We start from the raw sequence: 57,671 nt of genomic DNA on the forward strand, positions 1-57,671 counted from the left end.
AGATTATATGCCATAAGTTTTGCAATTGTTGATTGTTCGACAAAGATATTTATTCTATTTGAAGTTTTGGGCTTTTAGGGCAATCGCTTTGTACGGTTTACTGCAAAAGTTCCCTGGCATGGGCCAAAGCGGATTCCGAAAGATTTTTACCGCCCAACATTTCGGCCAGTTCCCGCACCCGCTCTTCGTTGCCCAATTGCCGGATGTGGGTGCTTGTACCCTGCTCTCCTTCCTCTTTGTAGACCTTGTACTGATACTTGCCTTTTGAAGCCACCTGCGGTAGATGCGTAATGGAAAATACCTGCATGGTTTTACTCATCTGTTGCATGATGTCGCCCATTTTGGTAGAGATTTCACCAGAAACCCCGGTATCAATCTCGTCGAACATCATGGTGGGCAAATGTTCGTACTGCGCCAAAATGGATTTGATGGTCAACATGATCCGTGACAATTCACCGCCGGAAGCCACCTTTTTCAATTCGCCATAACTGGAACCTTTGTTTGCGGAAAACAGGAAAATTAAATCATCTTTTCCGCTGGTTTTGAATGTATTGGAAGGCGTTACTTCGATTTTGAAAGTAGCTGAAGGCATGCCCAGTTCCGAAAGGTTCTGTTGGAGCATTTCCTTTAACTGGGGAATAACCGACTTTCTGGCTTGGTGTATGGTGTTGGCCCATTGGTCCACTGTTTTGGTGATTTCAGCAACCTCGGCTTTTTTGGCGGCGATTTTGGCTTCAATATTGGCCACTGCATCCACCTTTTGCGCCAAATCTTCACGAATAGCGATGAGTTCGGTCACGGAATCCGTGTGATGTTTTTTCTGCAGGTCGTACAATTGTTGCAAACGCCCATTTACCACCTCCAAACGTTCCGGATTGGCCTCCACCGTGTCCTTCATTTGTTCAATTTCAGAAGCTATATCGTCGGTTTCGATCAATACCGATTGGATGCGCTCGTTCAGGCTCTTGAAGCCATCCCCGAATTCAGCGAGTTGTTGTATGGCCCGCTTCAAGTCGGCCAGTCTGCCCGTAATCCCCATTTGTTCGTCATTCAACAACTGGTAACCGGCAGCCAATTGTTCCATAATCTGTTCCACATTGCTCAACTGCTCGTATTCGGACTCCAGTTCCTCCTGCATCCCTTCCTTCAACTTGGCCTCTTCCAGTTCCTTCAACAAAAAGCTGTTGTATTCGTGTTCCTTATCCGCATTGGATTGAAAATCTTCCAGTTCCCTTAGTTCCTTCGATGCGCGTTTCAATTTGGACAACTCTTCACTGTAATGGGAAATGTTTTGGGCATTATTGGCCAATGCATCCACCACCTTCATTTGAAAGTCATTTTCTGTCAACCTCATGGTCTGATGCTGGGAGTGGACATCGATGAGTTGGTCGCCCAAGGATTTCAATATGTCCAAGGTAACCGGCGAATCGTTTACAAAGGCCCTTGATTTTCCGCTGGGCAATATTTCACGTCGTAGAATGGTCACCTTCTCGTAATCGAGATCGTTTTCTTCAAAAAAAGATTGTAAATCGTAATTGGAAATATCAAATTCGGCCTCGATCACGCATTTCTGCTCCTCATTCTTCAGGGATGAAAGATCGGCCCGCTTCCCCAAAACCAATGACAAGCCACCCAATAAAATGGATTTACCCGCTCCGGTCTCTCCTGTAATGGTCGTAAAACCATTGGCAAACGAAACGTTTACATCGTCAATTAGGGCGTAGTTTTGAATGGAAAGATTTGCCAGCAATTTTGAAGAATTTATCCGTAAAGATAAATCTCTTTGGAAAACTGCACTAGTAATTTATCTCATTCCATGTACTGGAATAAAAAGGGGCCACTTTATTGAGGGTTTCCTTCAATTTTACAATATCCACTTTGGGGCCATCGGAGAAGATATTTTGGATTTCCTCGCTCTTGGCATCAAAAAAGGTCTGAATTAAAAAGGCATTGGGTCTGCGCTTGATCAAGGTTTCGAATAACCTTAAACTTCCGGCAACAATCTGTTTTCCCGTGCTGTTGTTGTCCGCCAATATATCCAATCCCTTTCTGTGGTAGTTGTACATGGCAATACGATATTCCCTGAAGGAGTTGCTCAACAGGTTGTCCACCAATTCAAAACGGCTGCGCGTTCCTGTTTCTTGGCTCCAGCCACTGTAATTGGAACTTTGGGCCTGCGTTACGATATTCTGGGCCTGTCGGTAAAAATCATTGCCGCCTTCCAAGGAAAAGGTATCGGCATCCAATCCCAAAATAATGTAGACATAATAGGAAATAACCGCGACCAAATTGGAATCAAAGTTATTCGGATTGTACACCAAAGGTTGAAATTCCTGATATAAAAAATTGAAAGAATCGTCCTTATAATTAAAAACTGGGCTTTCGTAGGTGGTATTAAACACCGGACGGGTAGATTGAATCTGGATATTCGCCTCAAAACGATCCGACTCGTATTGGGTAACGGTGATGAACATGCGCGCATTTACACGTTCATTTTCACGGTATACACGGTTGGTCCATTTGTTTTTATTGACAAAATCGTTGAGGGAACGCTCCAACGTGCGGAAAATCTGTTGGTTGGTCTGCCCTACTTGGTCGGAATTCACTGTAACGACACAATTAAGTTCCTGGGCCGGAAGGGCTGTAAATACCAATAAAAATAAAACAAACAGTACGTTACGCATGGATCCTGGAGATGATTTCGTCCCAAATATCCGAGGCCACTTCGGGCTTCGTCTTCAATGCAAACGTTTTTACGTCCAAATTCTTATCAATAAAGGTGATTTTATTTGTACCGCCCCCAAATCCTGCGCCTTCATCTTTTAAGGAGTTCAATACAATGCCATCCAAGTGCTTTCGCTCCAGTTTGCCCTTGGCATTTTCCATTTCATTTTCTGTTTCCAATGCAAAACCCACCAAAAATTGCTGTTTTTTGGCCTCACCAAGCGATAACAGGATATCGGGATTGCGTACCAATTCGATGTGCATATCCCCTTCCTTCTTTTTGATTTTTTCGGTTGCCACGGTCTTGGGCCTGTAATCGGCCACTGCTGCGGCACATATGGCCACATCCACATCGGTATAAACGGCATGGCAGGCTCCATACATTTCTTGGGCCGAAGTGACCCGGATCAGTTCAATGTTTGGGTTTTCTACACTAAGATGCGTAGGTCCGGATATCAAAAATACCTTTGCTCCCAAGTCTGCCGCCCTTTTCGCCAACTCAAATCCCATGGCTCCTGTGGAACGGTTACCCAAAAAGCGTACTGGATCAATGGCCTCATGGGTCGGCCCTGCCGTGATCAATACTTTTTTGCCCCGCAATGGTAATCCTTTGGCCAAATGAGCCTCAATAAACCCAATAATAGTTTCCGGTTCCGCCATTCTTCCCTCTCCGTGCAATCCACTGGCCAATTCGCCCGATTCGGCGGGAATCATAACATTGCCGAAAGATTCCAATTTTTCGATGGAGGCTTTTGTTGATGGGTGCTTGTACATGTCGAGGTCCATGGCCGGAGCAAAATAAACTGGGCATTTGGCAGACAAATAGGTTGCCAACAATAAATTATCGCAGGTACCATGGGCCATTTTGGATAGTGTATTGGCCGTAGCCGGGGCAATGAGCATAATATCGGCCCATAAACCCAATTCCACATGGTTGTTCCATGAAATACTGCCATCTTCCTCGTTCACAAAATCCAACATCACGGGATTTTTGGACAGGGTGGCCAATGTAAGGGGGGAAACAAAAGAGCTGGCACTCTGGGTCATCACTATTTTGACCTGGGCACCAGCTTTAATCAGTAACCTAACCAGAAATGTGGTCTTGTACGCGGCAATTCCCCCGGAAATACCCAAAAGGATGTGTTTACCGCCAATCATTTCTTAGGCGTCTTTCTCTGTGTTCCTGTAGTAGATTTTGTCTTCCAACCACTCTTGGACCGCCAAGGCATGTGGTTTGGGCAACTTTTCGTAGAATTTGGAAACCTCGATCTGTTCCTTGTTTTCAAAAACTTCTTCCAAGCTGTCGCTATAGGTGGCAAACTCTTCCAATTTCTCCAACAATTCCTTTTTAATCTCGGAATTGATTTGGATCGCACGTTTGGAGACTATGGAAATGGCCTCATAAATATTACCGGTTTTTTCATCGAACACGTTTCTGTTCAATGTTTTGGTAGAAACCGGAGCTTTGGTGTTTTTCAAATCTTGCATAGACTGCTAATTAAAAACTTTTATTTGGAAATACTGTCGTCAACGTTCATTTCTTCCCGAATCTTTTCGGAAAGCTTATCGGCATCTTTCTTGAACTTTGATTCTGGAAAGTACCGCATTAAATTGTTATAGGAACTCAGGGCATCCTGCAATCGTTCCTGTTTTTTGTCCTCTGTACTGTTCATGGCCAAATGGGTAGCCGCTTCAATACGATAGTACAGCGCATCTTCCCTGTAAATGGATCCTGGATTATCGGTGATGAAATTATCCAACGCGGTTATGGCCGAGACCAATATGGGAAGGTTAAATTCTCCCAGCTTATTTAACTGTTTGGCAATTTCAAGTTCTTTCTTTTCTTTTTTTGCGGTCAGCTCTGCAGCCATGGCATTCGCCTCTTCAAAATATTCAGATTCGGGGTACGTATTGATAAAAACCTGAAGTTTGGATAAGGCTTTGTCAGTATCGCTTTGATCCAATGAATATCTTGGGGAAAGCATGTAATAACTTTTGGCTCCCAAAAATCCTGCTTCCTGAATCTTATCGCTTCTGGGGTAGGATTTCATGAATCGCTCGAACTGGTATCCGGCCAAATAATAATCCTTGGTTTTAAAATAGGAATCGGCAAAGAAGAACATTACCCTTTCCCCTTGTGGCCTTCCAACATATTTTGGGGCTATCTGTTCAAACAATCGAACCGCTCTTTTGTAATCCCCTTCGTTGTAGAGTTTTTCGGCCATGTCATACTTGGGCTTCAAATCGGTTTCCTTGAGCACCTTTTGATACTCACTACAAGACACAAGAGCGACTGCCGCCAAACATAAAAGTAGAATTGACCTCATTCTTAAAAACATTTTGCAAAATTAGTGATTATGAACGGATTTAGAAAAAAAAGAATTTACCGCTCAAATGTAACAGGCAAAAGGGCCAATCCCCAATGTTTTGGGCAATTTTTAACGAAATTTAAACCGAAGCCTTCTCCAATGATTTTAAGAATGTGCCAATTTTATTCCGCAACGGGGTGCTCGCTTCCACCAAAGGCAGCCGAACTGTACGGTTAGCCAAACCTAGATTTTCAAAAACGCTTTTAATCCCGGCTGGATTTCCCTCTTCGAAAATCAGCCCCATCAACGGCAACAGGGTATGATGGATTTGATAAGCGGCTTCGGATTCGCCCTGTAATCCGAGATTCATCATTTTGGAAAATTGCCTGGGAAGCCCTTGTCCCAATACGGAAATTACTCCTGCCCCACCTGCCAAAACGGTTGGGAGTGCTGTAAAGTCATCACCGGAAATCACCAAAAATCCTTCTGGCTTTTCTTTGATGATCTTATCGATTTGCACCATATCGCCCGAAGCTTCCTTGATAGCGATTATGTTATCGACTTCATGAGCCAACCGCAATGTGGTCTCCGGCAACATGTTGCTACCCGTTCTTCCAGGCACATTGTATAGTATGATCGGTTTGGGTGAAGCTTCTGCCAAGGCTTTAAAATGTCTAAAAATGCCTTCCTGGGTCGGTTTGTTGTAATATGGGGAAACAGAAAGTACCGCTTCAAACTCGGAAAGGTCTGTGTTTCTCAATTCTTCCACCAAAGCCATGGTATTGTTGCCTCCAATTCCCAAAACCAATGGCAACCTTCCGGCATTTGTTCGCACCACCACGTCGATAACCAACTGCTTTTCGGATTTGGAAAGTGTGGCAGTTTCAGCCGTGGTGCCCAAAACCACCAAATAATCAACCCCTCCCTGCAGATTGAATTCCACAATACGTTCCAAAGCTGCTACATCCACAGTGAGGTCTTCCTTAAAAGGTGTGACCAAAGCAACTCCTGTACCAACCAATGTTTCCATTTAAATCTCGTTTAAAACCTTTAAATATTTTTTCAATTCACTCTTGAACAACTTGAAATCCTTCAAGGGAGTATTTAAAATCAAATCGTTCACTTTGGCATCCTGGGTGCCCAAACCCACTTTTAAACGGGCCTGGGTTTTTACGGAAAGGAGCTTCATCATCAAATTGTCCTCCTCGTAATAATTGATCAACATGTCGTATTCCCGTCCCAAAAACTCCAGTACATAGCCGTTTTCAATTTGTCCTTTCCATCCCAAATCCTTGTCAGAAAAAATTTGGATGGCATAGGGCGAATTTTTATCGTATTCCCTTTTGTAGCCAATGATCTTTATGGCGTTTGGCCTAAGGGCGTACTCATCTATGAGTTCATAAAAGGATTCTGCCTTTTCAAAGTTGTCCACATCCACAATGCAACCTACGCTGGTAATGCCTTTTTCCCTGGCTATGGACTTTGGAGGCTTTTCCATTTCCTCCTTTAAAAATTTGAGTCCCGATTTAACCTTAAATTTGTCTTGGAGTCCCCTTATAAACATATTTTTGTGCATTTTTACAAAGGTAAATAATCTACCAAGACGACTTAACAAAGATACACACGTGATTGATTTAAAAATTAAACAAATTGTTGTATTTGCAACTTTTTGTTTTTTAATGGCCTGCAAGAATGAGACGGGCCAACTTGTTGAAATCCATGGCAAACAACTTCCAATCGATGCCAAACTAACCGCAACAGATTCCATTGAGAACTTTGTGGCCCCATTCAGAAACAGGATAGACGAGGTACTGGACAGCACCTTGGCCTATGCGCCAAAATCGCTATTGTTGGATGATGGGGCGCACAGCACTTCCATGGGGAACTTAATGGCCGATATTGTTTTTAGTGAAACTGCACCCATTTTCAAATCGAGAACTGGAAAAGATCTGGATTTTGTTGTTTTGAACGAAGGGGGAGTTCGCTCCGTTATATCTTCAGGCAATGTGACGGCAAGGAATGCCTATGAGGTTATGCCCTTTGAGAATTACATTGTTGTGGTGGAACTCAGCGGGTCGGCCACACGCCAGCTGATTGATTTTATTGCCAAATCATCCAGAAGGCATCCGATATCCGGTATGCAGATCGTGATTGATAAAAATCGGTCCTTGGAATCGGTCAATATTCAAGGGAAACCCTTTGATGAAAGTCGTTCCTATTATGTGGCCACATCGGACTATTTGGTCCAGGGGGGTCCCAGCATTGGTTTTTTCAAGGAAATGATTTCCGTTACAGATACCGATTATCTTTTGCGGAATGCCATCATCGATTATTTTAAGAAAGTAGACACCTTACAAGCGGTTGTGGACGACCGTTTTATTCAATTGGATTAAATGAAACGAAGGGATTTTATCAACACCACCGCTACTGCCTCTGCCTTTGTCGGATTGGGCGGATTGAGTTTGAATGCATGCTCCAATTTGGGCAAAAAACAAATTACCATTTTGCACACCAATGATGTGCACAGTCATATCGACCCCTTCCCTGAGACCCATTCCCGATATCCGAACATGGGCGGTATTGCGCGCCGTGCCACTTTAGTGGAGCAAATACGGAATGAAAATCCGAATACCTTGCTTTTTGATGCGGGTGATATTTTTCAGGGTACTCCCTATTTCAATTTTTATGGGGGTGAGCTCGAATTCAAATTGATGAGCAAATTGAAGTATGATGCCGCGACCATTGGCAACCACGATTTCGATAATGGCATTGATGGGCTATTGGCCCAAATGCCTTATGCCTCCTTTGAAATGATCTCTGCCAATTATGATTTCACCAACACGGTTATGGATGGCTATGTGAAACCCTATAAAACGTATTTAGTCGACGGGATAAAAATTGGTGTTTATGGCATCGGGATTGCATTGGATGGTTTGGTGACCAAACGCTTGTACAGGGAAACCCAATATCTAAATCCTTATGAAATTGCCTTGGACATGGAGCGCAAACTCAAGGAGGAAGAACAGTGCGACTTGATTATTTGTTTGTCCCATTTGGGGTACGATTATGAAAATCCTGAGCGACCTTGCGATACCCGGTTGGCCCAACGCACCAAGAATACCAACCTCATCATTGGTGGTCACACCCACACTTTTTTGGACAAACCGGATGTTCGCACCAACCTTAATGGGAGTTCCGTTTTGGTAAACCAGGTTGGATGTTACGGCATTAATTTGGGCCGCATCGATTTTTATTTTGATTCGGATAAAAAAGCAACCGCCCAAGGTGTAAGTATTGTGGTCTGAGCCACAAAAAAGAAAACCACCGAAATACCATTGGGTATTTCGGTGGTAAAACAATTCCAATAAAGGAAATATTATGGCTTTTATATCAAGGGCAGTTAACTCCAATATCATTGGAGATGGTCCACCCAAAATCGGTTATTAAAAAGTCCCTGGCCAGGGCAGCATTGCTGTTTAGACAATATTCGATATTGAATGCCCCTAAGGAGACGCCCTCTTGCACCAATTGTCCTGCCCAACCCTCCAAGGTTTTGCCGTAGTTTGCAGAAGACATTGCTGTATTATCAAGCATCTTGGCCATACCTGTCACATTGCCAATATTCCAAGACCCTAAGTTTTGATCAAATTTTGTTGCCCCTCTGAACATCAAGTTCATGTTAGTCACATTGGCCACATCCCAATTACTAAGATCTTGGTTAAAGGAATCGGCACCATTGAACATCCACCACATGGTTGTAACATTGGAAACATCCCAATTACCGATGTCTTGATTGAACGACTTCGCGTTAAAGAACATATATCCCATTTCAGTTACATTGGAGACAATCCATCCACCAATATTTTGATTGAATGACGTTGCTCCCGAAAACATGGCCGACATATCGGTTACATTGGATACATCCCAAGCTCCTATATTTTGGTTGAAATTTGCAGCCATGCCAAATACACCCCTCATATTTTCTACACTACTTACATTCCAATTTCCTATGTATTGATTGAAGGGAGTGAAACCAAGCATCCCTTCCAAAGTTTTTACATTGCCAACATCCCAATTCCCTATATCCTGATTAAAAATATTGGCAGCAAAAAACATTTCGGACATATCCGTCACATTGGAAACATCCCAAGAACCGATTGCACCATTGAAAGCATTTGCATTGTAAAATAACTGTGACATATCGGTAACGTTGGACACATCCCATTCATCCAAATCAGCATTGAAGGATGTAGCGGAATAAAACATGCCTGACATCGACTCAACTTCTGACAGATTTGGGATATCAGTGGCGTTGTACGTCATATTCCCACACTCATAAAAGGCATGGTGCATGGATTGCCAATGTATCGCTCCCCAATTATCTATTGATAGTAGTGCCTGTTTGGATAGGTCGACCGAATTTTCCATCTGTAAGGCTGGAAAATCACCTTGAATGGCAATGGTATAAACTCCAGCCGCCTCGTAAATATGTGATGGGGACTCCTGTAGGTTGGTGAAGTGCTCCTCGACACCACCATCTCCCCAATCAATTGAAAAGTCGTACATCAAATCATTGTTGGTGCCAATCACCAACTCAAACCCGTCCGAGGGTATTTGCCATGTTGTCTTAAAAGATGCTGGGTCATTTAAAAGGTCACCGATCACATTTTCAACCTGAATGCTAACCATTGCCTCTACAGGATTGTTTATGCCATCGCTTACGGCAATGGTAATCTGGTGCTGGGTTGCAATCTCATAATCTAACGTTTGCCCGTCAGCTAGACTAAGTTGACCATCCGTGGTAATTTCGAATAGATCATTATCGTTTTGCACTATTGAAAACTCAACATTGCCACCGAATATTTCAGCTACAACTACACCTATTAAATCCGTATCGGAAATATCCTCGCTGACAGTAAAGCTCTGATCTTCCATTTGAGGTGGTTCCACCACATCAAGTACCTTGATGGTGACAATATTGAAGAACTCGCCCTTTCCATCGGTAACACGCACAGTAATCTGATGTTGGGCTGCAGTCTCATAGTCCAGCTGTTTACCCTCTTGAAGACTCAACTCACCAGAACTGGAGAGTGTAAATAGATTGGAATTGTCCACCGTCATCTTATAGTTTATGAGGTCGCCGTTGGGATCATCTGCGATTACATTGCCAATAAGTTCGGTGTCGGAAATATCTTCAGCAACTTCAATCGTTTGTGGACCGAAATCAGGAATGCCTCTAGTGTATTGATCATCTTCTTTGCCACAAGAGCTTATTATCAAGGTAATAAATAGGCTGTATAGTATCTTTTTCAATCTCATCGTATCTGTTTTATTCCGAATATCAGCAATCATCTGGTGATTTTATGGCACGAATTGACGAATGGGGTGTTCGGAATGACGGATCGGTGATTCCCATTGAGGAATTTAATGGAGGCCATTGATACGCTGAGGAATGTCGGTTTTTAGCTTGTAGGATATAAGGTCATTAATTTGAGCATATCAATTTTTATTTTGATGCTAATGAAAAGACCATTGCTCAGGGCGTGATCTTCTAGATTAAACTCGATTGCGGATGATTGATCAAAACGACACCTCTTTACTATCTCCAAAAACTTTAGCACAAAAAAAGCCACCGATTAGCGATGGCTTTTTCTTAAAGTCATATAATATTTGTCAAGTTTCTTATGGACAGGCAACAGGGTTGCCATCATTGATGGTCCAACCGTTATTTCCAATCAAAATGGTATTGCGTGCCGAATCCGTATCCAAATCATCGCAATAGTCCAACCCAACAGCGTCCAAAGTTATGCCATCAGGAATGACGGCATCACCTTGAGCAGCCCAACCTTTCAAGGTTGCGCTATAATTTACAGAACTGAGCCCTGATTCAGTTAACATTCCTGTCATGAATTGAATTGAACCGATATTCCAGCTACCCAAATCTTGATCAAAAGATGACGCTCTCCTAAACACATCATTCATATTGACCACGTTTCCTGTGGACCAACCGCTTATATCAGCATTGAACATCGCAGCATCCCGAAACATAGCGTTCATGTCGGTTACATTGGCTACATTCCAACCACTTAAATCTTGATTGAAAGAGGATGCCAATTTGAACATAAAAGACATGTCCGTTACATTCCCCGTATTCCAACCACTGATATCCTGATTAAATGAGGTAGCTTCTGAAAACAATGACCCCATGTTGGTCACCTGACTCACATCCCAACCACCAATATCTTGGTTGAAAGATGTGGCGCCCCAGAACATAAAGCCGATATTGGTTACGTTGCCCATGGACCATCCACCGATGTTTCCATTGAATGAGGTTGCACTCCGAAACATTGCATACATATTACTGACCTGTGAAAGATCTGGGGAGTCTGTGGCAGAATGAATCATATTCTCACAGAAATAAAATCCATATTCAAAGGATTGCCATGCCCCGGTTCCCCATTGTACAATTTCAATAATCGCTGCCCTACTTTCGACATTACTGTCTAACATTCGTATGGCTGGGAACTGACCCTTAATGGAGATGGTATAGACTCCCGCGGTTGCATAGGTGTGTAATGGATTCTGATTGGTCAGGGTTTCTATGGTGCCATCTCCCCAATCCACAGTATAATCGTAGGTATAACCAGAATTGGTGCCTATTGTTATGCTTTGACCATCAGATACAGTTTGCCATTTAGTAATAAAGGATGCTGGATCATCGGAGAGCAGCCCATTATCCAATACGGTTACAGTTACGGTAAATTCGACAGGCGCATTGACCCCATCACTGACACTTATTGTAATGTTATGTTCCTGCACATTTTCAAAATCCAACAGTTGGCCGGGGGCCAAACTTAACATTCCGTCTGTTGTAATTTCAAACAAGTCATTGTCATTGGCCACAATGGAATAAGTAAGATTATCGCCATCTGCATCAGTTGCGGATACTGTACCGATGTTTTCAGTGTCAAGAATATCTTCATTGGCTTCAAAATTTTGATTCTGAGCCACCGGAGATGCATTGGCAACAACCGCTTCGGTCACATTTATTGTTACCTGGCCATTAGCACTTGCACTTCCATCCGTTACCGATACTGTTATTTGATGTTGTGTTGCAGTTGCAAAATTGAGGGACTTTCCTGCTGCCAAACTCAACGCTCCAGCAGTGGTAATTTCAAACAAATCTCCATCATTTGTTGAGATACTGTATGAAAGGGCATCCCCATCTGGGTCGGTTGCGACAATTGTTCCAATAATCTGGGTATCAGAAATATTCTCTGAAACTGTGTAGGCCTGTGCTTGGATTTTTGGAGCACCGTTTTGAGGAGGTTCTGGCGAGTCGCTACTGCTACAGGACCACAAAAACAAAATGGCCAAAATGGCCAGTCTAGATTTGATGAGTTTCATGGTAGTTTTAAAGTTAAGGTTTGAGGTAAGTTCTTACTTTTTTTGTAATAAAAAAAGTGTTACTACAGCGCTGCAATTTAACATTCTGATTATCTGATAATTAATTTTAAAAAAATCGATTTCCAAAGTTCACCCTTGATACAGATAGCCAATTTTCACTTCGGAAATCAGAAGAATACAGTGCAAAATAAAAATTAGAGATTAGCCTTCACCAATAGCCAAAGTTCTTCCTCCAGACTGCACTCTGGAAAGGGTTTCGATGCGCGGTCGTACCAATACCCAGCATTCCATTTATCGCCCTCCATACGATGCAAGTAGGCATGGATCCAACTTCCCAAGGAAGAATGGATTTCTTGGGCAATGTCATGGGAGGATTCCCAATCGCCTTTGGCAGCATACCACAAGGCCCTTAGCGGTTCCGGCCAATCCTTGGGTGGATGATTCTCGCCCAATGTTGATTTAAATGCCTCCAATGAATCGAGTCCCTTGCTCATACCATTTGCAAAAAATCTTGTTCCGAAATGATGGGTACACCCAAACTTTCCGCTTTGGTCTTTTTACTGGGACCCATGTTGTCTCCAGCAACCACATAACTCGTTTTAGATGATATGGAAGAAGCTACTTTACCGCCATTGTCTTCGATCATTTTTTTCAACTCGTCCCTACTCACAGTCTCAAAAACACCGGACACCACAAAGGTCTGGCCTTTCAATTTATCGGTCTGGTTTTCCAACTGTGCCTCGGAGAGTGAAAATTGCAAGCCGTGGGATCGTAACCTTTCCACAATGTCCCTATTGGTCGGCTCATTAAAAAATTGGATGACGCTTTGGGCGATTCGCTCCCCTATTTCATCGACGGCCATCAACTCTTCTTGGGTTGCAGCCATCAAAGCATCGATATTTTTATAGGCCCTTGCCAATTTTTTGGCTACCGTTTCACCCACATACCGGATGCCCAAGGCAAAAAGCACCCGTTCAAAAGGAATTGCAGTTGAAGCAGCCACACCGTTGACCAAGTTTTCGGCCGATTTTTCGGCCATGCGTTCCAAGGGCATCACCTGCTCCTTCGTCAAGGTATACAGGTCGGCATAATTGGAAATCAACCCTTCCTTGAACAATAGTTCCACCGTTTCACTTCCCATACCTTCGATATCCATGGCCTTTCGGGAAATGAAATGTTGGATACGACCGGTAATCTGCGGCGGACAACCGGTATCGTTCGGACAAAAATGTTGTGCCTCTCCTTCTTTTCGTATCAATTCCGTGCCACACTCGGGGCAAGTTGTTATGTACTCCGTCGGAACGGAATCCTCCGATCGTTTGGTGAAGTCGACCCCCACTATTTTTGGAATGATTTCCCCTCCTTTTTCAACAAATACAGTGTCCCCCCCCCGCACATCCAACTTTGCGATCTGATCGGCATTGTGTAAGGAAGCTCTTTTCACCGTGGTTCCGGCCAACAAGACCGGTTCCAGATTGGCAACGGGCGTAATGGCGCCTGTACGTCCGACCTGATAGGTGATTTTGTTCAGAACAGTAGTGGCCTGCTCGGCCTTAAACTTATACGCCATGGCCCAGCGTGGCGATTTGGCGGTATACCCTAGTTCCTGTTGTTGTTGGATACTGTTCACTTTGACCACTACGCCATCGGTTTCATACGGCATGGTATGTCGATGCGCATCCCAATAATCCGCAAACTGCATGACCTCTTGGGTCGATTTGCACAGTTTGGCCACAGTGGGCACCTTAAATCCCCATGACCGTGCCTTTTCCAATCCTTCAAATTGGGTGGTTATTCCCAAATTTTCCCCAACGATGCTGTACAATAAACAGTCCAAGGGGCGCTGGGCCACCATGGCACTATCTTGCAATTTCAAACTGCCCGATGCCGTGTTCCTCGGATTCATGTAAGGGTCTTCCCCAGCCTCGATGCGTTCCTGGTTCATTTTGGCAAAACCCTCGAACGGCAAAATGATCTCGCCACGAATATCAAATTTGGGCGGGTAATCGCCTTTTAATTGCAAAGGCACGGATTTGATGGTCTTCACATTGGTGGTCACATCATCTCCTTGAACGCCATCGCCACGGGTCACGGCCCTAACCAATTGTCCATTTTCGTAGGTGATGCTGATGGAGGCGCCATCATACTTCAACTCACAGGTAAACTCCACAGCAACGTCTCCCAAAATTCGCTGGATTCGCTTTTCCCAATCCTCCAAATCCTCCTTGGAATAAGAATTGTCCAACGAATACATGCGATGTTCGTGCGCTACGGTCTCGAAGTTTTTGGTCACCATTCCCCCTACCCGTAAAGTTGGGGATGCGGGATCGTAAAATTCAGGGTGCTGCTCCTCCAACTTTTGGAGCTGCTCCAACTTCATGTCAAATTCATAATCTGAAATGGAAGGTTGGTCGAGCACATAATATTTGTAGTTGTGCTCACGAAGTTCGTTGCGTAGGGCCGTTATTTTTTGTTCGATGTTCATGTACGAATTGCTTTTAGCATGCGATCATTTCCAAACATATCTTTTCGAAGCTCAATTTCCGAAAAATCGTGGGCTTTCAAAAGGGCTTTGGTCTCTGCTCCCAAATATTGGTTGATTTCAAAATACAAACTACCTTTTTTCTTCAAATGCCTTTGGGCAAACTTGGCAATGGCATCATAAAAAATCAACGCATCATTATCAGGAACAAATAAGGCCGTATGTGGCTCATAATCCATTACATTTTTCTGCATTTGACTTTGTTCCAACTGCCTGACATACGGTGGATTGGATACAATGATGTCGAATTGAAGTTCAAGTTCAGGGGCAAGTTGAGAATCGAGAATATCTTGTTTCACAAAAGTCACATCAACATTATTGAAGACACTATTCTTTTGCGCTACCGCCAAGGCTTTTTCAGAAATATCGATGGCTGTCACCTTGGCATTGGGCAATGCTTTTGACAAAGCGATGGCAATGCAACCGCTTCCTGTTCCGATATCCAAAATTTGCAACGAACGGTCCTTGTGCGAAGTCGAAATGACGCTTCGACTTCGCTCAGCGTCTGGGCCAAGACCAGTATCATCCTGAAGATCATCCAAAATCCATCGGACCAATTCTTCTGTTTCAGGTCGGGGAATCAAGACATGCTCATTTACCAACAAATCCAAATCCATAAAATGGGCCGTTCCCAAAATATACTGTAGGGGTTTTTCTTGTTTCAATTGGGCCAAGGCTTCAAAAAGTGGTTGTTCTTCCGACTTGGTCAAGGTAAGTCCTGGTTGTATGGCCAATACAAAGCGTTCCAGTTTTAGGTAATGTTCAATGCACCTATAAAAAAAGGAATCGATTTCTTCCTTAGGGTAGCTATCACCCAACTCTTGGTGGAAAATGGTCTTTATCTCCTTGAGCAGCATTATAGTTTCTTGAGCATCCAAACAGGACAGGAATAGTGTCCTGTATTGCCCATTGGGGCGTCTATGTATTCAAACCCGTTTTTCTTGTATAATTTTTGGGCGGCCTCCATGTAGGGCATGGTTTCCAGGTAGCACGCCTCGAACCCAAACTCCTTAGCTTTGTCCAAACACGCCTTGATCATCTTGGCACCAATGCCCTTGCCCCTGGCCTCTTCCAAAAAGTACATTTTTTGCAGTTCGCAAACATTCCCTTCGTAGTTGTCCAATTGGGCAATACCGGCGCAACCGATCACCTTGCCTTCTTGCTCCACCACAAAATAGATGGCCCTTGGCTTGTTGTAATTCCCATACATGTCATCCAACGACTTGTCCGCATAGGCCGTACCTACTTTTGGCACACCCATATCCTCAAAAACCTTACGAATCACTTGGGCCACCTGAGCATTGTCCTCGGGTGTAATTTCCCGAATCACCATATCCCCCATAATGCGTTTTATTGTTCTATTTTTGCGGTGTGAATATACACCAAAAATACATCCTCCGCTGCATTGAACTGGGCAAAAAAGGGTTGGGTACCACTGCCCCAAATCCCATGGTGGGCTGTGTGATCGTCCATAATGGCAGCATCATAGCCGAAGGCTTTACCAGTCCGTATGGCGGGCCACATGCCGAGGTGAATGCCATAAACGCCGTAAAGGACAAAAAACTTCTGTCTGAAGCCACGTTGTACGTAACCTTGGAGCCTTGCTCCCATTTTGGCAAGACACCTCCGTGTGCCGACTTGATAGTGACCCATAAAATTCCCGAGGTGTTTATCGGATTACGGGACCCTCATGAGAAGGTGGCGGGTAAGGGCATTCAACGATTACAAGATGCTGGCTGCAAGGTAACGGTTGGTATTCTGGAAGCGGAATGCCGCGAGCACCACAAGCGCTTTTTGACCTTTCAGGAAAAGAAACGTCCTTTTATTATTTTGAAATGGGCCGAATCCCAGGATGGATTTCTTGCCCCTCTAAAAAATAAAAGGGAAACCCAACCCGAACCGTATTGGATCAGCAACCGGTATTCCAAACAGTTGGTGCACCAATGGCGAAGTGAGGAACAGGCCATATTGGTGGGCACCAATACCGTTTTGGAAGACAACCCGCAGCTGACCACGAGGGATTGGGCCGGTAAGAATCCGATTCGGGTGGTGGTTGACCGAAATTTAAAACTAAATGCAGATTTTAAGGTTTTTGATGTTTCAGCAAAAACTTTGGTGTTCCATGAAGATAACGAAAATGCCAAACGACATGAAGGTGTGGCATACGCAACGCTCGATTTCTCCAAACCCTTGGCCCAACAAATCTGTGATGCGCTTTATAAAAACAACATCAACAGTTTGATTGTTGAAGGTGGTTCCAAAACCTTGCAAACCTTTATCGATGAAGGCCTTTGGGATGAAGCCCGAGTTTTTATGGGACCGGTCCGTTTTGAAAATGGATTGCCAGCGCCCCATTTTAAAGGCTCACTAAAAAGTACAGAAAACATTCTTTCCGATACCTTATTTATATATGGCCGCGATTAAAAACATTATTCTTGATTTTGGCGACGTATTGATCAATCTCGATAAACCGGCCACTGCAAAGGCCATGATCGAATATGGATTTCAAGAAATCACTCCAAGTTTGGATGCCCTCTTCAAGGATTATGAAAAGGGCCTGATCGGTTCCTCGGGGTTCCTGGATGAAGTTGCCCTACATTTTCCCAAAGCAAACCGCGACTATCTTGTAAAGGCTTGGAATGCCATTTTATTGGATTTTCCTGAGCATCGTCTTCAATTTCTTGAAAAGCTTGCCAAGGAAAAAGAATATCAACTGTTTCTTTTGAGCAACACCAACGATCTGCACATCGAATGTGTAAAACAACAAATGGGCGTGGAACGTTTCAACCGATTTAAAAATGCATTCGATGTTTTTTATCTGTCCTACGAAATGGGCATGCGAAAACCCGATGCCGAAATTTTTGAATTTGTTCTTGACGAAAACCGATTGATTGCGGAAGAAACCTTTTTTGTGGATGATGTGCCGGAAAATACTAACGCGGCGGCCCAATTGGGCATCCAGGTCTGGAACCTTCAAGTGGGCCAAGAAGATATTACCCAACTAAAATCCCGACTTCACCATGCTTGATTTAGCGTTCAGTGTTTTGAGCTCCACTTGGATCTTTGTGGTCTTCAAACTCTATGATGTACACAAAGTACAGACTTTGTTGGCCATCATTATCAATTATTTCACTGCATGCACAGTTGGATTGTTATTGTACGATGGGGAAATAAATATTGGCCAATTGGCCTCTTCCTCTTGGATCTATGGACCCCTGCTCTTGGGAGTGCTGTTCATCACCATCTTCAACCTCATGGCAAAAACGGCGCAAATTTCAGGCGTCTCCGTAGCTTCGGTCGCCACCAAAATGTCGTTGGTGATCCCGGTAATCTTGGGTATGGCCCTGTATGGGGAACAACTATCCCTTTGGCAAGGCGCCGGTATTGTTTTGGCCTTGTTTGCCGTGTACTTGGCATCCATAAAACAAAAGAGCATTGCTTTTAATAGAAAAGACCTGATATTACCTCTTCTGGTCTTTCTGGGTTCAGGGGCTATCGACGCCAGCATTAAATATTTTGAAGAAAAACATTTGACGGATCAAGAAATTCCCATCTTCTCTTCATTGGTCTTCGGTTGTGCCGCTTTGTCCGGTTTAATTTTTGTTGCCCTTAAAGGCAAGGGTAACAACTTTAAGGTTAATGCGAAGAACATATTGGGCGGAATAGCCCTTGGGGTTCCCAATTATTTTTCCATTTACTTTTTGATACGGGCCTTGCGCTCTGAGACCTTGAGCAGTGCCGCGGTGTTTACACTGAACAATGTGGCCATTGTAATGCTCTCCACTTTATTGGGAATTTTACTGTTCAAGGAAAGGTTGACCTTAAAAAACTGGCTGGGCGTCCTGCTTTCCGTTTTGAGCATAATCATGGTAGCGCTGCTTTAGCACCAATTCACAACAAACAATGGGCAATGACCAAACCATAAATTCCAAATTCAAGAATTGATTTATGGTAATTCATGGAATTCGCGTCAAATTACAGCAGCTACTTTTCCCGGTGACCTAAATTGGTTTCCATGTCATTCTTATTGGATAGCTTTGCTACAATGGAAGAAGACGTTTACAAAACGGTTGAACAACCTTCACCTGAAGTTTTATACAAGGACAAAAAGAGTAAGTTCTTCGCAACTGTTTACCCCATTGCATCAGAAGATGACGTAAAACCTATTGTTGAAGCCCTTCGCAAAAAATACCATACCGCCAACCATGTTTGTTATGCTTGGCAATTGGGAACACACAGTCCAACTTACCGTGCCAATGACGACGGTGAACCCAACAACTCGGCAGGCATGCCCATTTATGGGCAGATACAGGCTTTTGATGTAACCAATGTACTTGTTACCGTAACCCGGATTTTTGGGGGAACCAAACTGGGTGTGGGCGGTTTGATCCAAGCTTACCGAACCGCGGCCCAAATGGCCCTGGAAAATGCCATTATAGTTGAAAAGACCATCAAAGCCCACTTTCAATTAAAATTTGGCTATGCCGATATGGATAAAGTAATGCGTGCAATCAAACAGCACAACCTCGAAATTGATTACCAAAAAATGGAAATGAACTGCGAATTGATGGTTTCAGTGCGATTGAGTGAGGCTGAAACGATTCAACGGCTTTTTGAGGAGATGCAACATGTAGATGTTAGGGTGAAGGGTTAAGGGCAGATGTTTTATGGGACTTGGGGAGATTTTAGAGAGTGGGATTCTTCACTCGCTCCGCTCATTCAGAATGACAGATCTCATTTAACAATAAAATTTGTAATTCCGATAATCTTGGAGTCCAAAAATCCATTAATCCAATTTGTCCAAAATATAATCGGGACACTTCATCGGTTTTCCTGTCCTTTTGTCCATAAAGGCCAAAACGGTATGGGCCGTGGCCAACAATTCCCCGGCTTCGTTCAGAACCCGATAATCGAACTCGATCTTCACCAAGGGTTTGGACTTCAAACGGGTCTCCACTGTAAGAAGGTCATCATACAGCGCAGATTTTTTATAATCAATGTGTAAGGAAATTACAGGCAACATTACTCCATTGTCCTCCATACTTTTATAGGTGATTCCAAGAGTCCTTAACCACTCTACCCTACCCATCTCCAAGTATTGTGCATAATTGCCATGATAAACAACCCCCATTTGGTCGGTTTCTGCATACCGTACTCGAAAAGAATGTGAATTTAGACCCATTTTTAACTTAAAAATTATATATTTAGAGGCTTGCTTAATGCGAGGGTAACATGCGAAAAAAAAACAAAACTTTCAATGACAAAATGATTTTTTTTTTAGAAGATTTGTTCACATATTTGTCGCATCCAATAAGCATCTTGTCATCCTTTAGATGTTTACTCTTAAGTGTTAAAGCTAACCATTAAAACAAGGAAAAACTTCTATGAGTGTTACTGCTAATTCCGTATGGAACAACTGTTTGGCATTTATCCAGGATAATATCCAACCGCAGGCATTCAAGACGTGGTTCGAGCCCATCAAGCCTATAAAATTGACTGATAAGGCACTGAGCATTCAGGTGCCCAGCAAGTTTTTCTATGAATGGTTGGAGGAACATTATGTCAAGCTTTTGAAGGTGGCCCTAACTCGAGAATTGGGTAGCAACGCCAAATTGATCTACATCATAAAAATGGAGAACAAGTATGGTAACAAGGAACCGTTCACCGAACAGATTCCCAGTGCCAATCGTTCCGCAGTTGCCCCCCAAGAGTTGGATGTGCCTATTACCTCCAAAAGTCCTGAACTGAAAAACCCTTTTGTGATTCCCGGAATCCGGAACATAAAGATTGAATCACAGTTAAATCCCAATTATAATTTCGACAACTTCCTTGAAGGCGATTCCAACCGTTTGGCAAGATCCGCTGGTATGGCCGTGGCCAACAAACCGGGAGGCACTTCTTTCAATCCATTGTTGGTTTTCGGAGGCGTCGGATTGGGGAAGACACACTTGGCACACGCCATCGGTGTGGAAATCAAGGACAAATATCCCGAAAAAACGGTGTTGTACATCTCTGCCGAGAAGTTCACCCAACAATATATAGAATCCGTAAAAAAGAACACCCGGAACGATTTCATCCATTTTTACCAGTTGATCGATGTGCTCATCATTGATGATGTGCAATTCCTATCCGGTAAATCGGGCACGCAGGACGTGTTCTTCCATATCTTCAACCATTTGCACCAAAACGGTAAGCAGGTGATTTTGACCTCGGACAAAGCACCTGTGGATATGCAGGATATCGAACAGCGCTTGTTGTCCCGATTCAAATGGGGACTTTCGGCCGAGCTGCAAAGCCCGGATTACGAAACCCGCGTTTCCATTTTAAAGAACAAATTGTATAGGGATGGTGTTGAAATGCCCGATGACATCATCGACCACGTGGCCAAAAACATCAAGACCAATATCCGTGAACTTGAAGGTGCCATTATATCATTGATTGCCCAATCTTCGTTCAATAAACGAGAGGTTACCCTGGAATTGGCCCAACAAGTGGTGGAGAAATTCGTGAAGAACACCAAACGCGAAGTTTCCATCGATTACATCCAAAAAGTGGTTTCGGATTATTTCGAAATGGATGTGGCTACACTACAATCCAAAACCCGTAAGCGCCACATTGTTCAGGCTCGACAATTGGCCATGTTCTTTGCCAAAAAGTTTACCAAGGCCTCTTTGGCCAGTATCGGTTCCCAGATCGGGAAACGCGACCATGCCACTGTATTGCACGCCTGCAAAACAGTTGATAATTTGGCCGAGACCGATAAACAGTTCAGAAAATACATAGAGGACCTCAATAAAAAGTTCTCTTAAACCCCCTTTTATTTTATGAAAACCAAAGTGCTGATGGTCTGCTTGGGAAACATTTGCAGGTCACCTTTGGCCGAAGGCATTTTGAAATCCAAAGTGGACCCTGATAAGGTTTTTGTGGATTCTGCGGGAACTGCCGGGTATCATGTGGGCAATCCACCAGATCATAGGTCCGTGGCCGTGGCCCGTCAAAATGGCTTGGACATCAGCAACCAAAGGTGCAGAAAGTTTTCCTCCATTGATTTTTTGGAGTTTGACCATATCTATGTGATGGACAAGAGCAATTTCTCGAATGTTATTCAGCTTGCAAACACCGAAGATGATCGCGCCAAAGTAAAATTGTTGTTGGAGGAAATCGATTTTGACATTTCCGAGGTGCCAGACCCCTATTATGGGGGTGCCGATGGGTTTGAAAAAGTATACCAAATGATCGATAGGGCTTGTGAGGCCATTGCAAAAAAACTAACTTGAAGTCATGGAAGAGGCAAAACCCGGATTGGTCATCGGCAAATTGTATTTGATTCCCACCACCTTAGGTGACAATGCGCCCTTGGAGGTCATGCCCATATCCGTGAAGGGAACCATTGAAAAGATCGACCATTACATTGTTGAAAACGAGAAATCGGCACGACGATTCATCAAAAGGGTAAGCCCAAACAAGCCCCAACCCAGTTTGCACATCCAAACCTTGAACAAATACACCAATCCAGAAGAAATCCCATCCTATTTAGATCCATGCATCCATGGCTTCAATATAGGTGTGCTTTCTGAGGCTGGTTGCCCGGGCATAGCGGATCCCGGTGCCGATGTGGTTCGGGTAGCGCACGAAAGAAGAATCCAAGTGGTTCCAATGGTAGGCCCTTCTTCCATTTTAATGGCCATGATGTCCAGCGGCATGAACGGCCAAAATTTTGCCTTCAATGGATACTTACCTATTGATAAAGTGGAGCGTAAGGCCAAAGTAAAGGCGCTTGAAAAGCTTTCCAAGGAGACAGGGCAGACCCAAATATTTATGGAAACCCCTTATCGTAACAATAAGTTTTTGGCGGAGTTGATCAAAATCCTACAGAAAAGCACCCGACTTTGCATTGCTTGCGATATTACCTTGCCCACCGAATTCATTCAGACCAAAAGTGTTCATGAATGGAGCGAAATTACTCTAGACCTCGATAAAAGACCCACGATCTATATCATTCAGGCATAAAAAAACCCGGAACAAAGTTCCGGGTTTCCTTTCATTTTATGGTATTACTACACTTTTGCATTCTTTTTCTGTGGAATGTTGGAAATATCGTACCCAGCAAACTTTTTCATATAGTAAGAGATACTGCTTCCGTATGCATCCGTAACATCGTCCTGTCCATAGGAACGTAAATACTTCTTCACGTTTCCGGCCCCAGCCAAATGAGCTGCAGCCAAAATGCCAGATTCCGTAATTTCGACACCACCAATCCTTTTGCCCTTAAAACGCTTGATGTCCCTTCTCAAAATCCATTTGTTTCGGGCTATGTTCGTTTCAAAGGCCTTTTCCTGTAGTTCCGCATTGTCCAAAAAGGTATCCATATCGTAAATACCCATCAAATGCAACGTACTGCTGCCAAATTGGTATTTTCCCAAATAACCCAATGTGTTCACTACATGGTATTTTCCTTGGGACTCCTTAAAGGCCAGCGCCTCTTTAAAGCCATTATAGGCTTTACCCAAGAAAGGAGGTGTTACTTCGTATGCTTCAAGAGCGTTCTCCGGTTCTTGATTCACATACAGTTCAAAGTTGCCACTTACCTTCAATGATTCGGGAACCTCCAGTGCTCCCTTATCCATCACTGTGTAAGAACCAAAACTGGTCAAAACTACTATCATGGCAAGATGTAGAATAAAACCTATCCATCTTTTCATAATGTTCGTATTTAAGATTTCAACACCCATAGGATTGAAATTAAATTCGGCCGGCAAATATAGGGGGAGTGTTCTTGTTGGGTGTTATAAAGCTCTTAAGATTTTCTTAAATAAGACCCAAAATCCGTTAAAGCGCTGAAAATTAACGTCAAAGAGTGTTATCTAAGCACTTTTTGCTCATTCAGCCATCGGGTGTATTGCACTTTATTTCGGTTGTGCTGCGCCAACGTTTTGGCAAACATATGGTAGCCAAAGTTGGAAACGTCGGCCACAAAATACAGGTAATCGTGCTTTTCGGCATTCAGTACTGCATCGATGGATGCGATATCGGGCATGGTGATAGGACCGGGTGGCACCCCGACATATTTATAGGTATTATAGGGCGAATCCATTTCCAAATCCCTGTACAAAACCCGCTTTATGATGGTATCGTAATTGCCCGTTTCTTTTTTGATGGCAAAAATCACCGTTGGGTCAGCCTGCAATAGCATGCCTTTTCGAATACGGTTCAAATACACTCCTGCCACCCTTGGGCGCTCCTCTGGTTTTACGGTTTCTTTCTGAACAATGGCCGCCAAGGAAGTGATTTCATTCGGACTCAAACCCAGTTTCTTTGCCTTTGCCAATCGGTCTTCGTTCCAGAAGCGTTGGTATTCCTTGAGCATTCGATCCCTGAACGCTTCCGCACTGGTATTCCAAAAGAATTCATAGGTATTGGGCAAGTACATGCCCAATTTGGAATCTTCATCAAAATGCGTTTCGTTCAAAAACCCAGGATCGTTGAACGCATCCACCAATGCTACGCTATCGGCCTCAATTTGTTCGGCAATTCTTCCTGCCAACGCAGATAACGACTCTTGGTTGTTAAAGGAAACCCGAACGGGAATATTGGCACTTCGTAAGGTGTTGATGATCTCGTTGTTGTTCATCCCTTTTTTAAGGGCATATTTTCCTGGTTTTACGTTGGTGATGTATCCTTTTCGTTTGGCAACGGACTCAAAGGTCGAAAGGTCTTTGAGCAAGGGTTCCACTGCCATCTTCACATCGTTGAACGTGGCATCCGTAGGAATGTAAACATACGCTTCCTCATTGTTGAACTGGGTATTCGGGCCAAATATGGCCGTGTAAATCTGGTAGGTAATGAACCCGCAGATCAGCAGACCCAATATGGCGGTTGCCCAAAGTACTTTTTTAAGATACATTCGAATTTATCTTTTGAAACATAATCTCGTCCTTGAACCCGGTACTGGTCCGTATCCATTCTTTTTTGACGCCAATCTTCTGGAATCCGAGGTTTTCGAACAGATGAATGCTTTTTTGGTTATCCTCCAATATATTGGCATACAACTGGTGCAGGTCCAACACCTTGAAGGCATAATTGCACAACAATGTCAGGGCCTCCCTTCCCAAACCTTTGTCCCTATCTTCTGGATCGGCGATAACAATGCCTACCCCTGCCCTTTGGTGTTTGGGGTCAAAATCAAAAAGGTCAATCAATCCAATACAGGTGTCCTTGGTATCGCAAATGCACAATCGCAGTTGTTTTACCTCATAAATATCCCGATGGGCATTGTCCAAATACAATTGGAGCACTTTTTTGGAATAGGGTTTTAACGTTCCACTGATTTCCCAAATGGAGGTATCGTTTTCCAATTGATAAAGAAAATCAAGGTCCGAGGGCTCCAATGCCCGTAAACTGATATGTTCCCCTTTTATATTGAGCATGTTATTTCCCCTTTGAACACTTGAACGGCCGGGCCTATCAGAAACACATCAGTATACTTTCCATCAACTTGCTTAAAACTGATGGACAACTCCCCGCCCAAGGTTTGGATTTTTACCGTGTTGGTTGACGTCTTCCCGGATTTATGCATGGCAAGAGCCACGGCAGTCACGCCTGTGCCACAGGAATAAGTCTCGGCCTCAACGCCTCTTTCATAGGTGCGTACCTGAAAGGTTTCGTCATTTTCCTGTTCCACAAAATTGATATTGCTCCCAGCTTGACCGTAAAGGCCATAGCGTAATTTTTTTCCTTCCTTTTCCACTTTAAACCCACTGAGGTCCTTCACCAATTGCACATGATGGGGTGAACCTGTATCCAAAAAACTGTAGGCGGGCTTTTCATGCACATCGTCAACATCCTGCATTTTAAGTCGTACAAAATCTCCTTCAATGGTGGCATAATGCAGGCCATCCACAGCCCTGAAGGTGGTCTCTTGCTCAAAGATGCCCAAAAAATGTGCAAACGAAACCAAGCACCTACCGCCATTGCCACACATACTGCCCTCGGCCCCATCGGCATTATAGTACACCATCTTAAAATCGACCGTTTCATCGTTTTCCAAAAGGATCAGGCCATCGGCCCCAATACCAAACCGCCGCTCACAAAGCGCTGCTACCAATTTGGTGTCGTCCTTCGGAAAAAACAGATCACGGTTATCAATGATGACAAAGTCATTTCCGGTTCCTTGATATTTATAAAAGGATAATTTCATACGTACCTACAAAGGAACAAATATACGGGATACTTTAAGGAATTTTTTGCAGTTAAAACAGCGTTAAACCCACCGAGTTGAAAAATGAATTCCTTTAATTTTGTTGGAGCTAAATGTTAAATAATTATCGAATTATGAAAAGAATAGCCAATTTACTCCTAGTCTCCCTCTTTTCAGGGGCGATTACACTGGGGGCCTACAAACTATTTTTCGAAAAGGATACTTATAAATGGGTGGCACCTACACAGGAAACACCCCTGATCAATACCAGTAATTTACCAACATCGGCCAAAGGAGCCGGAATCAATGAGGTTGATTTTACATTGGCAGCCGAAAAAACGGTGAATTCCGTGGTACACGTAAAAAACCTAACCATAAATCAAGGTCCAGGTAGTTTGGCCGATTTCTTTTACGGCTTTGAACGCCAACAAACACCGCAAGTGGGTACTGGTTCTGGGGTCATTATTTCGCCGGATGGCTATATTGTGACCAATAACCACGTAATCGCCAATTCTACAAAACTCCAGGTTACGTTGAACAACAACAAAACCTACGAAGCGGAAGTGGTAGGTGCCGATGCCGACTCGGATATCGCATTGATCAAAATTGATACGGATGAGTCGCTTCCCTATTTGGCATTCGGGAATTCTGACAATGCTAAGATTGGGGAATGGGTATTGGCCGTGGGCAACCCTTTTAACCTTACATCAACTGTTACAGCGGGTATTGTTAGCGCAAAGGCGCGTTCGCTTTCGCCCGGAAGGGCCCAATCCTTTATTCAAACGGATGCGGCCGTGAACCCTGGTAACAGTGGTGGCGCTTTGGTAAACACCAATGGTGATTTGATCGGTATCAATACAGCCATTACCTCCCAAACTGGTTCATACGTAGGTTACGCCTTTGCCGTACCTAGCAATATTGCCAAAAAAGTGGTGGAGGATATCATGGAGTTTGGTAATGTGCAGAAAGGCCTTTTGGGAATCAAAGGTGGTGACATCAATCCCGAAGCGGCAACAGAATTGGGCATTGACGATGTGGAAGGCGTTTATGTTTCCGAAGTGACCGAGGAATCGGGCGCTGCCGAAGCAGGTTTGCAAAAAGGGGACATTATCAAACGAATTGATAATATTGAAATCCATAAGTTTTCGGAACTTTCGGGCTACCTCTCCTCCAAAAGACCTGGGGATATCGTGGCTGTTCAACTGGACAGAGACGGTAAGAACATCACCAAAAATGTGACCCTTAAAAAGCAATTGAGCGTAATATTACCCATGACCGGCTTCACGGTGAAGAACCTATCCAAGGCAGACCAAAAGAAATTCGGTATCTCCAAAGGAGTTAAAATTACCGATGTGCCTGCCGGCTATGAGCGCTATGACCTGAAGAACAAGGTAATCATTGAGTTGGATGGCAATGCCATCAACAACATTGATGATGCAAAAGCCCGCTTTGGGGAAATCACTCGATACGGCAGAACAAGTTTTACCATGATCAACGAGAATGGGGAAAAGGAACACATGATTCTTCAATAATTTGATTTTCATTCATTATGGAAAAGCACCCGAAAATGGGTGCTTTTTTTATGCGAAAATCGTTTTACGAAAACGTTTGAAATATCTAATTTAGCCGAAATTTTATTCACACTAGCGCAACACCAATCAATGAGCGACATTAAATCTTACGAAAAAGAGCTTGCCTTTCAAGCAGATAGACGAAAAGCAACCACGGAATTTATAAAGATCATCAGCGATCTTTGGTACGATAAGGCCATCGAAGTGGTGCTTTTCAAAAACCAGATCATCGACAAAAATGTCAGCGACATCATCAACCTGCATGAATACGCTGGGGAATTTGTCCAAAAACCCATATCGATTTTCGATTCGGTGGAAATTTTACGGGCCATCAACGACCTGAACCTTCCACCTGCCAAACTTGACATCGGTAAATTGACCTTTGAGTACCATTCCGACGTGCACAACAACCTTAATGTAAAGGCATTCGTTATCGATAAATTGAAGGATGCCCAGACTTCGGAGGCCGTAAAACCCAAAGATGTGGTATTGTACGGTTTCGGACGCATCGGTCGGTTGGTCGCACGGGAGTTGATGGCCAAAACGGGACGTGGCAGCCAACTGCGTTTGCGGGCCATTGTGGTAAGAGGTGCCATCAATCAGGAAGTGCTGGAAAAAAGGGCGGCCCTATTAAAAACAGACTCGGTACACGGGCAGTTTGCCGGTACCGTAGAAGTGGATGCCAATAACAATGCGCTTTTGATCAATGGGACTACTGTGCGGTTCATCAATGCCGATAAACCCGAGGACATCGATTATACCAAATACGGCATTTATAATGCGTTGGTCATAGATAATACCGGTGCTTTTCGGGATAAGGAAGCGCTATCAAGACACTTGGAATCCAAAGGCGCCAGCAAGGTATTGCTCACGGCCCCTGGAAAAGAGGTGCCTAACATTGTACATGGGGTAAACCATAAAAGTTTCGACCCCGACAAAACCAAAATTTACTCGGCAGCTTCGTGTACCACCAATGCCATAACCCCAGTGTTAAAAGTAATTGAAGATTCGTTGGGCATTAAAAAGGGTCATTTGGAAACCATTCATGCCTACACCAACGACCAAAACTTGGTGGACAATATGCACAGCAAATACCGAAGGGGACGCGCAGCTGCATTGAACATGGTCATTACGGAAACCGGTGCAGGTCCGGCAGTGGCCAAGGCCCTGCCATCGTTAAAGGGCAAATTGACCTCCAATGCCATCCGGGTACCGGTACCTAATGGATCTTTGGCCATCCTTCATTTGGAGGTGAAGAACAAAACCACTGTGGAAGGCATCAATACCATCCTTAAAAAATATGCCCTGGAAGGGGATTTGGTGGAACAAATCAAATATTCCTTGAGCAATGAATTGGTATCGTCGGACATTGTAGGCACTTCTGCCCCATCCATTTATGATAGCAAGGCCACCATTGTGTCGCCGGATGGAAAAAGTATTGTCCTTTATATATGGTATGACAACGAGTATGGATATTCGCACCAAGTTATCCGACTTGCGAAATATATCGCCAAGGTTAGGCGTTATACGTATTATTAATGAACAAGGGAGGGCAAAGCCATACCCCTATCATTAGGCTTTTTCTTTTGATTTTGGCATTAATGGTGTAATTTCGCCCTACCCTTAATCTAAATTATACGAGAATTTATTGACCATGAAGCATTTACGAGCACTACTTACACTAGCCTTACTGATTCCTTTGGTAACGCTAACGGCACAGGAAGATGATACCCCTGTATCTGGAAACCAATCGTTAAAAGAGCAATTTGAGGAACTGGAACGAAAATCCACCAATTACCGTTCGGGCAATGGTGTACCTTATGAAGTAATAAAGCTTTCAGGACTTAATGAATTGAAAGCCAATATTTTTGACACCATCAGTACGGCCAACAAGAGCATAAAGGACCTTTCTGCAACCATAACGGCCAACACATCTGAAATTGAAAGCCTGAATTCAAAACTTCAAGAAACCACCAATAAGTTGAACGAAGTGACCGAAGAGAAGGACAGTATTTCCTTTTTTGGTGCGTTGATCAGTAAGGGCACGTACAATTTTATTTTATGGTCCATTATTTTTGGATTGCTGCTGCTGTTGTTGTTCTTCATTTACAGATTCAGAAACAGTAATTTCTTGACCCAACAAGCAAAATCTGCACTGGCAGAGCTGGAGGAAGAATATGAAAACCACAGACGCAGAGCACTTGAACGCGAACAGAAAATAAGCCGTCAGTTGCAGGACGAGCTCAACAAACAAAAGAAAGCATAAGATAAGGCTTCCCTCGGGGAGCCTTTCTTTTTTGGTTAGTGCCACTTTTGAACTAGGATTACTTACTTTTGCGCCAAAATAGAATGGCACCATGTCCATGCGAATCGACATTATTACCGTACTTCCCGAGTTGCTCAAGAGTCCCTTTGAAGCATCCATTCTAAAAAGGGCCATCGAAAAAGGATTGGTGGAAGTACATCTACATAATTTAAGGGACTATGCCACCGGCAATTACAAACAGGTGGACGACTACCAGTTTGGAGGGGGTGCAGGCATGGTGATGATGATCGAACCCATCGACAAATGCATTTCCGAATTGAAGGCACAACGGGACTATGACGATGTGATCTACATGACGCCAGACGGTAATACGTTGAACCAAAAAATGGCCAATGAGCTTTCCCTTAAAGAGAATCTGATCATTCTGTGTGGACATTACAAAGGTGTGGACCAAAGGGTTCGCGATATGTTCGTAACCCGGGAAATATCCATAGGCGATTATGTGCTTTCGGGCGGGGAATTGGCCGCGGCCATAGTTTGCGATGCCGTGATCAGGCTGTTGCCAGGGGTATTGAATGATGAAACCTCTGCGCTTACGGATACCTTTCAAGACAATTTATTGGCGCCACCGGTATTCACACGACCCGCAGAATATAAAGGGAAAGAGGTGCCGAAAATATTGCTCAGTGGCAACACCCCTGAAATTGAAAAGTGGCGCGAGCAGCAGTCCTTGCAACGCACTCAGGAAAGAAGGCCCGATCTATTGGAATAGGAATGGATCTAAAATTCCACAGAAACTCCTTGTCAGTTTTAAATAATGCATTACTTTTGCAATCGCAAAATTAACCTCTGACGATGTACGTGAAAGTTGGTTTTGATAAACGCTAAAAAACAGACAATGGAATCGCTAATAAAATTTGTTGAAAACGAATTTGTTCCAAAAAAAGAATTTCCAAAATTTTCGGCCGGTGACACCATCACCGTTTACTACGAAATCAAGGAAGGTGAAAAAACCCGTACACAGTTCTTCAAAGGTGTAGTTATCCAAAGAAGAGGTAGCGGTGCCACGGAAACCTTCACCATCAGAAAAATGTCAGGAACCGTTGGTGTGGAACGTATTTTCCCAGTAAATATGCCTGCATTGCAACGTGTTGAGGTCAACAAAAAAGGTAAAGTGCGTCGCTCTAGAATCTTCTATTTTAGAGGACTTACCGGTAAAAAGGCCCGTATCAAAGAAGTTAGAGGATAAGCACTATCCCATACAAAACAGGAAAAGCACCCTATTTGGGTGCTTTTTTTATGAACAATTGTTAATAACTACGGTTTATATCTTGTTGATTTTAAATTGGTTACAAAATTTGTTTATTCCAATCATTACACTACTTTAGTAAAAGAAATGAGAGCGGGATACCATCCCAATCAAGTTTCCAAAATTTTAAAGTGACGTTCTTTAAAAGCCGTGTTTTCTCTTTTAATTGGTAACACTACTGATCACAAAAGGAATTTCAAATTGGAAAAAGCTTCGGTGGATTTCAAGGAGAAATCATAAGTTTTATGTGCGGATGGAAGAGCAATTTTCTGTCCTGATAAAATTTAGGAAAGTTACGGTACACTTTGTCAAGTGCAGTTTAGTTGAAAAATTAATATCACTGGCAAGGCAAACGTCGAAGGGACGAAGGATGCAATCGACAGATTGCGGTTTTGTAGCAACACAGAACAAATCGTTTGATCCCATTCTGAAAGCCATATTTTCGTGCAAACGTAGATATGGCTTTTGTTTTTGTGAAAATCCCAACAAACCACCCTGTTTTTAGTAGAATCCATTCGTACTACCACCGCCATAAATCGTATATTTGCAACCGCTCAAAAAATTACATTTAAATGGCTAAACTATATTACACCAAAACTGATGAAGCGCCTGCACTGGCCACACTTTCCTTCCTACCCATTGTAAAATCCTTTACCGAAACCGCCAATATTGAAATCGAAACCAAAGACATTTCCTTGGCAGGACGCATCGCAGCTGTTTTCCCGGAATTTCTGAACGATGACCAAAAAGTGACGGACGATTTGGCCATTTTGGGGGAACTAGCCAAAACCCCTGAAGCCAATATCATCAAATTACCGAACATCAGTGCCTCTATTCCCCAGCTGAAGGAAGCCATTGAGGAATTGCAGAAAAAAGGGTACAATTTGCCCAATTATCCCGATGAACCCAAAACGGCAGAGGAAAAAGATATTAAGGCCCGTTACGACAAGGTCAAAGGAAGTGCCGTTAACCCAGTGCTCCGTGAAGGAAACTCTGACCGTAGAGCACCAAAAGCCGTAAAAAACTATGCAAAGGCCCACCCACATTCCATGGGCGCCTGGTCATCCGATTCGAAAACCCATGTGGCCACCATGTCACACGGCGACTTTAAATCGAATGAAAAGTCCATCACCATGCCCAATGCGGACGACATCAAAATTGAATTAGTAGGTTCCGATGGCAATAGTACGGTACTTAAGGAAAAAATTGCCCTTCTAAAAGGGGAAATCATTGATGCCACTGTAATGAGCAAAAAAGCCTTGGTGGAGTTTTTTACCAAGGAAATAGAAGATGCACGAAAAAACAACTTGTTGTTGTCCCTGCATTTCAAGGCAACCATGATGAAGGTTTCGGACCCCATCATTTTTGGTCATGCCTTAACAGTTTATTTTTCTGAGCTGTTCAAAAATTATGGGGATACCTTCAAACAATTGGGAATAGATCCCAACAATGGATTGGAAACCCTTTTGGACAAGATTGGGGAACTTCCAGAGGACAAACACCTAGAAATCAAAAAGGCCATAACTGAAAGCATTGAAAATGGCCCAGATTTGGCCATGGTGAATTCTGACAAGGGAATCACCAACCTACACGTACCCAGTGATGTGATCATTGATGCCTCGATGCCGGCCATGATCCGCAACTCCGGAAAAATGTGGGATAAAAATGGGGAACTTAGGGATACCAAAGCCATTATCCCCGACAGCAGCTATTCCGGCATTTACCAAGCCACTATCGATTTCTGCAAGGAACACGGTGCCTTCGACCCCAAAACCATGGGTACAGTGCCCAATGTGGGGCTTATGGCACAAAAAGCGGAAGAATACGGTTCCCACGATAAAACATTTGAAATTCCATCGGCGGGCAAAGTAAAAGTGATCAGTCTTTCTTCTGGAGAAACCTTGATCGAGCATGCTGTCGAGCAAGGCGATATTTGGAGAATGTGCCAAGTGAAGGACGCTCCCGTGCAGGATTGGGTTAAATTGGCCGTTTCCCGAGCGAGAGCTACCAACGACCCTGCCGTTTTCTGGTTAGATCAAGAACGAGCACACGACGCCGAGTTGATCAAAAAGGTGAACATGTATCTTAAAGACCATGACACTTCTGGATTGGACATTCGAATCCTTTCACCGATAGAAGCCACCAAATTCACCCTAAAACGAATGAAGGAAGGGAAAGACACCATTTCGGTGTCCGGTAATGTGCTACGCGACTACTTGACCGACCTCTTCCCTATTTTGGAAGTGGGCACCAGTGCCAAAATGTTGTCCATTGTTCCCTTGATGAACGGTGGTGGGTTGTTTGAAACAGGTGCCGGAGGTTCCGCTCCAAAACACGTTGAGCAATTTTTGGAAGAAGGACACCTTAGATGGGATTCGTTGGGAGAATTCTTGGCCCTGGCCGTTTCTTTGGAATTTTTTAGTGAAAAGAACAACAATGCAAAGGCACAGGTCCTTGCAGATGCCTTGGACAAAGCCACTGAGGAGTTCTTGAACAACGATAGATCACCTTCGCGAAAAGTGAATGAGATCGATACGCGTGGCAGTCACTTCTATTTGGCCTTGTATTGGGCCGAACAATTGGCCAAACAAAATTCGGATGCCGAATTAAAATCCATCTTTACAAAAGTATTCGATGCGATGTCTGCCAACGAGGCCAAGATTGCCCAGGAACTTATAGATGCCCAAGGCGCTCCTGTTAACATTGGTGGGTACTACAGGCCGGATGCAGCATTGGCTTCAAAAGCAATGCGCCCTAGCGAAACCTTGAACGCGATTTTGGCGTCCATTAAGTAACAATCTGTATTTTATACTATTAGAGCAGTCTAATTATCCAATTAGACTGCTCTTTTTTTATAATTGTTAAAGTTACCGACGGACTGGACGCCCATTTTAATGGAATGTCACAAATTTGTACTTTTAAAAAAATCAATCAAAAATGTCCAAATCCCTTGTTGCGTTATGGCTTGCCCTGTTAGGGCATTTTTTCTTTGCAACAGCCCAAGAGAAATACACCATAAGTGGAACCATTACAGAAGCCAACAGCAACGAAACATTGATAGGGGTCACCATCGCAGTTTCGGAACTCCGAACAGGAACCACAACCAACGAATATGGATTTTATTCCCTGACCCTTCCCAAAGGCACCTATCTGATTACGGTAAGCTATTTGGGATATCAGGATATTGTGGAAACGATAACGCTTGATCGCAATCTGAAAAGAGACTTCAGTTTACTGGAAAAAGCAGAGGAACTGGCAGAGGTTGTAGTTACCGATGATGCCGAACGATTGGATATCCGCAAACCACAAATGGGTGTGAATACCCTAAACTCACAAACCATAAAACAAGTACCGGTGGTTCTGGGCGAAGCGGATGTGATCAAATCCCTGTTGCTATTACCCGGGGTGTCCAATGCCGGTGAAGCCTCTTCCGGGTTCAATGTACGTGGTGGTGCTGCCGATCAAAATCTTATTTTGCTGGATGAGGCCACCGTATTCAATTCCTCCCACTTATTCGGATTCTTTTCCGTATTCAATCCGGATGCCATTAAGGATGTAAAGCTATTTAAAGGGGGTATCCCATCCCGATATGGCGGCAGGGTGTCCTCTGTACTCGAAATATTTCAAAAAGAAGGCAATAGTAAAGATTTCAAGATAAATGGAGGGATTGGTGCCGTCGCCAGTCGCTTGCTAATGGAAGGTCCTATTGAAAAGGATAGAACGGCATTTTTGGTGGGTGGTAGAGCATCCTATGCCCATTTGCTACTACCCTTGTTCGATGTGAACAACAAGGCGTACTTCTATGATCTGAACACGAAGATCAGTCATAAAATAAACGAGAACAACAATATTTACTTGTCCGGATATTTCGGACGGGACTTGTTCAGTATCAATGAAAAATTTGTAAATACCTACGGAAATGCGGTCGGTAATTTTAGATGGAACCATTTGTTTTCCGATCGCCTGTTTTCGAACCTATCCTTGATCTATTCCGATTATTACTACGGTTTGGAGCTTGATTTTGTTGGGTTTGAATGGGATTCCGGCATCCAAAACTTCAACTTGAAGTATGACCTAAAATATTACCTGAACGATAAGCTACAGTTGAATTTTGGCATACACAACACCTATTATGTGTTCAACACCGGTAAAATTGTGCCCAACAGTCCCGAATCTGGTATCGTACAAGAGCAATTGACCAAAAAATACGCCAATGAGAATGCGGTCTATATTGATGTTGAGCACGACCTTTCAGACAATTTAAGCGTGGAGTATGGGGTACGGGTAAGTCAGTTTAACCGATTGGGACAGGATGAATTTTATGTCTACCAAAACAACAATCCGGTGGATTTTGATAATTTAACTTTGACGTATAGTGAAGCTGAACCTATTGACAGTATAAATCCAGGCAGAGGGGGAACGTTGGAAAAATTCCTGAATTTCGAGCCAAGAGCTTCTATTTCCTATAATTTTAATGGCAAAAGTTCCATCAAGGCCAGTTATACCCGTCTTGCACAATACCTGCACTTGCTTTCCAACACTAGCTCGCCAACCCCTTTGGATGTATGGACGCCCAGTGGACCTTTTGTGAAACCACAACTCCTCGACCAATATGCCATGGGCTATTTCAGGAACGTTGAAAATGGTAAATACACGTTTGAAACAGAAGCTTTCTACAAGGAGATACAAAACCGAATCGACTATATTGACGGTGCCAATTTGATTGCCAACAATGCCATTGAACGGGTCATTCTCAATGGCGAGGCCAGAGCCTATGGACTTGAATTCCTTATTCGAAAAAATGAAGGGAAATTAACGGGTTGGCTCGCCTATACCCTTTCCAGATCTGAACAACGAACACCGGGCAGGACATTGGATTTTACTACCGAACAACCCAACCGTGAAACCGGCATCAATTTAGGAAAGTGGTATAACACGCCTTACGACAAAACCCATGATTTGTCATTATATGGCAATTATGAACTCAATGATAAATGGAATTTCAATGCCAATTTTATTTATCAAACGGGTCAACCCACCAATTACCCAATTGGGCAATTTGAATTTGAAGGGGTGAAGGTGCCCTACTATGGGGAACGCAACAAAGAGAGGCTGCCCAATTATCATCGATTGGATATATCGGCGACCCTTACCCCAAGGAAAAACCAAAACAGAAAATTAAAGTCGGAATGGGTTTTTAGCATTTACAATGTGTACAACAGAAAAAATGCCGCCGCAATCAATTTTAGGGAGAATGAGGACACGGGACGAAACGAGGCACTTCGCACTTCAATTTTTGGCATTATTCCCTCGGTAACCTACAACTTTAAATTTTAAGTCCATGTTAAAAAGAACATTGCAAATAGTATTGTTGTTGTCCCTGTTCACCTCATGTGAGGATGTCATCGAATTGGAACTTCCAACGGATGATAACCGGCTGGTTGTCGATGGCTTGTTACGTGTGGACAAAACCCAACAATTTATTGATGTCCGGCTAACATTACGGGAAACCAGTAATTTTTATGAAGAAAATCAAGCCACACAAGCCGAAAGTGTGCAAATTCACTATGGAGTATTAAACCAGGATAACCATTTTGAAAATCCATCCACTTCACATCTGGTAGAAGAGGTACCAGGAACCGGAGTATATGTTCCCGATTCCAATTCAGCAACAGACCAGCGCATACCCACTACTTCCGCCGAACAAGGCATGACCTTTGTTTTGGAAGTGCTACATAAAGGAAGGCACTATTTTGCCCAAACATTATATGCCCCTGCTGTGCCATTGGACAATCTGGAACAAGGCGACGGAACTTTATTTGATGAAGATGAAACAGAAATTGTAGTGACCTTCTCTGATGACCCCAACAATGATAACTATTATATATTCGATTTTGGTTACGGCGAATTTTTAACTGTTGAAGATCAATTCTTTCAGGGTCAACAATTTCAATTCTCCTACTTTTATGACAGTAGCCTCCAACCGGGTCAAGAAATCAATGTGAGTATATTGGGGGCAACCAAGGATTTTTACGATTACATGGGACTGATTGTTGAACAAACCACCAATAGTAATGGTGTTTTTGGTACTCCAGTGGCCACCGTTCGCGGAAATGTGGTTGAAATAACCGGACAAGACTATATTGATGTATTGAACAATAATGGGCAACCCAATGATTATGCCCTAGGTTATTTCGCGGTAGTCCAGGAGTACTCGCGAGCACTTACCATCCAATAAAGGAAGACTACAGGACTAGGTACAGCAACAATATAATCGAAATACCCACAATCCCCTGAAAAAGGGTACCCAGGGTATGTCCACGTAATGCCATTTTTACATTAATGTTAGAAAATTGGGAAACCACCCAAAAATAGCTGTCGTTGATGTGAGAAACCGTCATGGCCCCTGCCCCAACCGCCAAAACAACCAAAGCTTTATCCGTTAGCGAAAGTAAACCAAAGGTTTCCAAAAGGGGTGCAATAATGGCCGATGTGGTAATTATGGCCACGGTGGACGAGCCTTGGGCCGTTTTGAGTACCGCTGCAATCACAAAAGCAATCAACAGTCCACCCAAACCCGTGCTCGATTCCAAATTGATGACCGATGCGATATCAATCGTACGCAGTATGGCCCCGAAGGCACCTCCCGCCCCAGTGATCAATACAATGGCGCCTGCTTGTTTAAAGGCTTCTGCCACCCAGCCCTGTTTTTCCTCCGAAGGCGACTTTTTAGCGAGTACAAACGCAAAGAAAACACCAATCAACAGTGCGATGATGGGACTGCCCAAAAATCCTAAAACTTGAAATAGCATGCCTTCACCCAGGGGATGTGTGGGATAATCCGCCACCGATTTCAAGGCAATCAAAACAATGGGCGCCAAAAGTGGCAAAAAAGCTTGGTAGGGCTTCACCGAAGATGGTAGTGTTTCCGTTTCTTCGGTTACCTCGATTTCTTCGTTCTCGGTCAAAGTTTTCCCAATAAAACGGGCCCAAACATAACCAGTCAACGATACCGGAATGGCAACGGCAAGGCCCAATACCAAAACCAATCCCAAATCGGCACCTAAAATGGCGGCGGCCGCCAAGGGACCGGGTGTAGGCGGTACAAAAACGTGTGCTGAATACAATCCTGTTGCCAAAGCAATGGCAAAAACCAATGCCGGTATGCCCGTTTTTTTGCTAATGGCCTTGTTCAAGGAGGAAAGAATGATAAACCCGGAATCACAATACACCGGAATGGAAATCACGAACCCCGCCAAATTGATGGCCAATGGCGACCGTTTCAATCCGATCAATTTTAAAATACTATTGGCCAAGACCTGGGTACTGCCCGTTTTTTCCAAATAGATACCGATAACGGTTCCAAAAGCGATGACCAACCCAATGCTGGACAAGGTTTTGCCAAAACCTTCACCTAGGGTAGACATAATTTCTTGGGGAGCAAGTCCCAGCATAAAACCAGAGGCAATGGCTGCAATGGTCAATGAAAAAATAGGGTGCATTTTGAATTTTACCGTTGCCACGATGATGAAAATGACAACGACGCCAATTACCAGTAATTCCATGGGTATTTTTTGTGCTATTCTCTCTAAATATAAGCCATTATTCCTACTTTGGTCCCATGAGGCGAACAGACAAGGAACTTTTGGTAAAGGGAATCAAATCATTGGGGTATACCGTTATTGCCATGTTTTTGGGCCCTTTTTTGATCTATGAGGCATTCAAGAACCAGGGCCATCCCTTTTATTATCCCGTTTTGATATTGGGTATTATCTGTGCCATCTTGGCCATTTACCTCGGATTCCGTTCGGTAGGAATTGTAATGGATGCCGTTTTCGGCAAAAAGCAAAAAAACTAATCTTTGGGCTGAGGCGGGGCGTTCTTCCACTTGTTGGTCAGCTGGGCGTAATCGTAATCGAGTACCGATTTTTGTCGCTCCAATCGATTGGCGGCAAAGGCCCTTTGCAAAATATCCTCTATCAAGTAATCCTCATGGACGGTTTCGGGATGAAATTCCTCTTTTAAACTGATTTTGAACATACTGGCCGTAGTGTTGTACCAAAAGGCCCGCCAACCGCTCCGAAGTTCCTTCACCAAATCGAAAGCCGTGGTTCCCGTTTGACGGTGTATCAGTTTCACCAAGATCTGGCCTTCGGTACGGGTCAGTTTTTTCAGTTCGGCCGAAAATTCCTCCTCAATGTACTTCTGGACCTTTTTGGTGTATTTTTTTTGGTGCCTTCGCTTGGTGATGTGTTTCAGGCTATCGTTCAGTTCCACCAGCCGCTCCGCGGCCAATTTGGCATAGGGATACACTTTCAACGTCTTCCGCCGTAAGATCAAATAGCGCAAACGTTCGTTCTTATCGGCAAATTCGAGTTTGCCAAAAATATAGACCTCTTCCAGTGCTATGGAGCTGTAGAGAATGGAATCGCCAGCAAAACGCACATAGTAATCCTCTACCGAATCTTTGGGGTAAAAAATGGAATCGTTCTCCATTTCCTGTGAGTATCCTAAGACTTGGAACAGCACAAACGCTATCAAAAACAAGTTTCTCAACATAAACTTCCAATCGCAAGAATCCTACCAAAAGTAAGGATAAAGGTATGATTTGGTTATTAAATAAAAGTGAATATTCTTATGTTTGTGTACTAATTCAATCCTATGGCTACTGATAAAATCATCAACAAAAAATCCCTTGAATTTCTTGAAAAATATTTGAACAACCCCTCGCCTACGGGCTATGAGTGGGAAGGTCAAAAAATTTGGATGGACTATTTGAAACCTTATGTGGACGAATTTATCACCGATACCTATGGCACTGCCGTGGCCGTGATCAACCCCAAGGCCAAATACAAAGTGGTGATCGAAGGACATTCCGATGAAATTTCGTGGTATGTGAACTACATCACGGACAATGGATTGATCTATGTGATCCGAAATGGGGGAAGTGACCACCAAATCGCGCCCTCCAAATGGGTCGATATCCACACCAAAAAAGGCATCGTGAAGGGTGTTTTTGGCTGGCCGGCCATCCATACACGGGACAAGGGCAAGGAAGAACCACCGAAATTGGAAAACATTTTTATCGATATCGGTGCCAAGGATAAGAAAGAAGTTGAAAAAATGGGCGTTCACGTGGGTTGCGTGATCACTTATCCCGATCAGTTCCATATTTTGAACAAGGACAAATTTGTATGTCGCGCCTTGGATAACCGCATGGGTGGCTTCATGATCGCCGAAGTGGCCCGCCTATTACACGAAAACAAGAAAAAATTGCCATTCGGATTGTACGTGACCAATTCCGTGCAGGAAGAAATCGGTCTGCGCGGAGCCGAAATGATTACCCAGACCATTAAACCCAACGTGGCCATAGTAACCGATGTGACCCACGACACCACCACCCCGATGATCGACAAGAAGAAGGAAGGTGATGCCTCCATCGGTTCCGGTCCTGTAGTTTCCTATGCCCCTGCGGTGCAGAACAAATTAAGGGAACGCATTATTGAAACCGCAGAGGCCAAGAAAATTCCTTTCCAGCGTTTGGCTTCGTCACGATACACTGGAACGGATACGGATGCCTTCGCCTACAGCAACGGAGGGGTAGCATCAGCCTTGATATCACTTCCTTTGCGCTATATGCACACCACGGTGGAAATGGTGCACAAAGAAGATGTGGAAAATGTGATCCGCCTGATCTATGAATCATTGTTATCCATCAAAGAAGGGGAAACTTTCAGTTATTTTGATTAAATGGACGAGCTGGTAGACATTTTGGATGAGCAAGGAAAACCAACAGGAGAATCCTGTTTAAAGTCAGAAGCACACCGAAAAGGTCTACTACATCCCACGGTTCATATTTGGCTCTATACCCAAGATGGTCGGGTATTGATTCAACAACGCGGTAAACATAAAGACACCCATCCCCTACTTTGGGATGTTTCCGTCGCGGGACACGTGTCTTCGGGCGAGGAAATTTCTACAGCTGCCGTACGCGAAGTACAGGAAGAAGTGGGATTGTCCATTACAAAAAATGACCTGGAACCAATTGGCACATTTAGGGCAGTACACAAGATTGCGGATGATTTTATTGATGCCGAATTGCACCATATTTTTCTTTGTAAACTAGCCGTTCCTTTGGGTTCGTTGACCAAACAGGACAGTGATGTGGATGCTTTGGAATTGATACCACTCTTCAAATTTGCGGAAGAGACCTGGGGACTGGCCAATACGGCCAAATACGTGCCCCACGGCCCTACCTACTACAAAACCATAGTGAAGGCCATTAAAAGTCGGATTTGACGGCTTCGGCAAATTGGTGGACAGTATCTAGGCCATAGGCCTTTTGGTCACCGGTTTTCATGTTCTTGACGACAAAATTGCCATCCAAAAGCTCCTGTTCGCCTAATAAAATTACATAGGGAACACCGCGCTTATCAGCATATTTGAACTGCTTCTGTACTTTGGCATCGGTAGGGTACAGGTCGGCACGCAAACCTTCTTTTCGAAGTTCTGTGATCAATTTTAACGCCGCAAAACCTTCATTCTTTCCAAAATTGAGGCAAAGTACATCGAGGGAGGTTTCAATGTTTTCTGGGAACAGACCCAATTCCTCCAAAACCAGATAAATTCGGTCCAGTCCGAAAGAAATACCAACACCGCTCACATCCTTCAATCCAAAAATGCCCGTGAGGTCGTCATAACGCCCACCACCACCAATGGAACCCATTTGCACGTCTTCGGGTGCGGCTACCTCAAAAATGGCGCCTGTATAGTAGTTCAATCCACGAGCCAAGGTCACATCCAACTGTAATGTTGCTGACTGCAGTCCCAGCTTATCAACCGTGGTAATAATTTCATTGAGTTCGGAAACACCCTTCATGCCCACTTCAGATGCCACAAGAATATCCTTCAACCTCTCCAATTGTTCTGAAGCCGAGCCGGACATTTCAAACAAAGGTTGGGCTTTGGAAATAGCATTTTCAGAAATACCTTTTTCCAGCATTTCGGCCTTCACCTTGTCCTCTCCTATTTTGTCCAATTTATCGAGTGCCACAGTAAAATCGACCAATAAATGTTTGGCCCCGATCACTTCGGCAATACCTGACAGTATTTTGCGGTTATTGATCTTTATGGTGGTGCCCTTCAATCCCAAATCGGTGAACACGGCATCGTACAACTGCACGAACTCTACTTCCTGCAACAAGGAATCAGCCCCAACCACATCAGCATCACACTGGTAAAACTCGCGGAAACGTCCCTTTTGTGGGCGATCTGCACGCCAAACAGGCTGAATCTGGTACCGCTTGAATGGAAAATCGATTTCGTTCTGATGCATGACCACATAACGCGCAAAAGGCACGGTAAGGTCGTAGCGCAATGCTTTTTCCGATATTTTTGGCGTTAAAGAAGCAGAATTCTTGGAGCTATAGGTCACATCGTCCACCTTGGAAATAAAATCCCCGGAATTCAAGATCTTAAAGATCAAGCGATCACCCTCATCCCCATATTTGCCCATCAGGGTTTCCGAATTTTCGAAAGAGGGGGTCTCTATCGGTTGAAAACCAAAGGTTTCGAAATGTTTTTTGATGGTTTGGATGATGTGGTTGCGCTTGGCCACCTCTGCTGGTGAAAAATCTCGGGTTCCTTTGGGTATGGATGGTTTTTGTGCCATAGATGTTCAAATTCTCGTGCAAATATACAGGGTTTATGGATTGTTCATGGTATTGAAGTAACCGTCATTTCGAACGAATGTGAGAAATCTCCTTTTATGGTTAGATTTCTCGTCCCTCATACCTCGCTCTGTCGAAATGACAAGGATTGATAGTTGTCATACTGACCAAAGTGAAGCATGGCCAACTGTACCTTCAAATAGATTCTTCAGTCACTTTGCTTTTTTAGAAAAACCCTCTTAAAGTAATGGCAGCACCCCTTTAACCTTTATCTTTTAACCTTTATCCTTTAACCTTATTCCTAGTTATTCGATAATCTGGTCGAACCATTGGTAGAGCTCCCCCTTGGTGATTACGGCCCCTTGTTTGATGAGTTCAAACTTATCTGCGTTCTTATCCTCCCCGTACGCTTTGGAAGCTGTAAGGTATTCCACAAAATCGGATTGGAAATTACGCTTGAACCAATCAAAACCGATCTTGGTGCGTAAATCGATTTCGGGGTTCATTACCTTTACGGAAAGTAGTTTCATTTCCTTATCGGTCAAATGAAAAAGATGCATGTGTTGTTCGGAAACATTTTCCAGATATTCCACTTTGGAAAGCACCCCTTCCCAAATCAGGTCGCTGAACACATCGATTTCTTCTTCGGCCACTTCAGGTTGCTCCTTCTTGATTTTCTTCCATTCCTCTGCTGTAATGGACTGGGTGGCCAAAAAGTTGATGAATTCTGGATGCAGTTCCTCCAATTGCTCTTTTGAAAGTCGTTTGTATTTCATGGTGCAACAATAAAAAAGAGAGCTATGCACGCATAGCCCTCCTTATATCCAAATACTTATTAGGTATCTTATTTTGCTTCAGCAATAACCTCGAAAGGGAAATCCACAACAACTTCCCTGTGAAGTCTGATCACTGCTTCATAAGGACCAACACGTTTGATCGCTCCACCTTTGATATTGATGAATTTGCGCTCAATTTGGTGCCCTTCCTTGTCCAAAGCCTCGGCCAAATCGATATTGGTAACCGAACCGAACAATTTGTCACCAGCTCCTGCCTTGGCAGCGATACGGATTTCCAATTGTTTTAGGGCTTCGGCAATCTTCGTGGCCTCATCAACGATTTTCTTCTCTTTGTGGGCTCTTTGCTTAAGGTTTTCGGCCAAAACTTTTTTGGCTGATGGAGTGGCCAATGTAGCCAATCCTTGTGGGATAAGGTAGTTTCTGCCGTAACCGTTCTTTACGGTAACGATATCATCCTTAAATCCCAAATCCTGTACGTCTTCTCTTAGAATAAGTTCCATTCTCCGGTATTTTTTATTTCAACATATCGCCAACATACGGCATTAACGCAATGTGACGGGCTCTTTTAACGGCCTGCGCCACTTTTCTTTGGTATTTCAAGGAAGTACCGGTAAGTCTGCGGGGAAGCAATTTTCCCTGCTCGTTCACCAACTTCATCAAGAAATCAGGATCTTTGTAATCGATGTACTTGATACCTGATTTTTTGAACCTACAATACTTCTTTTGCTTGTTGGTCTCTATGTTCAGCGGGGTCAAATATCTGATTTCCCCGTCTTTTTTTGCTTTAGCTTGTTGCTCGATGGATGCCATAACCTATGCCTTTGCTTTTAATTTGGTTCTTCTCTTTTCTGCCCAAGCGATTGCGTGCTTGTCCAATTTAACGGTCAAAAAACGCATAATGCGCTCGTCTCTTCTAAATTCCAACTCGTAAGGACCAATGGCCTCACCTGGTGCTTGGAATTCGAACAAGTGGTAAAAGCCACTTTTTTTGTGCTGAATGGGATAGGCCAATTTTTTAAGTCCCCAATCTTCCTTGGAGACCATTTTGGCACCATTCTTAATCAAGAAATCCTCAAATTTCTTGACTGTTTCCTCTATCTGTGTTTCAGACAGAACGGGATTTAAAATGAAAACAGTTTCGTAATGGTTCATTATAATATATTTTAAAGGAGCGCAAAAGTAGTAATATTTCTTTCTCCATGCAAGAAAAGCGAAAAATCTTCGTTAAAGGTACAAGAGTTATTAACAATAGTTTAACCCTTTAACCCCAAATAACACATATGGCAAAATACACAACAAAATAGACCATGTTTACATCTTTTGTTGCTCCTAAACGTCTTTTTTATGTAATTTGCCGATGATTTAAAACCCTACAAATCACCCCATTCTATGAAATTAAAGAGTATAATTGTAGACGATTCCTCAATGCAGCGTATGGCCGTTGCGAAATTGGTCAACAATCATCCACACTTGGCTTTGGTAGCGGAGTACAGTAATGCCATCGAAGCCAAAAATGGCCTGAAAAACCACGAAATCGACCTTATCTTTTTAGATGTTGAGATGCCTATTATCAGTGGTTTTGACCTTTTAGAGGCCCTTGAGAACCCACCACAGGTTATCCTGATCACCGGAAAGCCTGATTATGCACTAAAAGCATTTGACTACGACGTAACCGATTACTTGCACAAACCCATTACCCTTGCACGTTTTGAGGCTTCCGTAAAAAGAGCCGTTGCCAAGTACGAGCAGTTGAACAGGGTCGATGAGGACGAAGAGCACATCTTCGTAAAGAGCAACCTGAAAAAACGTAAAGTCATCCTTAACGACATTAAATGGATCGAGGCATTGGGCGATTACATCAAATTGGTGACCGATGAAGCCAATATTGTAATCCTTTCCACCATGAAATCTTTCGAAAAGCAATTGCCGGCCGATAAATTTCTACGTATCCATAAATCTTATATTGTGAATCTGGAGAAGATAGAGAAATTCAACAGCAAGAATGTTGAAGTAGGGGGCAGACAGATTCCTTTAAGTAGAAACAAAAAGACTGAATTGGCAGAGGCACTGGCCAATGTATAATCAGATGTGGTCCACATTGTAGACCAGTCGTATACTTTTATACTTGGAAATAGCATTAAAGGATTTTTCAATTCTTTTAATGCTATTTTTTGTTTGGGCCAAGGAGTCACTTTTCGGGATCTTGACAAGGATGTTTTTAAGGTAATCCCGCCTAATGCGGGAAACCGGGGGATACTCAGGGCCTAAAATTTGGGTGCCAAGCACATTGCGCAAACTACTGGCCATCCAGTCCGAAGCCTCGTTCAATTTATTAAAATCCCTATCCTTTAACGTTACCTTTATGATGCGTACCACTGGCGGGTATTTGAACTGCTCCCGCTCGTAATATTGTTCTTTGAACATTTTATCATAATCGTGGGTGGTGACCTGTTGCAATATCTGATGATAGGGATTGTACGTTTGGATCAATACTTTCCCCCTTTTTTGGGTACGCCCTGCCCTACCCGCCACTTGGGTAAGCATTTGGAAGCTGCGCTCGTGTGCACGGTAATCTGGAAAGTTCAACATGCTATCGGCATTCATGATGCCCACCAAACTCACATTTCTAAAATCGAGCCCCTTGGTCACCATTTGGGTCCCCACCAAAATATCCATTTCCTGGTTTTCAAAAGCGGAAATGATCTTTTCATAGGCATATTTGCCCCTGGTAGTATCCAAATCCATTCGCCCTACCTTGGTTTCCGGAAAAAGTTGCCCCAGTTCCTCCTGAATCTGCTCTGTTCCAAAACCTTTTTTATCCAAAGTGGGACTGCCACAGGCCAAACAGGCTTGTTGCAACGCCATATGGTACCCACAATAATGGCATCGCAATTGGTTTCGATGTTGGTGATAGGTCAAACTCACATCGCAATTGGGGCATTGGGCCACATGACCACAGGTGGTGCATTCCACGACCGGGGCAAAACCCCTTCTGTTCTGAAAAAGGATGACCTGCTCCCCTTCCCCCAAAGCTTCTTCAATGGCATGTAACAGGGTTTCGGAAAAATGTCCCTTCATTCTGCGTTTACGAGTGGCCTCCTTAATGTCAACCAGATTGATTTCCGGCATCAAAACCTCACCAAAGCGATATTTTATGGAAGCGTAACCATATTTGCCCGTTTTGGCATTGTAGGCACTCTCCACACTGGGCGTAGCAGAACCCAAAACAATAGGTGAACCATGGAACGAGGCAAGTACGATGGCGGCATCGCGGGCATGGTATCGCGGTGCAGGGTCAAATTGCTTGAAGGAGCTCTCATGTTCTTCGTCCACCACCACTAGGCCCAATTTCGAAAATGGTAAAAACAGGGAGGATCGGGCACCAATGACTATCTGGGCCTTCTCGGCATTGTGCAATACATTGTTCCAGACCTCCACGCGTTCGTGAATACTGTATTTGGAATGGTAAACGGATACTTTCTGCCCGAAATAATGCCGCAACCGATTGATCAATTGGGAGGTCAATGCAATTTCCGGTAACAGGTAGAGTGCTTGTTTGCCTTCATCAATACATTGCTGGATCAATTTGACATACACTTCGGTTTTTCCCGAGGAGGTAACTCCATGCAACAACACGGGCTTCTTCTCCAAGAACCCAACCGTTATATCTTCCAATGCCTTGGCCTGATGTTCGTTTAGCACAATATTTTTGGAAGTTTCGGAAGCTTCACCATGCTTTACCCTATCCTCTCTGATGCTGTATTCGCTCAGAATGTCTTTGTCGATCAATGCCTTGATAATGGCTCGGGAGCCTCCACTTTCCTTTTCGAGGTCCGATATCGGAATAGGTTTGTTGCTTTTTGATTTGAGCTGAAACAAGGATAGAACCACCTGACTTTGCTTGGGTGCTCTTGAAAGTTCGTTCAATAATGCTTCCAACTCGCCTTCATCATCATATTTATCCGAAAGCTTTACGTAGCGAACCATTTTTGGTTTGTACTGTTCGTAAATCTCCTCTTTTTGAAGCACAACCCCCTTTTGGACCAAACGATTGACCAATGACAACACATTTTTTTTGTCCACGATGTTGCTGATTTCTTCAATTTTAAGGGCAGTTTGGTACTGTAGGGCCTCGTAGACCAAAAATTCATCATCGGCAAGCTCCATTTCGTCCACATCGGCTTGCTTGTTTGGTAAAACCAATGTCTCACTCTCCAACAGGAAGGCACTGGGCAAGGCACTTCGAATCACCTCGCCCAACGTGCACATATAGTAATTGGCAATCCACTCCCAATGTTTCATCTGGAATGGATTTACCAGCGGTTTTTCATCCAATATCTGGTAGATTTCCTTGGGCTCGTACGCAGTGGGTGCTTCAGCATGCACGCGATAGGCCAATGCCGTATATATTTTGGATTTTCCGAAAGGCACGGCCACCCGCATACCAGGTTCAATAAAGTCAGCTTCTTGCCGTGAAATCCTATAGGTGAAGAGCTTCTCCAAAGGAATGGGCAGGACTACTTCCAAAAAATGCTCCATATGTTAATCCTCGATTACCCTATGCCAAGTTTGGGTCCTGTGCAAAAAGGCCAGATAGCCCCTTACCTTTAAACGGTTACCATCTTCCTCATCCAACCAGACCTTGCCCCTAAAGGTCATTCCCTGTTCAGGATCGAACAAGCGATCACCTTTGTATTCCCCTTTGCCGTTGTGCTCAAAATCGTCCATGATTTTCATGCCTTCGATAGGTTTGTCCTTAAGTTCCCCATCACACTTGGTGCATTTGGAGTTTTCTTTACCTTCTTCGAGTATTTTCACAACCTTGGCCTGCAAGAGTCCATTTTCCTTATAAATTTCGATAATGGCCTTGGTAATGCCATTACGGTCGTCCACCGTTTTCCACTTACCAAATACGGTTTGGGACCATGTTAACTGAAAACACAGAAAACACATCAGGAAAATCCATTTACTCGCCATTTTGCTGTCTGTCATGTCTTCTTTTTAACGAATTAAGTGTGGCATTTAGTTCAAAACCCAACAATAATATATTGGAATTTAACCAAATAAACACCATCAAAATCAATAATCCTCCCAAAGCGCCGTATAGTTCGTTGTACCGAGCGAATTTTTCAACATAGATCCCAAATAGGTAGGATGTTAAAAAGAACAACAGGGTGGTCATTAGGGCACCAGCGGAAAAGAACCGTGCCTTTCTGCCCTCCGCAGTGCCAAAATAATAGAGAATGGCAGTGGTCAGGTAGGACAAACACAGAAAGAACAAGATCTTTGCCACCTGAATTCCTACTGAGTCTCCCTTCTCCACATCGTACCCAAGGGTCTTGCCCAAATATTCGCTGGTATATTCCACAATGTAAAATTCAAAATATACGAAAGCCACGGCCCCAATGATCAACAATATGGATAGAATAAGCCCCACCATCAATGCATAGGCGTATTGCCGAAAAAAATTGCGGGTGAGTTCCACATGATAGGAATTCTCAAAACCACCAAAAATGGCATTCACCCCATTGGCCACCAAAAAAATGGACAAAATAAAGGCGGAGGACAGCAACCCACCTTGCTTTTGGTCCTTGATCTGTTGATAGACGTCGCCAAAATAATCACTGGTCGCTGCGGGAAGGAACGATTCGAGAAAATCCAGGAATTGTGCATCAAAATTTTCGTTGCCCACACTCACATACGGTATCAAAAACGGGATGAGCGTTACCATAAAAATCAGCAATGGAAACAACGCCATGAACAAACTGAAGGCAATGGAACTGGCCCGTGTGGAAACGGCACCACGAACGATACCCAACAGGTACATTTCGATCAGATCGTAAAATGAGAGCCCTTCCAATGCCCCTAACTTGATTTTTTTCAATAGTCGAGCCGCCCAATTGATCACGGGTATCTTCTCCAACCGCTCTTCTATTGCCTTGGACATTTATACTGCTTTTAAACTTAGGTCCATATTATACACCGAATGGGTCAATGCACCGGAAGAAATATAATCCACGCCACACTCTGCATACTGACGGATGGTTTCCTCGTTGATGCCCCCGGAAGACTCTGTTTGGCTTTTTTCACCTATTCTTTTCACCGCTTCCCGGGTTTCATCGTAATCAAAATTATCCAACAGGATGCGATACACCCCTTCGGATTGCAAAATTTCATCCACTTCGTCCAAATTTCGGGCCTCCACGATTATTTTCAAGTCCTTTCCCTTTTCCTTGAGGTAGTCTTTTGTCTTTTGAATGGCCTTGGTGATGCCCCCAGCAAAATCGATATGGTTATCCTTGAGCATGATCATGTCATACAGGGCGAAACGATGATTTTCCCCACCGCCGATCTTAACGGCCCATTTTTCGAGGGCGCGGATACCCGGTGTGGTCTTTCTGGTATCCAAAATCTTGGTGTCGGTACCATCAAGTAGGGAAACAAAGTCTTGTGTTTTAGTAGCAATGGCACTCATCCGTTGCATGGCATTGAGCACCAAACGTTCTGCTTTCAAAATACTTTGTGAGCTGCCTTCCACATAAAATACCACATCGCCATACTTTACAGGACTCCCATCTTGGATCATGACCTCAGTTTTCAATTCGGGATCCACATATTGAAAAACCATTTGGGCGAACGCAACGCCGGCAATGATACCTTCATCCTTCACCAAAAGCTTTGCTTTACCTTTGGCATTGACAGGAATACAGGCCAAGGAACTGTGATCGCCGTCACCCACATCTTCGCGGATGGCGTTGGCAATAATCAATTGGAGTTCGTTTTGAAATTGTGCTTCGGATATCATCCCTCTGGGGTTTTAACGAAAATAGTAAAAACATTTCTCCCCGACCATGCCGATATAGTGCTCATTTTTTACTTTGAATCAATTATTTTTGGGCATGCAGATAACTTTGATCGCCGTTGGCAAAACGGACAAGACTGAACTTGAAGACCTTATAGCCATTTATGAAAAAAGGCTGGGGCATTATGTGAAATTTGATTTCCGAATTATCCCCGATATCAAAAACAGTAAAAATCTCTCGGAGGCGCAACAAAAGGAAAAAGAGGGTGAACTTATCCTAGGGCAATTACAACCTACGGACACCCTTATTTTGTTGGATGAGAATGGAAAACAGTACACTTCCGTGGATTTTGCCCAATTCCTTCAAAAGAAAATGAACAGTGGCATCAAAAACCTTGTTTTTGTGATTGGCGGGCCTTATGGTTTCAGTGATTCGGTTTACGCAAAAAGTACTGGAAAAATAAGCCTTTCCAAAATGACGTTCTCCCACCAAATGGTACGACTTTTCGTTGTGGAGCAATTGTATCGTGGGTTCACCATATTACGAAACGAACCCTACCATCACCAGTGATTTTCTAGATTTAAGAATCAAGAATCAAGAGACAAGAGACAAGTCTTTGCTCTTGCATCATAAAGCGAAGTGATCTTGACTCGACTAATAAAGTACCCTGAACTTGATGGTATTCTCCACGTTTTTCAAAGCTTTGATCACCTCCTTGTTGTACTCTTTGTCCAAATCCGTGATCACATAGCCCACTTCACTATCGGTGGACAAATATTGTCCGGAAATGTTCAACCCGTACTTGGCACATACCTCGTTGATCTTGGCCATGATGCCTGGCACATTTTTATGGATGTGCAAAAAGCGGTGTGCATTGTTCTGCTTGGGCAAACGGATATTCGGGAAGTTTACGGCGTCCACGGTATTGCCCGAGTTGATATAATCCATGATCTTATTGGGCACAAAGTCCGCGATGTCCCGTTGTGCCTCTTCGGTGCTACCACCAATATGGGGGGTCAGAATCACATTGTTGAGGCCTTGGAGCGGGGTTTCAAACTCGCCGTTGCTTCGTGGTTCCACAGGGAAAACATCTACCGCGGCCCCACCCAATTTGCCACTCTTCAGAGCGTTGGCCAAGGCATCGATGTCGACTACAAATCCCCTGGAAAGGTTGATCAATAGGGCGCCATCCCGCATTTGGTTGATTTCACGTTCCCCGATAAAGTTTTTGTTGGCCTTGTTGTCATCCACATGCAGCGTAACCACATCGGAAACGGAAAGCAGGTCTTCCAAGGTGTTGCACTTAACGGCATTACCTAGGGCCAATTGATCCGCCACATCGTAATAATAGACCCGCATTCCGATGGCTTCCGCCAAAACGGACATTTGCTTGCCAATATTACCGTAGCCCACAATGCCCAGATTCTTGCCACGCACCTCCCTGGAATTGGTGGCTGTTTTGTTCCATTCGCCATTGTGGATTTCGGAACTACGTGGAAAAATGCTGCGCATGAGCATAATGATCTCCCCTACTGCCAATTCAACAACCGAACGCGTATTGCTATAGGGTGCGTTGAACACAACAACACCTTTCTTTTTACTGTATTCCAAATCTATTTGGGTGGTTCCAATGCAAAAAGCGCCGATCACCATCAATTTGTTGGCAGCATCCAACACTTTTTGAGTCACCTGGGTCTTGGAACGGATACCCAATACGTGTACGCCCTTTATTTTTTCGATAAGTTCGTCCTCTGTAAGACTGTGCTTCACCAATTCCACGGAAAACCCTTCCTCGGAAAGGTTTTCAAAAGCTGCGGGGTGCACATTCTCCAACAAAAGGATCTTGATTCTATTTTTTGGGTAGGACAGGTTTCTTGGCAAATCGTTCACAAATAAAAATTCATCTAGGTTAGGTGCCACATGGTCTGCATTGCTTGCAGCTTTCTCACGGTGCACATTTTCAGTATAGGCAAAAAACTTATGGGCGATACCGGCCTCGCGCATTACATAGTCGCTGTACCCATCGCCGATTACCTGGACCTCGCCTTCCAGGTCCAGACGTTTTAAACATTCTATTTTCCCATTATGGGCCGAAAGCACATTGGTCTCGTCAAAACCGATGATATTGCCTTCATCATCAAATTTAAAGGTGTTGGCATAAACCCGCTCCGATGGAATATTGTATTCTTCCACAATAGGGTCGATAAACTCTTTGAAGCCACAGGAAATCACATAAATATCCTCAGCGTACTCTTTAAAAAAAGCTTTGTTGGATGCAATGGACTTGGAAATCTTTTGTCGAAGCTCTATCACCAATTCGTGCAGATCTTCCTTATTGGCATTTAAAAGCCGTAGTCTACGTTCCAAAGATTCGGTAAACGAAATTTCCCCATCGATGCCCAAATTGGTGATGTGCTGTATTTCCTTGACGATCTCTTCCCGTTTTGGGTTGCCCTGCAAGGTCATTTCGGCCAACACATCAAGTGCCTCTACCCGGGTTAGGGTACTATCAAAATCAAAAACATATTTGCGTCCAGCTTCCACCATGATCCGCTTCAAAAAATTAAGCAGTAAAATTAATCATTATATCCATCCCATAAATCGGGACCCGCCAAAAACCTTACAGAATTGCGGATAAATCAAAAATCGCTTTCAAATTGTTTCAAATCCTACTGAAAATCACCCTTTCAATAATCCAGGACCATTAAAACCAACGCCGTGTCAGTTTGCAATAGTAGCGGTATTCTTTCCCGAATTTCTTTTCCAGGGCAGCTTCCTCATGTTTGATCTGAAAGTGGTTCATATAGGAAACAAAACCAGCCGCCAGCAAGCTGTTGAAGGCATTTCCCAACTTGAGGCCAAAGGCCAACAAAAAGAGTAGCATCCCCAAATACATGGGATTCCGGGTGAAGTTGTAGATACCGTTGGTCACGAGACCCGTGGTCTTTTCCAGATCCAAAGGATGGGTGGTTGTTTTGTTGACCAAAAATTGGATAACGGATATCAAAATAACCAAAGCTCCCAATCCGGCCAAGACCAGATACAACGGCTTTCTTCCGAAAAAATCAAATTCACCAAAGGGCAAATAGCGGTCCAGGAGGTACATCAAGGCCCCAAATAGCAACATGACCAAAGCAGGTGGGATCCGTAGTTTCATACAATTGGGTTGATTGACGAAATTACTACTTTTGAAACTCAAATGAACCATACACCATTTTGAAACTTGTTTTTGCTACCCACAACGAACACAAATTAAAGGAAGTGCAACAATTGTTGCCCGATCACATATCCCTGCTATCCCTGAACGACCTCAACTGTTTTGAGGAAATCCCGGAAACGGGCCAAACCTTGGCCGAAAATGCCAAGATCAAAGCCGATTTTGTGACCCGAACCTATGGTTTGGACTGTTTTTCGGATGATACCGGACTCTTAGTGGATACCTTGGATGGCCAACCGGGCGTATATTCGGCCCGCTATGCCGGGGAGCAGAAAAATGCCGACGACAACATGGCAAAACTCCTTACTGAACTACAGCATGAACCCAACCGAAGTGCCCGGTTCAAAACAGTAATTCATCTCAATTTAAATGGGGAATCCCACACCTTTGAAGGTACAGTGGAAGGTATGATCACCGAGAAAAAACACGGGGAAAATGGTTTTGGGTACGATCCCATTTTTCAACCTGAAGGATTTGACAAAACGTTTGGCGAGCTGTCTGCAGAAATCAAAAATACGATAAGTCACCGAGCACGGGCCATTGCAAAGTTGGCGGCTTTTTTAAAAAAAGTGGCCCCATAACTTCCACTGAATAAATTTAATGTACCTTTGCCGCTTTATTAACGCCGCCGGTATGGGCAAGGTGTTGCGATGGGCCTAGAGGTATTACGGAAATCGCTCGATGCAACACAACATATTTGCGATTAACGTATTTACCTATTATGACAAAATTTGAAGCCTTGGGGTTGGCTCAACCCCTATTGGACGCCATTTCCGATCTTGGATTTGAAACGCCATCAGAAGTACAAGAAAAATCAATCCCTGTTTTATTGGAAAAGGACACCGACCTGGTGGCCTTGGCACAAACTGGAACCGGAAAAACCGCAGCATTTGGTTTTCCGATGATTCAAAAAATAAATGCGGACAGTAGAACCACACAAGGGTTGATCCTGTCCCCTACCCGTGAACTGTGTTTGCAGATCACCAACGAACTGAAACTCTATTCCAAATACGTTAAGGGATTGAATGTGGTCGCCATTTACGGTGGCGCGAGCATTACCGAACAGGCCAAACAAATTAAACGTGGTGCCCAGATTGTGGTAGCCACCCCTGGCCGTATGAAGGATATGATCGGAAGGAACATGGTCGATATATCCAAAATTGACTATTGCGTGTTGGACGAAGCCGATGAAATGTTGAACATGGGCTTTTATGAGGACATCAAGGATATCCTTTCCAACACGCCCGAAGAAAAACTGACATGGTTGTTTTCGGCCACCATGCCGAAAGAAGTGGCTTCCATTGCCAAAAAATTCATGCACCAACCTGTGGAAATTACGGTTGGGACCAAAAATGCAGGTGCTGCGACTGTGCAGCACGAATTTTACATGGTTGGTGGCAGAGACCGTTATGCTGCCCTTAAACGACTGGCAGATGCCAATCCAGGTATCTTTTCAGTAGTTTTCTGCCGTACCAAACGCGATACCCAACGAGTAGCTGAAAAGTTGATCGAGGATGGCTACAATGCAGGTGCCCTGCATGGCGACCTGAGCCAAAACCAAAGGGATTTGGTCATGAACGCTTTTAGAAAAAAACAGGTGCAGATGTTGGTGGCCACCGATGTGGCAGCCCGTGGTATCGATGTTGACGATATTACCCACGTTATCAACTACCAATTGCCTGACGAGATCGAAACCTATACCCACCGTAGTGGGCGTACCGGTCGTGCCGGGAAATCCGGGATATCGATGGTGATCATAACCCGAAGCGAACTTCGCAAGATCAAATCCATCGAAAGCAAGATCAAGCAGGAGTTTATTCAAAAACAACTGCCTTCCGGTATCGAAATCTGTGAGATCCAATTGTATCACTTGGCCAACAAGATCAAGGAAACGAAGGTGAACAAGGACATCGATGCCTATTTACCAGCCATTTATGATGTGTTGGAAGGCATTGACCGCGAGGAACTGATCAAAAAAATGGTTTCCGTGGAGTTTAGCCAATTCTTCAATTATTACAGTAAGACCAAGGACCTCAACTCCTCAGAATCCGGAAAGGAACGTGGCGGTCGGGATGATGCCGGTTATGGCGATATCCCAAATGAAGGTTCGGTGCGCTATTTCATCAATATCGGTGAACGTGATGGCTACGACTGGATGTCCCTGAAAGACTTTTTACGCGATACCTTGAACTTGGAAAAAGAGGATATCTTCAATGTAGATACCAAGGATAGTTTCTCCTTCTTCAACACTGAAGCCAATATTACCGAATTCATCCTGCAGACCTTCACCGACTTTAAGGTAGATGGGCGCTTTGTAAACGTAGAGGTTTCCAAAAGTCCCGGTGGTTCCAAGGGAGGCAAGAAACGAAGTGGCCGTAAAGGTGGTGGTGGCCGTCGCAAAGATGGTGGCAACAAATCCTTTAAAAGCGGCAAAAAAGGTGGATTTAACAAAAAGGGAGGTAAAAAGAGGTCTGGTTTTTATTAGTTAATTCTATATTAAAGGGCCCTTCCGTCCTATTTATTTTTCTTTGTTTAGTACTTTTATACCTACAAAGATTGCATGAGAAGACTTTTACTGACACTTTTTATCCTTACCCCCTTGCTTTGTTTGGCACAGAATGAAGATGTCGACGACCAAGAAGTAATGAATCTGACCGCTACGGTGATCAATGCACAAACCGATTTTCCGTTGGAAAGTGTGCACGTGATCAACCTGAACCAGGTTAAGGGGACCATAACCGACCAAAACGGAAAGTTCACTATACCAGCAGCGGTAAACGATACGCTTTACCTATCCTATTTGGGATTTAAGACCCAAAAAGTGCGGGTAACCAACGATATGTTTCGGTTTGGGGATACCAAAATCGCGTTGACCGAATTGGCCTATGCACTGGAAGAGGTGATTGTTCGACCCTACCAGCTTACAGGCTACTTGGAAATTGATGTGAAGAACCTGCCCATCAACAATTCACGCCAGTACAGTATTTCGGGGTTACCCACCAGTTACGAAGCGGGAAACAAAAACCCAAGTGCCGTGACCAAGGTGCTGGGTGCCATCCTTAACCCTGCCGATCTATTGCGGAACCTTTTTGGCAAGAAACCAAGACAGATGCGCAAGTTGCGCCAAATCAAGGAAGATGATAATATCAGGGACCTGCTCGCATCCAAATTCGACCGGGAAACCCTAATGGAACTGTTACAACTGGAAAAGGTGGATATTGAGGACATCTTAAACAACTGTAACTATTCAAAATCCTTCATCCAAACGGCGAACGATCTGCAGATTTTGGACGCCATCTCCAGTTGTTATGAAGAATACAAAGTATTGAACCGAAAACAATAACATTTTAGTTTTTAGTACGATTGGGAAAGGCCGCTGCCTGCTATAAATAAATTTTTGAATTCCATATTCATTTTATAGCTTTAGACAAAATCCCAATTCATGAAAAAACTACTTGTTATTCTTACCCTTTTACCCTTTTGTATAGGTTGTAACGAAGTGAAAAAGCAACATCAGGAAACGGTACAAGTAGTTGAGGAAGATACGCCTGATAAAAAAGTTCCCTTTCTTTGGGAAGGGGCCAACGTTTACTTTCTATTGACCGACCGGTTCAATAATGGCAACCCCGAAAACGATGTGAATTTTGGACGTAACGAGGAAACCGGTGTTCTTCGTGGTTTTGAAGGTGGCGACATCCAGGGGGTCATCAAAAAAATTGAAGAGGGTTATTTTACCGAGCTGGGCGTAAACGCCATTTGGCTGACACCTTTGGTGGAACAGATTCACGGTGCCACAGACGAAGGCACAGGTCTTACCTACGGTTACCATGGCTATTGGACCAAGGATTGGACCACTCTTG

58 protein-coding genes (2 of these 58 cut by a window edge) are annotated in these 57,671 nt (G+C 43.8%); 26 read left to right on the top strand and 32 right to left on the bottom strand.

The features are described 5' to 3' along the window. From EO131_RS08500 to EO131_RS08535, 8 genes are all read right to left on the bottom strand, one after another. Positions 1-14 carry the 5' portion of an enoyl-ACP reductase FabI gene (locus tag EO131_RS08500; RefSeq protein ID WP_127020820.1) on the bottom strand. It extends 799 nt beyond the left edge of the window, so the window shows 14 of its 813 coding nt (coding positions 1-14); it begins with the start codon at positions 12-14; the stop codon falls past the left edge of the window. Between the two features lie 83 nt (positions 15-97). Beyond that, the gene (gene recN / locus EO131_RS08505) at positions 98-1,750 is read right to left on the bottom strand and encodes a DNA repair protein RecN (RefSeq protein WP_127020822.1); all 1,653 of its coding nucleotides are present in this window, start codon (positions 1,748-1,750) and stop codon (positions 98-100) included. Positions 1,751-1,796: 46 nt separating this feature from the next. Continuing rightward, positions 1,797-2,684 (bottom strand): type IX secretion system protein PorD, encoded by an 888-nt coding sequence (gene porD / locus EO131_RS08510; RefSeq protein WP_127020824.1) that lies wholly within the window; start codon positions 2,682-2,684, stop codon positions 1,797-1,799. Continuing rightward, positions 2,677-3,882, bottom strand: a complete 1,206-nt coding sequence (gene coaBC, locus EO131_RS08515) for a bifunctional phosphopantothenoylcysteine decarboxylase/phosphopantothenate--cysteine ligase CoaBC (protein ID WP_127020826.1) — start codon at positions 3,880-3,882, stop codon at positions 2,677-2,679. Before coaBC ends, porD begins: the two co-directional genes overlap by 8 nt. A gap of 3 nt (positions 3,883-3,885) precedes the next feature. After that, positions 3,886-4,212 carry a DNA-directed RNA polymerase subunit omega gene (locus tag EO131_RS08520; RefSeq protein WP_127020828.1) on the bottom strand — a complete coding sequence of 109 codons (327 nt, stop codon included), beginning with the start codon at positions 4,210-4,212 and terminating at the stop codon, positions 3,886-3,888. A 20-nt stretch (positions 4,213-4,232) separates the two neighbouring features. Next, positions 4,233-5,063 carry an outer membrane protein assembly factor BamD gene (locus tag EO131_RS08525; protein WP_127020830.1) on the bottom strand — a complete coding sequence of 277 codons (831 nt, stop codon included), beginning with the start codon at positions 5,061-5,063 and terminating at the stop codon, positions 4,233-4,235. Between the two features lie 109 nt (positions 5,064-5,172). Then, positions 5,173-6,063, bottom strand: a complete 891-nt coding sequence (gene dapA / locus EO131_RS08530) for a 4-hydroxy-tetrahydrodipicolinate synthase (protein WP_127020832.1) — start codon at positions 6,061-6,063, stop codon at positions 5,173-5,175. After that, on the bottom strand, positions 6,064-6,609 hold the full coding sequence (locus EO131_RS08535) for a DUF6913 domain-containing protein (protein ID WP_417935630.1): 546 nt from the start codon (positions 6,607-6,609) through the stop codon (positions 6,064-6,066). It lies immediately after the preceding gene. 103 nt (positions 6,610-6,712) lie between these two features. On the opposite strand from EO131_RS08535, the gene EO131_RS08540 reads away from it, so the two are divergent. Next, positions 6,713-7,426 (top strand): 5'-nucleotidase C-terminal domain-containing protein, encoded by a 714-nt coding sequence (locus EO131_RS08540; protein WP_241243812.1) that lies wholly within the window; start codon positions 6,713-6,715, stop codon positions 7,424-7,426. After that, complete coding sequence (locus EO131_RS08545) at positions 7,427-8,338, top strand: metallophosphatase (RefSeq protein ID WP_127020838.1); 912 nt, start codon at positions 7,427-7,429, stop codon at positions 8,336-8,338. An 85-nt stretch (positions 8,339-8,423) separates the two neighbouring features. Here EO131_RS08545 and EO131_RS08550 read toward each other — a convergent pair whose 3' ends face one another. From EO131_RS08550 to EO131_RS08575, 6 genes are all read right to left on the bottom strand, one after another. After that, complete coding sequence (locus EO131_RS08550) at positions 8,424-10,352, bottom strand: BspA family leucine-rich repeat surface protein (protein ID WP_164731655.1); 1,929 nt, start codon at positions 10,350-10,352, stop codon at positions 8,424-8,426. A gap of 363 nt (positions 10,353-10,715) precedes the next feature. Continuing rightward, on the bottom strand, positions 10,716-12,440 hold the full coding sequence (locus EO131_RS08555) for a BspA family leucine-rich repeat surface protein (RefSeq protein WP_127020842.1): 1,725 nt from the start codon (positions 12,438-12,440) through the stop codon (positions 10,716-10,718). A 194-nt stretch (positions 12,441-12,634) separates the two neighbouring features. Next, complete coding sequence (locus EO131_RS08560) at positions 12,635-12,934, bottom strand: hypothetical protein (RefSeq protein WP_127020844.1); 300 nt, start codon at positions 12,932-12,934, stop codon at positions 12,635-12,637. Next, positions 12,931-14,925 carry an NAD-dependent DNA ligase LigA gene (gene ligA / locus EO131_RS08565; protein WP_127020846.1) on the bottom strand — a complete coding sequence of 665 codons (1,995 nt, stop codon included), beginning with the start codon at positions 14,923-14,925 and terminating at the stop codon, positions 12,931-12,933. Before ligA ends, EO131_RS08560 begins: the two co-directional genes overlap by 4 nt. Further along, entirely contained in the window at positions 14,922-15,839 is a 918-nt protein-coding gene (gene prmC / locus EO131_RS08570) for a peptide chain release factor N(5)-glutamine methyltransferase (RefSeq protein WP_127020848.1), read from the bottom strand. Before prmC ends, ligA begins: the two co-directional genes overlap by 4 nt. After that, the gene (locus EO131_RS08575) at positions 15,839-16,324 is read right to left on the bottom strand and encodes a GNAT family N-acetyltransferase (protein WP_127020850.1); all 486 of its coding nucleotides are present in this window, start codon (positions 16,322-16,324) and stop codon (positions 15,839-15,841) included. The genes prmC and EO131_RS08575 overlap by 1 nt, the downstream gene beginning before the upstream one ends. A gap of 29 nt (positions 16,325-16,353) precedes the next feature. Here EO131_RS08575 and ribD point away from each other — a divergent pair, with 29 nt between their 5' ends. The 4 genes from ribD (at position 16,354) to EO131_RS08595 (ending at position 19,636) form a co-directional block, all read left to right on the top strand. Continuing rightward, a complete protein-coding gene (gene ribD / locus EO131_RS08580) occupies positions 16,354-17,406 on the top strand; it encodes a bifunctional diaminohydroxyphosphoribosylaminopyrimidine deaminase/5-amino-6-(5-phosphoribosylamino)uracil reductase RibD (RefSeq protein ID WP_127020852.1) in 1,053 nt (350 codons plus the stop codon). Then, positions 17,393-18,010 carry an HAD family hydrolase gene (locus EO131_RS08585; RefSeq protein WP_127020854.1) on the top strand — a complete coding sequence of 206 codons (618 nt, stop codon included), beginning with the start codon at positions 17,393-17,395 and terminating at the stop codon, positions 18,008-18,010. Before ribD ends, EO131_RS08585 begins: the two co-directional genes overlap by 14 nt. Then, positions 18,003-18,866: an EamA family transporter gene (locus EO131_RS08590; RefSeq protein ID WP_127020856.1), complete on the top strand. Its 864-nt coding sequence runs from the start codon at positions 18,003-18,005 to the stop codon at positions 18,864-18,866. The genes EO131_RS08585 and EO131_RS08590 overlap by 8 nt, the downstream gene beginning before the upstream one ends. Positions 18,867-18,997: 131 nt before the next feature. Then, the gene (locus tag EO131_RS08595) at positions 18,998-19,636 is read left to right on the top strand and encodes an IMPACT family protein (protein ID WP_241243813.1); all 639 of its coding nucleotides are present in this window, start codon (positions 18,998-19,000) and stop codon (positions 19,634-19,636) included. A gap of 132 nt (positions 19,637-19,768) precedes the next feature. On the opposite strand, the gene EO131_RS08600 is transcribed toward EO131_RS08595, so the two are convergent. Next, positions 19,769-20,164, bottom strand: coding sequence for an acyl-CoA thioesterase (locus EO131_RS08600; RefSeq protein WP_127020858.1), 396 nt, complete (start codon positions 20,162-20,164; stop codon positions 19,769-19,771). Between the two features lie 202 nt (positions 20,165-20,366). On the opposite strand from EO131_RS08600, the gene dnaA reads away from it, so the two are divergent. Genes dnaA through EO131_RS08615 form a run of 3 tightly spaced genes read left to right on the top strand, consistent with a single transcriptional unit; the run spans position 20,367 to position 22,992 of the window. After that, positions 20,367-21,791 carry a chromosomal replication initiator protein DnaA gene (gene dnaA, locus EO131_RS08605; protein WP_127020860.1) on the top strand — a complete coding sequence of 475 codons (1,425 nt, stop codon included), beginning with the start codon at positions 20,367-20,369 and terminating at the stop codon, positions 21,789-21,791. Positions 21,792-21,806: 15 nt separating this feature from the next. Then, the gene (locus EO131_RS08610; protein ID WP_127020862.1) at positions 21,807-22,259 is read left to right on the top strand and encodes a low molecular weight protein-tyrosine-phosphatase; all 453 of its coding nucleotides are present in this window, start codon (positions 21,807-21,809) and stop codon (positions 22,257-22,259) included. Between the two features lie 4 nt (positions 22,260-22,263). Then, positions 22,264-22,992 carry an SAM-dependent methyltransferase gene (locus EO131_RS08615; RefSeq protein ID WP_127020864.1) on the top strand — a complete coding sequence of 243 codons (729 nt, stop codon included), beginning with the start codon at positions 22,264-22,266 and terminating at the stop codon, positions 22,990-22,992. A gap of 47 nt (positions 22,993-23,039) precedes the next feature. On the opposite strand, the gene EO131_RS08620 is transcribed toward EO131_RS08615, so the two are convergent. The 4 genes from EO131_RS08620 to dapF all read right to left on the bottom strand — a co-directional run bounded on the left by EO131_RS08620 (position 23,040) and on the right by dapF (position 26,179). Beyond that, positions 23,040-23,684 carry a lysozyme family protein gene (locus EO131_RS08620; RefSeq protein WP_127020866.1) on the bottom strand — a complete coding sequence of 215 codons (645 nt, stop codon included), beginning with the start codon at positions 23,682-23,684 and terminating at the stop codon, positions 23,040-23,042. Between the two features lie 158 nt (positions 23,685-23,842). Further along, positions 23,843-24,886, bottom strand: a complete 1,044-nt coding sequence (mltG, locus tag EO131_RS08625) for an endolytic transglycosylase MltG (RefSeq protein WP_127020868.1) — start codon at positions 24,884-24,886, stop codon at positions 23,843-23,845. Further along, positions 24,876-25,409, bottom strand: a complete 534-nt coding sequence (locus EO131_RS08630) for a GNAT family N-acetyltransferase (RefSeq protein ID WP_127020870.1) — start codon at positions 25,407-25,409, stop codon at positions 24,876-24,878. Before EO131_RS08630 ends, mltG begins: the two co-directional genes overlap by 11 nt. Further along, positions 25,397-26,179, bottom strand: coding sequence for a diaminopimelate epimerase (dapF, locus tag EO131_RS08635; RefSeq protein WP_127020872.1), 783 nt, complete (start codon positions 26,177-26,179; stop codon positions 25,397-25,399). Before dapF ends, EO131_RS08630 begins: the two co-directional genes overlap by 13 nt. Before the next feature lie 134 nt (positions 26,180-26,313). Here dapF and EO131_RS08640 point away from each other — a divergent pair, with 134 nt between their 5' ends. From EO131_RS08640 to EO131_RS08675, 8 genes are all read left to right on the top strand, one after another. Then, positions 26,314-27,711, top strand: a complete 1,398-nt coding sequence (locus tag EO131_RS08640) for a trypsin-like peptidase domain-containing protein (protein WP_127020874.1) — start codon at positions 26,314-26,316, stop codon at positions 27,709-27,711. A 129-nt stretch (positions 27,712-27,840) separates the two neighbouring features. Then, positions 27,841-29,289 carry a glyceraldehyde-3-phosphate dehydrogenase gene (locus EO131_RS08645; RefSeq protein ID WP_127020876.1) on the top strand — a complete coding sequence of 483 codons (1,449 nt, stop codon included), beginning with the start codon at positions 27,841-27,843 and terminating at the stop codon, positions 29,287-29,289. Positions 29,290-29,404: 115 nt separating this feature from the next. Beyond that, positions 29,405-30,016 (top strand): tRNA (guanine-N1)-methyltransferase, encoded by a 612-nt coding sequence (locus EO131_RS08650; protein WP_127020878.1) that lies wholly within the window; start codon positions 29,405-29,407, stop codon positions 30,014-30,016. Positions 30,017-30,113: 97 nt separating this feature from the next. After that, the gene (gene trmD, locus EO131_RS08655; RefSeq protein WP_127021402.1) at positions 30,114-30,788 is read left to right on the top strand and encodes a tRNA (guanosine(37)-N1)-methyltransferase TrmD; all 675 of its coding nucleotides are present in this window, start codon (positions 30,114-30,116) and stop codon (positions 30,786-30,788) included. A 126-nt stretch (positions 30,789-30,914) separates the two neighbouring features. Further along, positions 30,915-31,265: a 50S ribosomal protein L19 gene (gene rplS / locus EO131_RS08660; RefSeq protein WP_127020880.1), complete on the top strand. Its 351-nt coding sequence runs from the start codon at positions 30,915-30,917 to the stop codon at positions 31,263-31,265. A 632-nt stretch (positions 31,266-31,897) separates the two neighbouring features. Then, positions 31,898-34,120 carry an NADP-dependent isocitrate dehydrogenase gene (locus EO131_RS08665; RefSeq protein WP_127020882.1) on the top strand — a complete coding sequence of 741 codons (2,223 nt, stop codon included), beginning with the start codon at positions 31,898-31,900 and terminating at the stop codon, positions 34,118-34,120. Positions 34,121-34,262: 142 nt separating this feature from the next. After that, positions 34,263-36,662: a TonB-dependent receptor gene (locus EO131_RS08670; protein ID WP_127020884.1), complete on the top strand. Its 2,400-nt coding sequence runs from the start codon at positions 34,263-34,265 to the stop codon at positions 36,660-36,662. 4 nt (positions 36,663-36,666) lie between these two features. Then, positions 36,667-37,563 (top strand): DUF4249 family protein, encoded by an 897-nt coding sequence (locus tag EO131_RS08675; protein WP_127020886.1) that lies wholly within the window; start codon positions 36,667-36,669, stop codon positions 37,561-37,563. A gap of 7 nt (positions 37,564-37,570) precedes the next feature. Here EO131_RS08675 and EO131_RS08680 read toward each other — a convergent pair whose 3' ends face one another. Beyond that, positions 37,571-38,890: a GntP family permease gene (locus EO131_RS08680; protein WP_127020888.1), complete on the bottom strand. Its 1,320-nt coding sequence runs from the start codon at positions 38,888-38,890 to the stop codon at positions 37,571-37,573. A 56-nt stretch (positions 38,891-38,946) separates the two neighbouring features. Here EO131_RS08680 and EO131_RS08685 point away from each other — a divergent pair, with 56 nt between their 5' ends. Then, positions 38,947-39,183, top strand: coding sequence for a DUF6095 family protein (locus EO131_RS08685; protein WP_127020890.1), 237 nt, complete (start codon positions 38,947-38,949; stop codon positions 39,181-39,183). Here EO131_RS08685 and EO131_RS08690 read toward each other — a convergent pair. Further along, positions 39,180-39,884, bottom strand: coding sequence for a DUF4294 domain-containing protein (locus EO131_RS08690; protein ID WP_127020892.1), 705 nt, complete (start codon positions 39,882-39,884; stop codon positions 39,180-39,182). The two genes, EO131_RS08685 and EO131_RS08690, sit on opposite strands and share 4 nt — an antisense overlap. A 102-nt stretch (positions 39,885-39,986) precedes the next feature. Between EO131_RS08690 and EO131_RS08695 the strand changes: the two genes are divergently transcribed. Together EO131_RS08695 and EO131_RS08700 are read left to right on the top strand one after the other, a co-directional pair. After that, positions 39,987-41,075 (top strand): M42 family metallopeptidase, encoded by a 1,089-nt coding sequence (locus EO131_RS08695; RefSeq protein ID WP_127020894.1) that lies wholly within the window; start codon positions 39,987-39,989, stop codon positions 41,073-41,075. Further along, on the top strand, positions 41,076-41,624 hold the full coding sequence (locus tag EO131_RS08700) for an NUDIX hydrolase (protein ID WP_127020896.1): 549 nt from the start codon (positions 41,076-41,078) through the stop codon (positions 41,622-41,624). On the opposite strand, the gene hisS is transcribed toward EO131_RS08700, so the two are convergent. The 5 genes from hisS to rpsF form a co-directional block, all read right to left on the bottom strand. Next, a complete protein-coding gene (gene hisS / locus EO131_RS08705) occupies positions 41,608-42,996 on the bottom strand; it encodes a histidine--tRNA ligase (protein WP_127020898.1) in 1,389 nt (462 codons plus the stop codon). The two genes, EO131_RS08700 and hisS, sit on opposite strands and share 17 nt — an antisense overlap. Before the next feature lie 303 nt (positions 42,997-43,299). Beyond that, positions 43,300-43,770, bottom strand: coding sequence for a DUF6495 family protein (locus EO131_RS08710; protein WP_127020900.1), 471 nt, complete (start codon positions 43,768-43,770; stop codon positions 43,300-43,302). 68 nt (positions 43,771-43,838) lie between these two features. After that, on the bottom strand, positions 43,839-44,291 hold the full coding sequence (gene rplI / locus EO131_RS08715) for a 50S ribosomal protein L9 (RefSeq protein WP_127020902.1): 453 nt from the start codon (positions 44,289-44,291) through the stop codon (positions 43,839-43,841). 13 nt (positions 44,292-44,304) lie between these two features. Further along, the gene (gene rpsR, locus EO131_RS08720) at positions 44,305-44,601 is read right to left on the bottom strand and encodes a 30S ribosomal protein S18 (RefSeq protein ID WP_072882551.1); all 297 of its coding nucleotides are present in this window, start codon (positions 44,599-44,601) and stop codon (positions 44,305-44,307) included. A 3-nt stretch (positions 44,602-44,604) separates the two neighbouring features. Beyond that, positions 44,605-44,943 (bottom strand): 30S ribosomal protein S6, encoded by a 339-nt coding sequence (gene rpsF / locus EO131_RS08725; protein ID WP_127020904.1) that lies wholly within the window; start codon positions 44,941-44,943, stop codon positions 44,605-44,607. 237 nt (positions 44,944-45,180) lie between these two features. On the opposite strand from rpsF, the gene EO131_RS08730 reads away from it, so the two are divergent. Further along, positions 45,181-45,873 carry a LytR/AlgR family response regulator transcription factor gene (locus EO131_RS08730; protein WP_127020906.1) on the top strand — a complete coding sequence of 231 codons (693 nt, stop codon included), beginning with the start codon at positions 45,181-45,183 and terminating at the stop codon, positions 45,871-45,873. Here the strand turns inward: EO131_RS08730 and priA are convergent, their stop codons facing one another. Genes priA through nadC form a run of 4 tightly spaced genes read right to left on the bottom strand, consistent with a single transcriptional unit; the run spans position 45,874 to position 50,596 of the window. Next, a complete protein-coding gene (priA, locus tag EO131_RS08735; RefSeq protein ID WP_127020908.1) occupies positions 45,874-48,330 on the bottom strand; it encodes a replication restart helicase PriA in 2,457 nt (818 codons plus the stop codon). Between the two features lie 3 nt (positions 48,331-48,333). Next, a complete protein-coding gene (locus EO131_RS08740; RefSeq protein WP_127020910.1) occupies positions 48,334-48,783 on the bottom strand; it encodes a DUF2147 domain-containing protein in 450 nt (149 codons plus the stop codon). After that, positions 48,758-49,738: a YihY/virulence factor BrkB family protein gene (locus tag EO131_RS08745; RefSeq protein WP_127020912.1), complete on the bottom strand. Its 981-nt coding sequence runs from the start codon at positions 49,736-49,738 to the stop codon at positions 48,758-48,760. The genes EO131_RS08740 and EO131_RS08745 overlap by 26 nt, the downstream gene beginning before the upstream one ends. After that, positions 49,739-50,596, bottom strand: coding sequence for a carboxylating nicotinate-nucleotide diphosphorylase (gene nadC / locus EO131_RS08750; protein WP_127020914.1), 858 nt, complete (start codon positions 50,594-50,596; stop codon positions 49,739-49,741). Between the two features lie 94 nt (positions 50,597-50,690). Between nadC and rlmH the strand changes: the two genes are divergently transcribed. Further along, positions 50,691-51,164 (top strand): 23S rRNA (pseudouridine(1915)-N(3))-methyltransferase RlmH, encoded by a 474-nt coding sequence (rlmH, locus tag EO131_RS08755; protein WP_127020916.1) that lies wholly within the window; start codon positions 50,691-50,693, stop codon positions 51,162-51,164. Positions 51,165-51,248: 84 nt separating this feature from the next. On the opposite strand, the gene serA is transcribed toward rlmH, so the two are convergent. Together serA and EO131_RS08765 are read right to left on the bottom strand one after the other, a co-directional pair. Next, a complete protein-coding gene (gene serA, locus EO131_RS08760) occupies positions 51,249-53,141 on the bottom strand; it encodes a phosphoglycerate dehydrogenase (protein ID WP_127020918.1) in 1,893 nt (630 codons plus the stop codon). A 157-nt stretch (positions 53,142-53,298) separates the two neighbouring features. Continuing rightward, positions 53,299-53,751 carry a methyltransferase family protein gene (locus EO131_RS08765; protein WP_127020920.1) on the bottom strand — a complete coding sequence of 151 codons (453 nt, stop codon included), beginning with the start codon at positions 53,749-53,751 and terminating at the stop codon, positions 53,299-53,301. A 59-nt stretch (positions 53,752-53,810) separates the two neighbouring features. On the opposite strand from EO131_RS08765, the gene EO131_RS08770 reads away from it, so the two are divergent. The 4 genes from EO131_RS08770 to EO131_RS08785 all read left to right on the top strand — a co-directional run. After that, positions 53,811-54,392, top strand: coding sequence for a non-canonical purine NTP diphosphatase (locus EO131_RS08770; RefSeq protein WP_127020922.1), 582 nt, complete (start codon positions 53,811-53,813; stop codon positions 54,390-54,392). A gap of 140 nt (positions 54,393-54,532) precedes the next feature. Continuing rightward, positions 54,533-56,296 carry a DEAD/DEAH box helicase gene (locus EO131_RS08775; protein WP_127020924.1) on the top strand — a complete coding sequence of 588 codons (1,764 nt, stop codon included), beginning with the start codon at positions 54,533-54,535 and terminating at the stop codon, positions 56,294-56,296. A 75-nt stretch (positions 56,297-56,371) separates the two neighbouring features. After that, positions 56,372-57,154: a carboxypeptidase-like regulatory domain-containing protein gene (locus EO131_RS08780; protein WP_127020926.1), complete on the top strand. Its 783-nt coding sequence runs from the start codon at positions 56,372-56,374 to the stop codon at positions 57,152-57,154. 99 nt (positions 57,155-57,253) lie between these two features. After that, positions 57,254-57,671, top strand: the beginning of a protein-coding gene (locus EO131_RS08785) for an alpha-amylase family glycosyl hydrolase (protein ID WP_127020928.1). The gene runs 1,268 nt beyond the window's last position; the window shows 418 of its 1,686 coding nt (coding positions 1-418); the start codon lies at positions 57,254-57,256; its stop codon lies off the right edge, out of view.

Source organism: Flagellimonas beolgyonensis, from assembly GCF_003992615.1.
Classification (GTDB): Bacteria; Bacteroidota; Bacteroidia; order Flavobacteriales; family Flavobacteriaceae; genus Flagellimonas; species Flagellimonas beolgyonensis.

Bases quoted from the DNA above. Each gene is read 5' to 3' on its own strand.
- porD (WP_127020824.1), bottom strand. From the start codon at position 2,684: ATGCGTAACGTACTGTTTGTTTTATTTTTATTGGTATTTACAGCCCTT.
- coaBC (WP_127020826.1), bottom strand. From the start codon at position 3,882: ATGATTGGCGGTAAACACATCCTTTTGGGTATTTCCGGGGGAATTGCC.
- EO131_RS08520 (WP_127020828.1), bottom strand. From the start codon at position 4,212: ATGCAAGATTTGAAAAACACCAAAGCTCCGGTTTCTACCAAAACATTG.
- EO131_RS08525 (WP_127020830.1), bottom strand. From the start codon at position 5,063: ATGTTTTTAAGAATGAGGTCAATTCTACTTTTATGTTTGGCGGCAGTC.
- dapA (WP_127020832.1), bottom strand. From the start codon at position 6,063: ATGGAAACATTGGTTGGTACAGGAGTTGCTTTGGTCACACCTTTTAAG.
- EO131_RS08535 (WP_417935630.1), bottom strand. From the start codon at position 6,609: ATGCACAAAAATATGTTTATAAGGGGACTCCAAGACAAATTTAAGGTT.
- EO131_RS08540 (WP_241243812.1), top strand. From the start codon at position 6,713: ATGGCCTGCAAGAATGAGACGGGCCAACTTGTTGAAATCCATGGCAAA.
- EO131_RS08545 (WP_127020838.1), top strand. From the start codon at position 7,427: ATGAAACGAAGGGATTTTATCAACACCACCGCTACTGCCTCTGCCTTT.
- EO131_RS08550 (WP_164731655.1), bottom strand. From the start codon at position 10,352: ATGAGATTGAAAAAGATACTATACAGCCTATTTATTACCTTGATAATA.
- EO131_RS08555 (WP_127020842.1), bottom strand. From the start codon at position 12,440: ATGAAACTCATCAAATCTAGACTGGCCATTTTGGCCATTTTGTTTTTG.
- EO131_RS08560 (WP_127020844.1), bottom strand. From the start codon at position 12,934: ATGAGCAAGGGACTCGATTCATTGGAGGCATTTAAATCAACATTGGGC.
- ligA (WP_127020846.1), bottom strand. From the start codon at position 14,925: ATGAACATCGAACAAAAAATAACGGCCCTACGCAACGAACTTCGTGAG.
- prmC (WP_127020848.1), bottom strand. From the start codon at position 15,839: ATGCTGCTCAAGGAGATAAAGACCATTTTCCACCAAGAGTTGGGTGAT.
- EO131_RS08575 (WP_127020850.1), bottom strand. From the start codon at position 16,324: ATGGGGGATATGGTGATTCGGGAAATTACACCCGAGGACAATGCTCAG.
- EO131_RS08585 (WP_127020854.1), top strand. From the start codon at position 17,393: ATGGCCGCGATTAAAAACATTATTCTTGATTTTGGCGACGTATTGATC.
- EO131_RS08590 (WP_127020856.1), top strand. From the start codon at position 18,003: ATGCTTGATTTAGCGTTCAGTGTTTTGAGCTCCACTTGGATCTTTGTG.
- EO131_RS08595 (WP_241243813.1), top strand. From the start codon at position 18,998: ATGTCATTCTTATTGGATAGCTTTGCTACAATGGAAGAAGACGTTTAC.
- EO131_RS08600 (WP_127020858.1), bottom strand. From the start codon at position 20,164: ATGGGTCTAAATTCACATTCTTTTCGAGTACGGTATGCAGAAACCGAC.
- dnaA (WP_127020860.1), top strand. From the start codon at position 20,367: ATGAGTGTTACTGCTAATTCCGTATGGAACAACTGTTTGGCATTTATC.
- EO131_RS08610 (WP_127020862.1), top strand. From the start codon at position 21,807: ATGAAAACCAAAGTGCTGATGGTCTGCTTGGGAAACATTTGCAGGTCA.
- EO131_RS08615 (WP_127020864.1), top strand. From the start codon at position 22,264: ATGGAAGAGGCAAAACCCGGATTGGTCATCGGCAAATTGTATTTGATT.
- EO131_RS08620 (WP_127020866.1), bottom strand. From the start codon at position 23,684: ATGAAAAGATGGATAGGTTTTATTCTACATCTTGCCATGATAGTAGTT.
- mltG (WP_127020868.1), bottom strand. From the start codon at position 24,886: ATGTATCTTAAAAAAGTACTTTGGGCAACCGCCATATTGGGTCTGCTG.
- EO131_RS08630 (WP_127020870.1), bottom strand. From the start codon at position 25,409: ATGCTCAATATAAAAGGGGAACATATCAGTTTACGGGCATTGGAGCCC.
- dapF (WP_127020872.1), bottom strand. From the start codon at position 26,179: ATGAAATTATCCTTTTATAAATATCAAGGAACCGGAAATGACTTTGTC.
- EO131_RS08640 (WP_127020874.1), top strand. From the start codon at position 26,314: ATGAAAAGAATAGCCAATTTACTCCTAGTCTCCCTCTTTTCAGGGGCG.
- EO131_RS08645 (WP_127020876.1), top strand. From the start codon at position 27,841: ATGAGCGACATTAAATCTTACGAAAAAGAGCTTGCCTTTCAAGCAGAT.
- EO131_RS08650 (WP_127020878.1), top strand. From the start codon at position 29,405: ATGAAGCATTTACGAGCACTACTTACACTAGCCTTACTGATTCCTTTG.
- trmD (WP_127021402.1), top strand. From the start codon at position 30,114: ATGCGAATCGACATTATTACCGTACTTCCCGAGTTGCTCAAGAGTCCC.
- rplS (WP_127020880.1), top strand. From the start codon at position 30,915: ATGGAATCGCTAATAAAATTTGTTGAAAACGAATTTGTTCCAAAAAAA.
- EO131_RS08665 (WP_127020882.1), top strand. From the start codon at position 31,898: ATGGCTAAACTATATTACACCAAAACTGATGAAGCGCCTGCACTGGCC.
- EO131_RS08670 (WP_127020884.1), top strand. From the start codon at position 34,263: ATGTCCAAATCCCTTGTTGCGTTATGGCTTGCCCTGTTAGGGCATTTT.
- EO131_RS08675 (WP_127020886.1), top strand. From the start codon at position 36,667: ATGTTAAAAAGAACATTGCAAATAGTATTGTTGTTGTCCCTGTTCACC.
- EO131_RS08680 (WP_127020888.1), bottom strand. From the start codon at position 38,890: ATGGAATTACTGGTAATTGGCGTCGTTGTCATTTTCATCATCGTGGCA.
- EO131_RS08685 (WP_127020890.1), top strand. From the start codon at position 38,947: ATGAGGCGAACAGACAAGGAACTTTTGGTAAAGGGAATCAAATCATTG.
- EO131_RS08690 (WP_127020892.1), bottom strand. From the start codon at position 39,884: ATGTTGAGAAACTTGTTTTTGATAGCGTTTGTGCTGTTCCAAGTCTTA.
- EO131_RS08695 (WP_127020894.1), top strand. From the start codon at position 39,987: ATGGCTACTGATAAAATCATCAACAAAAAATCCCTTGAATTTCTTGAA.
- EO131_RS08700 (WP_127020896.1), top strand. From the start codon at position 41,076: ATGGACGAGCTGGTAGACATTTTGGATGAGCAAGGAAAACCAACAGGA.
- hisS (WP_127020898.1), bottom strand. From the start codon at position 42,996: ATGGCACAAAAACCATCCATACCCAAAGGAACCCGAGATTTTTCACCA.
- EO131_RS08710 (WP_127020900.1), bottom strand. From the start codon at position 43,770: ATGAAATACAAACGACTTTCAAAAGAGCAATTGGAGGAACTGCATCCA.
- rplI (WP_127020902.1), bottom strand. From the start codon at position 44,291: ATGGAACTTATTCTAAGAGAAGACGTACAGGATTTGGGATTTAAGGAT.
- rpsR (WP_072882551.1), bottom strand. From the start codon at position 44,601: ATGGCATCCATCGAGCAACAAGCTAAAGCAAAAAAAGACGGGGAAATC.
- rpsF (WP_127020904.1), bottom strand. From the start codon at position 44,943: ATGAACCATTACGAAACTGTTTTCATTTTAAATCCCGTTCTGTCTGAA.
- EO131_RS08730 (WP_127020906.1), top strand. From the start codon at position 45,181: ATGAAATTAAAGAGTATAATTGTAGACGATTCCTCAATGCAGCGTATG.
- priA (WP_127020908.1), bottom strand. From the start codon at position 48,330: ATGGAGCATTTTTTGGAAGTAGTCCTGCCCATTCCTTTGGAGAAGCTC.
- EO131_RS08740 (WP_127020910.1), bottom strand. From the start codon at position 48,783: ATGACAGACAGCAAAATGGCGAGTAAATGGATTTTCCTGATGTGTTTT.
- EO131_RS08745 (WP_127020912.1), bottom strand. From the start codon at position 49,738: ATGTCCAAGGCAATAGAAGAGCGGTTGGAGAAGATACCCGTGATCAAT.
- nadC (WP_127020914.1), bottom strand. From the start codon at position 50,596: ATGATATCCGAAGCACAATTTCAAAACGAACTCCAATTGATTATTGCC.
- rlmH (WP_127020916.1), top strand. From the start codon at position 50,691: ATGCAGATAACTTTGATCGCCGTTGGCAAAACGGACAAGACTGAACTT.
- serA (WP_127020918.1), bottom strand. From the start codon at position 53,141: ATGGTGGAAGCTGGACGCAAATATGTTTTTGATTTTGATAGTACCCTA.
- EO131_RS08765 (WP_127020920.1), bottom strand. From the start codon at position 53,751: ATGAAACTACGGATCCCACCTGCTTTGGTCATGTTGCTATTTGGGGCC.
- EO131_RS08775 (WP_127020924.1), top strand. From the start codon at position 54,533: ATGACAAAATTTGAAGCCTTGGGGTTGGCTCAACCCCTATTGGACGCC.
- EO131_RS08780 (WP_127020926.1), top strand. From the start codon at position 56,372: ATGAGAAGACTTTTACTGACACTTTTTATCCTTACCCCCTTGCTTTGT.